Here is a 57,671-nt window from a genome sequence, read left to right as displayed (position 1 = left end):
CGACAACCCCGATTGGAAGATCCAGATGACAGGTACAGTAACTGAGCCGAGCAATGCCAACTATCTGGAAGACCGGGTTTGCTCATTTAGATATTTCGCCAACAACCAGTGGATTAGTGCAGGGACAGCAGATGCAACCCGCAGCGGTACATGTAGCAAGACGCTCGACGTAAGTGATGCCAGCCTTACCGTTGGCACATATGCCCTGATGGTAGTCACAGAAGATGCTTTCGGCCATGCCGAGGTGAAAAGCACAGGTGACGCCTCTGTCGCTGTAACAGCTGCCATGCTTGGTCAGGCTGATACTCCTGCCGCTCCAGCTGCGACCCGGGATGAGCCTACTGTCGAAGAGGAAGAGATCCCTGAAGGGATAGACCCTGCAGACTTGGGTGGAGTGATAACTGATGAGGGTGATGAGGTAGATGAGGATGAGGTAACGAATAAGGGGCTAGAGACTGATGACTTGAAGGTGGTGAATGGTAGCGAGGTAAATGTAAGGCTATGGACTGTACTCTTGGGGCTGAGTGCGGTGGGATTGGTGTTTAGTGTGTTCTTGATGGTGCGTAGGGGGTGGTTTGGGTGGATTGGTAGGAGATTTAGGAGGGGGAGGGTTGACGAGCACTTGGCTTAATGATGTAATGTACTGATTTAACTTTGCAGATTTACAAGTATGCACAGTTCATACATTGAGGGTTTTTTGTTGTATCCGCAAACAAGAAGGAAATTGTTAAATCCTAGAAGGTTTTTAAGAATATTGATGGCTAAGAAGTATCCTTGGCAGTTTTAGACGCTGAATGTGAGAATTGGCGAATAATTACCCTTGCACTTGTGGGCGAAACTGAGTTGGAAGGGGATTATTTTCTGGCGAATCGATTAATAGATAGCTTTTTTGGTAATGCTGACACGCCGCAACTATTAACCCTCAAAGATTTTTCATTGTATGTCTCTGTTATTGGTAGAGTATTGAAAAGGATGCCTCATAGCTACCTATGTGAAATACGTTCTCACGAAATTAATGCAGGTGGCCCATACACCTTTGATATCGCAACTAACTTGCTTGTGTATAATGCCTTAGTGCCGTTTGGCGTCAGATTGTCCCCGTTGGAAATTTGGATTAACTCTAGGCGAGGTAGAATGGATAAAATCACGGAGTCTTTATATGAGGTGGTTGTACATGGTAATACTAAAGGTATAAATCATCTTCTTAACGGTTTTATCTGTTTATCAAAGTGGCTCGATCTTACTTGGGTTAATGATTATGAAAGACCACGAAAACTTGAAGACAACAGCAAGAGTATCGCACAAAGCATTGCAACGAACTGTATAAGGAATGTAGCAGAATGTGATAGAGAGTTACTGCATGATATCTCACAAGGAGCACTCATGTCTGAAGTTGTTTCTTTCTATCTCTTTGTAATCTCGAAAGAAGTTTTATCAGAAACACCCAACAGTTGCCTACAGTGTGAATATGGTCGTTATATATTTTGGGGCGTAGTGTTATCAACACTTCTAGATTGGAAAAAAGATAAAGATATGCCTTTGAAGAAGTATAGTGGGACCGTCGTCTCTTCAGTAATAAAATATGCCTATAGCCAGCTTTTAGTATTGGAGCCAAGATCAAATGATACGATTACAAGGGCAATAAGGTTGCACCAAGCTACGCAGAACATGAGCGAAGAAATGGAACTCGACATCTACAAGCCCATCTATGAACCACTTTTAATAACAAAACCGAAGCTGCGTGGTAATAGTACGGATTTTGGTCGATACTTTGTTTGCAGAAAGATGTTAGATGACCTAGGTGATGGCATTGACTCTGTTGATTTCACTTTAGAAGGCGTAACAGCATTTCTTGGAAGATTCAGCAGGCAACTCGCAAGCCTAAGTGGGTACTTCAATGATTACTACAAATACCAAGAAATGAAGTATACGCAGAAAAACTTGGTCAACGAGATAATCTATTTTCAAGCACATATCCAAGAGCCACCTGATTAGCTTGCTATCAGCAAGATCTTGTATTCGTAAAATTTTGAAAATATTATGTCCGGTTCTCATTTTACATTCCCATATATAGATCACTTTCCATTCTTTATTTTCAAGAATCTGTCTTACCGAGGTGTCTCTAGACATATTCTAGGCTCTTTGTTAGTTGTCTGTCACTATTTTTGAGTTGCATCGACGTATCTTACAAACTGACCAAGCGAATAAATTCCTTCTCTGTACTCCTTAGGATAAGTGTTTATATATTCTTTTGGAACAACAAGTTTAACATTGTAGCGCGTCATTTCTTTCATCTGATTGGAAGATATTCCCTGCTGTAATGTAAATAAATGTTTTACTTTGATTCTGTCAGCTTCATTCAAGATCTGTCTCCATCTGTCTTTGCATGTTGTTTTCGCTGCAAGAAAAACAAGCTTATTCTGATCAAATAAAAAATTGTGATATGCTTCCGGGCTTGGGAAGATGAAATCAGGCTTTTTGTGCTCTTCTGTTACAGTCTGCTCACTGAATTTCAAATCAAAAGTTGTAAACATATTTGAAAGGTGATGCTCAAGTGACTTTCCAGCTCTACTTTTTCTTCTATTTAAAATGCTGTTCGCTGTTTGTATGAAAGAATCTACATCCTTAAAAGGTTGCCCTATGATGTTTGAATATCTATTATTCTCAATAGTTTTAAATAACTTATACTCTGTATCAAGCCATCTCAAAAGCTCCTTATCTGGATTAGATTTGACATCAATTGTAGATATTCCAGAAACCTGCATAATTATTTTCCTAGCATTATCTGCAATCTCGGTTGTAAGAGGGAAATCAACGCTGATAGTACCTATGTAAGCCTCAAACATCTTCATAAGCTGATCTTCAACACTTACAGTATTTGTTTTAGGAATGATTTTATTTGTTTCCTGTGGACTTATGCCGAATGCACTGAAGAAGGTTTCTATCTCATCATCACTTGAAAGTACAAACGCCTCGTAGTACTCATCTGTCTGTTTAGTAAGAATAAGAAGGTTTCCAACGCTTTCCTCTGTTAAAAACGGAAATCCTTTGCCGAACCTTGTAAGTCTGTATTCATCTCTTGTACCGACCCCATAGTAGATAAACCTGCTGTCTGTTTCAAAATCTCCCTGCCATTTTATCTTTGCAAATTTTTCACTATTTTCACCTTTGACTCCTTGAGTCTCAAAAAAAAGAGGGTATGAGTTCTTATGTAGATGGAATCCACTTTGATGACCTCCAGTTACTCCAGCATCGTTTGAAGTTATAAATTTCGAGAAAGCTACAGAACCTCTTTTAACAGCCTCAATTGCCTGACCTGCAAAATTATTTTCTAACATATCCTAATGATTTAACAACTGAATTAGCTAAGTACTCCATTAAAGGAACAACTACAGCATTTCCGAACTGCTTATATGCTTGTGTATCGGAAACAGGAATTATGAAATCCTCAGGGAAACCTTGAAGTCTTGCACATTCTCTTGGGGTAAGCCTTCTTGGGTTTTTACCTTCCTGAGGGATAAGAATCTCTGATCCATCTTTGTAATACCTAGCACTTAAGGTTCTAGTGATTCCATTAAAATCAGCAAGCCCATAACCAAATCCATTACCCTTTTCTTTATGTTTTTTCGCATAGTTTTGAAGATACTCCCACAGTTTATCAGTAAGTGTATATTTAGGGTCAACCTCTTTTTCAAGAATATCTGAGAGCCTCACTTCTTTTTTAGGTAGCTCTGGAAATTCAAAATTCTCTTTGCCTTTAAATACTTTATTATCAAAAGCTACAATAATTGTTCTTTCCCTGTGCTGTGGGACAAAATGCTGTCCGTCATTAACTTTATAGTATGGTATGTAATCAAGCTCTTTTAGTGTGTTGATTATTACTTCGAAAGTCCTTCCTTTATCATGTGACATAAGGTTCTTCACATTTTCGAGAAACACGATTTTAGGCCTCTTCACTTCAATAATTCTTGCGATGTCGAAAAATAATGTTCCCTTTGTTTCATCAAAGAAACCGTGACCCCTGCCCAAACTCTGCCTTTTTGAAACTCCAGCGATTGAAAAAGGTTGGCATGGAAATCCTGCTAGTAAAATATCGTGATCAGGTATATTTGTGGCATCAATTTGGGTAATATCGCCAGCAGGCGTCTCACCGTAGTTAGCTTGGTAGGTTTTAACCGCATACTTATCAATTTCAGAAGAAAACAAAGAGCGCCCGCCTTGCCTCTCAAAGGCAATTCTAATTCCTCCAATACCTGCGAAGAGGTCAATAAAGGTAAATTTTACACCTTTGACTTCAGCGTGGGATTCAATCATTGTGTTAGAAGGCATTCCAAATTCTTTCCGCGGTTGTAAGAGACTTTCAATCTTTATCTCAAGGGCGCTACTTATTTTCATAATGGTATCGAGAGTAGGATTTTGATACACACCGCTCTCAAGCTTGGTAATTGTTGAGTAATTTACCCCAGATAAGTCGGCAAGCTCTCTTTGAGTTAGACCTTTAAATTCTCTCTCTTGTTGTAATTTCTGTGATAAATACATAACGGTTTCAATTTAGTGATATATTATACCCAGCGGTGAAATCTTTCAACTTGAGTTGCTCTATAATCTTTCTGGAGACTGAGGCCAGCTGGGTATAGCCTTCTACGCCAGTTAAACGGAAACATCAGCGTTGCCTCATTTACTTCTTAATATGTCGCAACCCTATAGCGTTATGTTATTACTAGCGGTATAATCCCGCATGGATAAAACGCTTACGAAACCTGAACTAAAAACAATCTCTCCCACCCTAGTGGGCTGGCTAGAACACAGACAAGAGCAAACAGAGAAGCCAGGAATGAGCCTCGCGGCATCGATGGGACTGTTGGGGCTTATTATCCAAGAATCCTATGGAAGTATGGAGTACGCAGGAGAATCTAATCGTATAATTGGTATGGCAAAGTTTGTTAGAGATTTTATTGATCACGATAATTTGCGTCAGACAGGTATTGAAGAACGTACCCCTTTTGATCTATTTGACCAGTTTAGAGCTACTCTGAGCTGCTTTTATGAGGAGTGCTATGAACTCGTAGATGGAGCACTTGTTCATGGCTACATTAATGCTAAAGATAAGGCGAAATCGCGAGGTGAGTGTATGACAGCGCAGGAGGCTCAGAGACGACTGTTAAAGACGGCCTCAGTCAAACTTTCTCGTTACAATATAGCATGGGAGTTTATCGGAGAAGAAGAGGAGGCCGAAGAAGAGCTGTACATTGCTATGACCCGCAGACTCTTTATGCATCTGTTTAACACCAAACAGGCACTACACTTTATCTCCAAGGCTAACCTTTCAAAGCCAGAGGGAATAGTTGAAGATCTGACAAGGTCGAGAATGGGTCTAATCAGCGTCAAGATTTTTCCATTTGGAGATCACTTTGAGTCAGCTTTCAGGATGGCAGGAACTCAAACGCTCCATTAAAGCAGCGTCAACTTAAGCCAGTACTCAAACCTCCCCCACTGTGCTAACATATACCATACATATACATAAATTATTACCATCACAAAATGGCAGAGAAAAGACTTACACGCTCCTCATCAGATAAAGTAATCGCAGGCGTCTGCGGCGGACTAGGAGCATACTTCGGACTCGATCCAATGCTTGTACGAGTACTATTCATCGTTGCAGCATTCTTCATGGGTGCTACCTTCTGGATCTACCTCATCCTCTGGCTAATCCTCCCTCTTGATACAGCTAAGTCAGGCAGTGACACAGTTTCCACAGGTGCAAACGAGATGGCAGAGAAAGCCAACGAGGTGATGAAGGGTGTTGAGAAGGGTCTTAAGGGTGACAACGGCAAGAAATAGCCCCACCTATTAGCTAACCTGCAAATATTAAACAGATATGGCAACTACCTCTAAGAAAAGCAAAGGTAAAATCAAACCTTCAAAAGCAAAATCAGGCGTTGAGAATGCAGCCAAGAATGTTAAAGCAGCCGAGAATGTAGCGGCGACCGTAACGGAGATTCCACAGCAGCCCGCAGCCGACCCAGCTCCCAAGTCCGAGCCAGCCCCTAAGCCCGAGCGACCGACCAAAGAAGAAGGCATTCCCAAGGTCCAATTTACCTCGACCAAGCGCCTCCACCGCAGCTCCGATTCAATCATTGGCGGTGTTTGTGCAGGTATAGCCGAGTATATCGAGGTCGACCCTATCCTGGTACGACTCGCCTTCATCGCACTCACAATGGCAGGTGGCGCAGGTGTATTCCTCTATATCGCGCTCTGGATCTTGATCCCTGAAGATGATGGTGTCGCTGGTGTATCTAGCTCAGAGATGATCAATGAAGAATCGATCCGCAAGAATACCGCAGATGTTGTAAGCAAAGGCAACGATATCTGGGAATCAGTCAAAGAGGGTAGCAAGCAGGGCAATGCACGAACTGTTTTCGGTCTCATCGCTGTATTCCTGGGATGCTATTTCTGGCTTGAGAATATGGGATTACTCGGATGGTTTGACTTCGGCGATATCTGGCCAGTGATATTGGTGGGCATTGGGGCAGTTTTGTTGCTGAAGAAGAAGTAGCTTTCACTAATTATTGTATTGCGGTACGAATCTGTAGTGATATAATTCCCCATGGAACCAACGAAAAACATTACTCAGCACAAGTACTTCATCCCAGCACTGGTCGCGGCACTGTTTCTGGTCTTAATGCTCTGCTGCTGTGCCTCAGCCGCAACATCTATATATATCTTAAATAGTGAGACACAACTAGAAGAGGTTGATCCACCTCCGGCAGTTGAGGAAGAGCCACCTATAGAGGAGAAGTCTCCGATAGAATCCGCTGTACTCGAGCCCGTACTCCTTAATTTCAGCAATGTGGACGAGGTTCTTAAGGATTATCAGTTCGACATACCGGAGATAGAGTCTGTAGAAGATATTGAGGAGATATACGGATTTAAATATCCGACAGTATATCTGTTTGATGCACCCTACCCGGAAAATCATGGACTTGAGGAGAACTATAATCTGCATGGGATGAGCTATCTAGTAGATAAGAGCATGGCACCTGCACCATTCGGAAGCGTTATAGCGCGCAGTGAGTATTTCTGTCAGCTATGCGAGAACAACATGAACAAGTATCACAACTTCGTACAGTATCGCACCGACCTTGGAGTAACCGGTTCTACCGAGACTCCACCTTTTCAGATTACATACTTTAAATACCATGCGTTTTATGGTCGTAGTTTAGAGTGGGTAACCGAGCAATCACTTATCCAGACTAGAGCCAATAAGATATGGGGGGAAAGCAATGATTTCTATATGCTCGGCGTGATTAATGTTGAGGATTCTAAATTTGAGAAACTATATATCTATCTAGAGATGCTGGATGATGATGGCGTGCCGGATGAAGAGACCGTATATGTCATCGACTATGCAATTGAAGATCAGTACGGTCAGAAATTCAGACATACGATCAGAGCGACTGAAGAGACCTTGGTGGGAGAGTCAGACAAGATTGCGGCCCTGATCGGATCATTCGACACGACAGAGAAGTACTTTATCTTCGGCAACGAACCAGACGATCTAGAGAGTCGTCAAGAGTATGAGCACCGTATGGAGTATGAAGTCGAGTACTGGAATGACCAGTGTGCATTGGAATATGGTACTGTCTGTCCGCATCCTATACATAAAGGGATGACAAACGAAGAGCTACTTGAAAGTGTTAACAAGAGGTGGCTCAACTACTATAACTCTCAGCAGTAATCAAGGGAGCTGTAGCCCGGACTAGTTGCTCAACTGGAATGTCGAAAGCACCTCAGTATCATACTCTCCGAGATACATGTATAGGACGGTATCCTCGTAAAGCCGCATGTAGTAGTAGCTTCGTTCCATCGCCTGTATGCAGTCTACCTCGCTACACTGGTCATATGTGACCTTCGTATATTTCACTTCATTGATTGTGAGTTCGGTTACAGCTGGCATGCCCTGCACCAGGCTTGGGAAAAGCATTTCACCTCGCTCGATTATCTCTGTTCTTTGATCTTTATCGCTCTCATGCTCTACAGCTATTACTTTTGCAGTGGGATCAGCCTGAGAAGCGACCTCGTAGTAGCTGTACGGCTCATCGTGACCGTCGACTGGGAGGCTGCTCTGATATGAATTGAGCTTACCATCTTCAAATGGCACTTTAAGTGAGAATCTCTCTGTTGTAAGTGTCTGGCCTGCAAAGCCTGGCTCTGCAGGCTCGTCTGATTGCTCGTTCTGGTCGTTGTCAGTTGATCTGTCCCCAAGCAGGGCATTCTTCGCCGAAGAGAGGATTGCAAGCAGAACAAACAGCACTACACAGACCAAGACCACAATCCCAATCTGCCTTGCTGGCCTTACAAATATATCTTTTAGCTGATGGTCATTCTCCATTTGATAGGAACTTTATACTTGCTTGATTTACTCGGCAAGCGACACCTCTCTCTCCTCGCCGCTCGCCATATCCTTCACCTTATATACGCCCTTCTCCGCCTCGAAGTCACCATAGATCACGACATTGCCAAAATTCTTACTGTTGCCATATTTCAACGCCTTCCCTACCCCCTCGACCTCGAAGCCAGTCTCTACCACTTTGCCCTCGCTTCGTAATTTGGCTGCAATGCGATTTACTTCGTCGTAAAACTTCTCATCAAGAAGCGGCACATAGTATCGATCGGTCGGGTCATCGAATTGGATATTTCCAAGCAACCCCCAGCTCTCCAGGAATAGCTTAGTAGTCTCATCGCCTGGTGCGCACCCAGTTGCCGGGAATGAATTCACACCAAATAGCTCGGCTAGACCATTATATCGACCGCCGCCAAACATTGAGCGGTTATTCTCAGGGTTATTGTCGAACACCTCAAATACCATGCCATCATAGTAGTCGAATCCACGGATTACATTTGGCTGGAATTTCACCCACTTCTCATATCCAAGTGCGGTCAATTTGCCAATAATCTGGCGCATCTCCAGATATCCCTCTTCGCTATCGATCTGTGGGATATTTGTAAGTAGCTCTTGCTCTGATTTGCTATCCATGAAGGCTCTTAATGCTGCGATCTGCGCTTCATTTAGTCCGATCTGTGTCAGTCTCTCAATCAAGCTGCTCTGCTCCTCTTTCTCCCACTTGTCGAGGATGCGCACTACCTCGCCTCGCTGCTCTGGAGTCACCTGCGCAAAGCGATTGAGCACTGCGTCAATTAATTTTCTGTTGTTTACGAATAGTGTGAATGCCCCGTCAGGTGGGTTGAAGCTAAGCATAATCTCAAGTGCCACCTGCAAGATCTCGATGTCGGCGTTGATTGAATTCTCGCCGAAGATGTCGAAGTTGAGCTGCCAGAACTCGCGGTTACGGCCACGCTGTGGCTTCTCACCGCGCATAAAGTTGGCGATCGAGAATAGCTTGATCGGCTTGGCCTCCCCTTCATAGCTCCTGCTCACCATGCGAGTTACCGATGGAGTCATCTCTGGGCGGATAGCTAATTCACGACCTGAGCGGTCGATCACTATCATCAGCTCTTTGCCGCCAAGGTCTTCGCCTGATTTTGCGCGATATAGATCGGCAAACTCAAGCAGCGGAGTCAGATATTCTTGGTATCCAAATTTTGTACATACTGAGCGCCAGCTATCAAAGATATACTTGCGAATCTTAAATTCGCTTGGCGTCCAGTCGGCAGTGCCCTTGTAGGGCTCATTTGATATTGTAGTTTTCATATTGGTTTAGTATATCACCCGACCACTTAGCTCCGATAGATAGGAAAAGCTGTGTTAGCCATCTCTCGAGCTTGCTGTGTTGATCCGATTGTTTTTTTATCGACGCTAAGTGGTCGGGTGAATGAATTAAAGTGAAAAGTGGCTATGTAAAGTATAGCCGTATAAGTTTTGCCTTAGCGGTGATGCTTACCCTTGGCGGATGAGTTGAGCCGATTGAGAACAACTTCAAATGCACCCATGCCATGCTCTAGCCAGTAATTGATCCTGGTGATTGTAGTCGTGCTTATTCCTGTTTCTTTGCTTATATCTCTGTATGACATATCGTCTTTTAATAGGTGCTCAGCGGCGTAAAGTCTCGACGCAAAAGTCTCGATCTCCTGCTCGGTCATCAAATCACGGAGAAAAGATCTACACTCCTCTTCGCTCTGTATTGTTAGGAAAGCTTGGTAAAGTTTCCGGACAGATTCATGCGTTTTTCGCTTATTCATGATCTATAATTATATTGTCAACGCATGACGATGTCAATGATCCGGCTTACTGAAGGGGTTAATTAAACATTGGGCGGCACAAAGTGTCGATTTCCTCGTAGGGTGTGTTTGTAGCGCTGCTAGCGCACGACTTCCTCGAGCTTTCTGTTCAATTTCGTCCGTACCGAAGGGCTATTTACCCTGCTTATGATGTTCACCCTATCCCACTTAAAAGTCTCTCTGAACAGTGCATTTGTCTCGTCGAGTGTGATGCTCTCCTTCATCTTTATCTCCTCTTCTATGGTCATGAAGCGGTTAAACCAGAAGATACCAGGCATATACCAGTCGGTGAAGTCAGATATTGAGCTACACCCCATCTTGAGGCTATTGATGCTCCCCTCGATCCCGATCTGCAGCTCTCTCTCTGTGAACCCATCTCTGAGCAATCTTTTAATCTCTTCAAATACCATCTCGTACACTGTGATTATCTTGTCGTCTGAGGTGGTGAAATCGATATCGAAATAGCCGGGCTCGTTCAGCGCCGATGAGAAGCTTCCCCCGATCGAGTAGATCATGCCTGTCTCCTTTCGGAGCTTCTTAAATAGCACGCTGCTTCTATAGTTGGCAAATATAGCTGCAATCATCGACAGAGTCAGTCTTTCTTTGAAATTATCCAGTCGTAGCTCTAAGCTTGGCAATGTGATAGCGCCAATCGACTTTGTCTCATTCGTATCAACTTGGGTCTTGATGCTCCTTCCCGATAGCTCCGAAGTTGCCGTCTCCTTCTGGAAATCTAGGCCTGAGGCTTTTTCTACACCAAATGCCTCCTCCACATATCTCACAGCCTCGTCTGGGTCGATATTGCCGACTATGCAGATCGTCATGTTATCTGGAACGAACAGCTTTTTATGCCACTCCATCAAGGCTGTGCGGCTCATTTTGGAGACATGCGACGCTTTGCCCACAATCGGGAGCGGTGCGCTGTTGTTTAGGTAGCGAGTCTTCCTGTAGAAATCTGAGTATTTCCTGTTTGGGCGGCTCTCATAATTGTGAATCTCGTCGAGTATTGCTGTGCGCTCCTTCTCGAGCCTCTCCTCTGGAAATGTGGGCTGGAAGCAAACATCGTACATGTACTCCACCGCATAGTGCAGGTGGGTATCCGGCACTGAGATTGTAAATCCAACTGAATAGTGAGAGGTGTAGCCATTGTAGTCGCCTCCTAGCAGCTCGATCTCTTCGTCAAACTTGTTCTTATCTGGGTGCAGCTTGCCACCTTCAAGCACCATGTGCTCTACGAAATGGCTTATACCATTGTTTTTCTTGGTCTCAAGCGATGGGCCGCCGTGCAGCTTTACCTGGACGTTGATCGATTTAAATTGTGGTGTGCCGATTGCCAGCACCCTCAATCCATTTTTTAATGTTTCGTGCCTGTATCTCATGCCGCTAACTTATAATGCGCTGAAGATTAAATATTTAGCTGGGAATTAACGATTTTAGCATATTATTTAATTATATTTTCATGAAATGGAAAGTTTGGGCTATATTTGCGGCTTCTAGGGTTAATATGTTGTGTTCTATAAGTTAGCGGGGTAAGATAAAGCATGATATCTGTCCGACTCGACCCGCTTGAGACAAAAGAAGCAAACGTTAGCAAGGCCGCCCGCGGTGAAGCTATTATTACCAAATTCGAAATTGTCCCGCTAGACACCAATGTGATCGATTTTGTCACCCCTACCCTATATCTCACCCAGAGCCACTTTATTGTAAGCTACGACGAGATTCTAGAGATCTATAACTTTGGCGAGCTTGACATTGAGTATCTAGGCGAGGTCCCGAAATTTAGCATCGTGCAGCAGTTTCTTGAGGGGAAATTCTACTATTTTGCAGATAAGCGCGAGGACCTCGACAAGATGCGTGCCTTTGAGGAATTGCCCAGAATGGCAGTAACGGAGCCAAATCAGGTACCTAAGGATTTTACGTTGCGCAAAGGGTTTGAGGTACAGAAAGCATATCAGGTATGGGCAATGACGCGCATGATTAAGAATTACCAGCGCAACCAGAGCTCGGAGGGGATGCTCCAGGAGATGGTCGATGGCAACTTTACCCGATTTAACCAGAAAACCATTCTTGCTTTTGTAGTGATTTTTGTAATTTATCTCTTGATAAGGCTGTTCTTGTACCCAATCATGCCCGATGTAGTCAATAGCGCCCTCAACTTCTTTTTTGGAGCTGTAGTTTTGGCGCTTGGTGTGTGGCTATGGTTGACAGTATCTAAAAATTTAGAGAAATTTAAGGCGTTGTACAACGGATATGCAGGCTTGGGAAAACTCTCAACTCCAGACTCAAAGTACGTGCGCCCTCCGACAACCTAACGCTTAAAAACAATTTGCTCGCAACTATTTTTAAACGTTAGGTTGTCGGAGTGACTATTCATTTAATGTTGCGTATAATCATACACGATGAAATACAACATGGGATTTACAGACCACAACCCAACTGGCGCACACGCAAGTAGACGCATGAGAAGGCCATCACCGAGAAGGATTCGGGCCTCTTCTGTCGCCGCGCATAAGCGTTCATCCGCCCATAACTACAAATCGCCAGGAAATATCAGCCACTCAGCAAGCCGCACCAGTGGTCGCTCCACCATGAGGCGCTTTAATAGCATGACCAATATTGGCCAGCTTTGGAACGGATTTGTGGGCAAGAAGCCGAAAAGTAGCGGACGCCCATCAGCAGGAGCCAAGAATAGAAAGCTATTTTTCAAGAGGCTGTTTGCATATATGTTTGGATTTGCGTTTGTCACAACCGCAATTGCATTTATAGCTTTAGGCATATATTTGAAAGGTCTGCAGCAATCGCTACCTGATCCGGATAAGCTGATTGAGAGAGATGTAGCCGGAAGCACGATAATTTATGATAGAACCGGCAAGAAAGAGCTCTTTAAGGTTTACTCCGAAGAAAATCGCGAGTTTGTTGATCTGGAGGATATTCCAGAGCACACAAAATGGGCACTGCTTGCCGCTGAGGATGTGGAATTCTACGAGCATAAGGGTCTCGACTGGAAGGGTATAACAAGTTGTGGTATTAAAAGCACTAGATCGTATCTCACCGGCTCGGGTGATGTGTGTGGTGCTAGCACGATCTCCCAGCAGTTGGTAAGAAACACGCTCTGTTATGAAGCATTCGGAGATGAGTGTTATGAGAGAAGCAATTTCCTAAAAGCTGCAAGGCGAAAGCTTAAAGAGATGCTACTGACCATGCAGGTTGAGCAGACATTCACAAAAGATGAAATCCTCCAGCTTTACATGAACGAGGTGTTTATGGGAAGCGTAAACTATGGCTTCCAGTCTGCCTCGAAGGCCTACTTCGGCAAGGATATCCGTGATCTTACACTTGCTGAAAGCGCAATGCTCGCAGGGATGATCCAGAGCCCTACCTACTATGCACCAATCTATGGTGTTGAGCAGGAAGGCGCAAAGGTAAGACAGGCATATGTACTCGATCAGATGTCGAAGCATAAGAAGCTGACCGGAGTATCCGAGGAAGAGCTCCAGGCAGCTGCTGAAGAAGAGATCGTTTACAAGACTTTGACCAACGATATTCCAGCTTATCATTTCGTATTCTATGTACAGCAGCAGCTCGAGCAGGAATTCGGCCATGAGATGCTAACTCGTGGAGGACTGAAAGTTACAACTACACTTGATATGTCGACCCAGATTGTCGCCGAAGAGGAGATCAGGAACGGTATAAAGCAGTATGGAAATAAATGGGGCGTCTACAACGGTGCATTGGTCGCGATTGACCCAAACACCGGCCAGATACTTGCCATGGTCGGCTCGGTCGACCCGACAATCACCGATGATCCGAGGATCGACGGAAATGTAAATGTTACAACTGCTCTGAGGCAGCAAGGCTCTTCGGTAAAGTCATACACATACTTTACTGCTTTCCAGCGATGGGGCCCATGGATGTCCGCCCCTGACATTGCAGAGATGAGCTTCGGTAACTATAACCCACCAAACTGGGATACCAAGACCTTGGGAATCATGACTGCTCGTGAAGCACTTGTGAAATCAAGAAACCGACCGGCGGTTTACACATTGCAAGCTGTCGGGCTGGAAAATGTCATGGCTAACATGGAGAAGATGGGTATCACAACTCTCGGAGATCCAAGCAACTATGGCCTTAGCTTCACATTGGGAACTGCTGAGATGTCGCTTCTTGAGCATGCCGGTGCATACTCTATATTTGCCACCGGTGGTATTAAGCGCGATGTGACGCCGTTTCTAAAAGTCGAAAACTCAAAGGGTGAGGTGTTAAAGGAGTATGAGGAAAAGAGTGAAAGAATCTTCTCGGAAGAGGATATCTACCTATTGAACTGGACATTATGCGATCTTGGTGCACACAGCGATCAGATCATGCGTAGCGCACCACAGTATTACTATAATATCGGTGGTAAGCCAGCAATCTGTGGTAAGACCGGTACAACCAACGGTCCAAAGGACCTTGTATCTATGCAGTATCATAAAAATCTGGTAGTCGGCGTATGGGCCGGCAATAACAACGGTGAAGAAGTTCCTGGTGCATGGAGCACTACTGTGCCATTGCCTATTGCTCACTCATTTATGGAGAGGGTCTCAAGTAAGTATCCCTCACAGTTATACTCACGCCCGGCCAATGTCAGCGAGGGCCAGGTGTGTAGAGATACCGGAAGGCTGGCTTCCGACAGTACTCCTTGTTCGAAGGAGAAAACAGTTTATGTGAATTCCCGCAAGCCTGGAGAGGATAAACGGGAAACTGCTCATATATGCCGCTCAAACGGCAAGATAGCATCAAACTACAACCAAGCCTCACAGTTCCCCGACATACTAGAAGACAAGACCTGGTTGAATTTCACACCAGAAAACGGAGCACAGCTGGGCACTATTGCTGCATTCTTTGACAACCTTGAGACCGATGGACGAAGAATGTTCGTATTCAATCAGCCTGAGTCAGCAAACTGTGACCTACCGCTAGGTCCAAATGGCGAGCCTGTCCCAACAATCACTTCTCCTGCCACCGGCTCATCAATCGATGCTGGCGAGCAGCTCGTGGTTGATGTAGACGTCCGATTCACAGGGTCGCTAAACTATGTAGAGCTTCTGATCGATGGCTCACCTGTAGATATTGAAGACGATAGCTCACCATATCAGCTGAGGTACACAGTACCATCGGGCCGGGTAGCTGGAAATATGCTAGTCACAGCACGTGCTGTAGATAGCGCAGGTCGAATAGGTACAACTAGCATCAATGTGACTGTCACAGGCAATGCTGGATCGTTGAACTGGGTCACCCCAACCAACAATCAGACTATCTCGATACCTCATGCCTTAGAGGTTACAGCCTCTGGCTTCACACCGTTGAGTGTGACATTTGTAATTCAGGGGGTAGATGTTGATTACACAAGAACCTATACTGACAACAGCTCTAACGGTGGTTGGAGCGTTAACTGGAACGATATTGGCGCTGGAGATGGGGAGTATACTGTAACTGCTCGCTCTGTCAGCGGTACTACGATTATTGTTTCAGAGATTACTATAAGGGTTAACTAGTCCCGCTAACTTATAGCGTGTATATGCTCCGATCATATGTTGTTTTTTCATCAGCTACAAGCGATTGATCATTGTTATGATTCCTGAAACCATACTATAAGTTAGCGGGACTAGTTATTTTACCTTCCCGCCAGTTGCTTTGGTGACCTTATCGGACACTTTGCCCACTAGTGCTGATACATCTTCCCCGGATAATGTTTTCTCCTTATGTTGAAGCATGATGCTGATCGTGACTTGCTTCTTCTCCTGCTTCTTCTGCTCATCTGTCTGATAGATGTCGAGAATCGATACATTCGATACAAGCTCTTTACTCTCAACGGCTTTTGCTCCTACCTGCTGCAAATAGGCTGCTGGGACTGAGTTATCGACTATGAAGCAGATATCCTCGACGACCGCAGGATATCTCGATGGCTCGCTATAGCTGCTCACGCCATCATTTATGTATTGTAACTCCTTTATCTCTATTTCGAAGCCTGCACTGTTCTGAGCTAGCCCGTTATCACTCTTCACTACTGGGTTAAGATCGCCAACAATTCCAAGATAGCTCTTCTCCCCTTCTCGCTCTGCTATCACGATCGCTGTAGCGTTGTTGTTAAAAAGTGGCACAAGATTTTGGATCCAGTACGGCAATGTGGCAAGCTGCAGCTCTGCTAGATGCTCATATGAGTATCTATTGATATTTAGGCTTCGCATAAGCTCGTCCAGATACTGCTTGGCCAAATAGTATGGCGATCCAGAGTATTGAGCTTTGGCGCTCTTATCATCCATAGATATACCAAAAGCAACGCTCTGCTGCTCAACCGGGAGGCCATCTTTGTCTACATTCAGCTTGGAATGGGATTTATTTATCTCGAACAGCGCGAAGTGCGACTTGCCTCGTACGGAGTTGAGCTTAACCTTCTCTAACACTGATGGGAGGATGCTTGTACGCATATACTCTAGCTCGGGCGATAGGGCATTCTTGATATGATATGCATTTTTAATATCCTGATTGAAGTTCTCAAAATCAGCAGCGCCTCGGAAGTTGTAAGTGAGGATCTCGTCAGCCCCTGCTGCGGTTAGTGCCTTTCTAATTGACTTCTGCACCTCCACGATTGGGTTCTTAGCAGCCGGCATCAATGTCCTTCCTGGAAGTGTGACTTGAATATTATCGTAACCGTACTGTCGGCCGATCTCTTCGTGGATATCTTCAGGGATCTGGAGATCTTTGCGGTATGTCGGGATATCAACAATCATCTGATCATCATCAAGCATTCGGTTGTGTAGCTCAACATTTTCTAAAATCTGGTGGATCTCATCGCTGCTCAATTCTGTACCTAGATGCGTGTTAGCTCGCACAAGTGAGACCGAGATCTGTCGAGGCTCGCTGAGATGCTGATATATGTCGTGCACCTTGTCTGCAACTTGGCCATTGGCCAGCTCTTCCACCATCTTTACGGCGTGGTACAGAGCATTCTCGCACTTATTCGGATCTTGGCCTTTGGTAAATCTAGTTACAGCTTCAGAGAACAGTCCAAATTGCATCGAGGTGCGTCGTATATTTGACTTCTCGAAATTGGCTGACTCGATAATGATGTTCTTGCTGTTTTCATCAATCTCAGTATCGAGGCCGCCCATTACTCCTCCGATAGCCACAGGGTGGGAGCTATCGCAGATCACTACATTGCTGTCGTTGAGCTCATGAGTCTTACCGTCGAGTGTTGTGATAACCTCACCGGTGTTGGCACGGCGTACAATTATATATGCGCTATCCTTGGCATTTGTATCTTTTGCCTTCAGCTTGTCGTAGTCGAAAGCATGAAGCGGTTGCCCGGTAAGCAGCATGATGTAGTTGGTGATGTCGACAATATTGTTGATTGGGCGTACTCCCGACTTTACAAGCTTGGACTGGAGCCAAAGTGGCGATTCTTTTATCTGGATGCCTGACATCACTGCTGCCATATAGCGTGGACAGAGATTGTCAGCCTGGTTGTCAACTTTAAGAGCTAATCCACCCTCTTTGCTAGCTGTGTCGGGTCGCTCAATTGTCGGGTCCAGATACCAATCTGGCGATTTGAATTCTAGCCCTTGGATTCCCGCTGCTTCGCGAGCGATTCCAATGATCCCGAAGCAATCAGCACGGTTGGCTAGAGCCTTATTTTCGATATCAATGACTACATCATTCATCTCAAGCACTTCGCTGATCGATGTGCCTGGAGCCATATCTGTGTGCATCCGCATCACCCGCTCGTGGTTGTTGCTTATGTCGAGCTCACGTGCAGAGGCGATCATACCGTTAGACTCTATCCCTCGCAATTTCACTTTCTTGACGATGTTTCCTTGCTCCTCTGGCTTAGGGTTGTATGGGATCGCTGTCTCCGGTGGGAAATATGCGACCTTGTCACCTACTTCGAGCGTTTTATCGCCAGCTACTACCTGTACATCTGTGCCGCTCCCAATGTCGAGCTTGTAGATTGCCAGCTTGTCGGCTTCTGGATGCTCCTGCTTCTCCTTGATCTGGGCAAGCAAAGTCTTCTGGTACTTCTTGTCATACTCAATAACCTCCTCGACCTCACCTACTCGGGCTCGGACGCGTGCAACAAACTCTTCGGTCAATAGGTTTATCTGTGTGAGCTCTTTTATCCAGTTTAATGAAATTTTCATGTTTTGCGGTTAAAAATTAATGAAGTTAAAACCCGATCAAGCTAAAATTTTTTAATGAAATCTAGGTCTCCGCTATGCAGCCACCTTATATCTTCAATACCATGCTTTATCATCACCAGCCTGTCGAGTCCGAATCCCCAGGCAAACCCTGTATATTTCTTCGAGTCGATTCCTGCCTCCTCAAGCACATTTGGATGGATCATTCCACAACCCATCGCCTCAATCCAACCTGTGCCGCCACATATGCTGCAGCCTGTGCCATTGCAGAATGGACAATTAATCAAGAATTCAATATCTGGCTCAGTAAATGGGAAATATGCAGGCTGAAGCTTAATCTTCAGCTCTTTCTGGAAGAAGGCTTCTAGATATGTCTTAATTGTGCCGATCATGTCGCCTACAGAAATATTCTCATCGACATACACACCCTCAATCTGGTGAAGTGTATGCTCGTGGCTGGCATCGGTAGCTTCATTGCGGAAGCATCGGCCTGGTACTACAACTCTAATAGGGATCTCGTAATTCCTGAGCACACGGTTTTGCATCGTTGACGTATGTGCAGGTGGTATAAGGTTCTCATCTGTCCAGAATGTATCCCACAGGTCACGTGCAGGGTGACCGATCGGGAAATTTAATGCCTCGAACATATTGTAGTCGTTGTCGATTTGGCGACACTCTTCAATATTGAATCCCATTGACTCGAATACACCAAGTACATACTCGAGCTCTTTGGTGAGTGGATGCTGCGAGCCACGAGCTGAGATCAGCTCTGGTCGCTTATCGGTAGAAGTATTGATATCAAATGGTGCTGTGACGTCGATCTTCTCACCTGTGGAGATCTCAATATGCTTGTCACTCTGGGCTGCATCAATGATCTGCTCAATCTGCTTTTTCAATTCGTTTGCCTCGTTGCCAAATCTTGATCGCTCTTCCAATGCCACTTCCTTTATGCCCCTTAGAAGGGAGTTCAAGATACCGCCCTTGCTGAGATATTTCTTCTTTATCTCGTCAGCTGATAAATTTTGACTATCTTGCTCAAGCTCTTTTCTTACATCTTCTATCTGATTCGATTGGTTGCTCATTGTTTTCATGAAGGTTAATTGTTTAGCAATATATTATACACATTATACCCATCCCCGCTAACTTATAGTCCAAAGCCTCGGAGACGGACTATAAGTTAGCGGACTCATTAGCCTAAGTCCATATATAAATAAAAAGGGACCTTTTATTTTGTAAAAGGTCCCTGTCATCCACCACTATAATCTGAATCTACAAGGACTTAACTAGGCTACTAAATGATTCAGGGTTGTTATATGCAATATCAGCAAGCACTTTCTTGTTTAGTCTGACATCCGCCTTGTGCATCTTATCCATAAGCTCGCTATATGTTGTGTCGTTTAGGCGAGCGGCTGCATTGATTCTGTCAATCCATACTCTTCGAATCTGAGTTGGTCTTCGCTTTCTATGTGCGAATGAGTAGTTACCAGCGTGGAGGTAAGCCTCATGTGAAACGCGGTACAGACGACCCTTGGTCATTCTATAACCCTTGGTTGCCTTCAATACTTTATTGTGTCGTCTGCGTCTTGCAATACCTGTCTTAGTTCTCATGATTTGCTATATGCTTAATACTTTCTTATATCTCTTCTGAATGGAGCTACTTACTACTGTTCGAGTGCTCTTTCGCCTCTTGGCCCTTCGTGACTTTTTTGTCTTTAGGTGGCCCTGCGAACTTTCGTTGTAAACAAGCTTAGACTTACGGTTACCCTTTGGGTTACTCTTCCTTAGCCTCTTGAGTGCTGTCTTCTTCGTTTTGTTTGGTTTTCGGGTTCTTGCCATCGGGCTTGTAAGTTATAAATATCTTTTTACCTTCGGTCTTTGGTACGGGTTCGATAGTACTATAACCCTCAAATTTAGTCAATATCTCGAGGAAAGTCTCCTTTGCCTGCTCATGGGTCTGGCGACCACGTCTCTCCATGGTCAAGCGCACCTGGTGACCCTTTGAAAGATACTCCTTTGCCCGTTTTGACTTATACTCGATGTCGTTTTGATCTATTACAGGACTAAACTTGAACTGCTTGAGTGGCTTATTCTTGGTCTTTTGCTTGCCCTCACGCTGTTTTTTCTTCTGCTCATACAGGAATTTCGAGTAATCCATGATGCGGCACACCGGCGGCTTGGCATTTGGAGCTACCTCTACCAGATCCAATCCGGCATCTCGCGCCTTCGTTTGTGCTATTTGCACTGCTACAACGCCTACATTCTCGTTGTTTTCATCAATAAGCATCACTTCAGGGACTCTAATCATATGGTTTCGTCTAGGACCAAAATCTCTACTACGGTCTTGGTAGCTGTCCCTGCGGTATCCACCGCTCTTTCTCTTGTAATTAAATGAGCTTTTCTTGTACATATTATAAATATATAAATTATCTATTTCTTACTGCCTACCATCAGGCCTATGCTTCTATTATCAATCTCTTCGGTTACCATATTGATAAACTCGTCCTTTTTGTGAAGCCCTTGATCTTTTAGCCCACGGACTCGCACTGCAATCGTATCTGTTTCAACCTCTTTGTCGCCTACTACGAGGGTATAAGGGATCTTATTTACCTCGGCATCGCGTATCTTGTATTGAAGTCGCTCATTACGGTTATCAACCATAGATCTTATCCCTTCTGACTTTAGCTGTTCATTAAGCGCTTCGGCATACTCAAGGTGCTTATCTGTAATTGGAAGGATTCGGACCTGTTCCGGCGAAATCCAAAGCGGAAAAGCCCCTCCAAAATGCTCAATCAAGAAAGCAACAGTTCTTTCAACTGCTCCAATGCCTGATCTGTGGACGACTACAGCCTCACGCTCCTCGTTGTTTGCGTCGATATAGTTTAGTTTAAACCTCTTAGGCATCACGAAGTCGTATTGAACAGTGAATGCAGTGTCTGACTTACCGGCCACATTCTTCATCTGGATGTCGATCTTTGGCCCGTAGAAAGCTGCTTCATCTTCTGCTTCCTCGAAGATAGCCTCTCGTTCTACCAGTACATCTCGTAAGATCTTTTCTGCCTTGTCCCAAGCCTTGTCGTCCTTGTAGTACTTCTTCTCATCTTCCCTATCTCCAAGCGAGAGTCTGTACCAGAAATTATCACCCATCTTTAATCCAAAAGTCCCGGCAACATCCTCGATCAGCTGCAATACAAGTCGAATCTCATCTTTAGCCTGCTCATCATCTGCACATACTATGTGAGCGTCTGAGAGACAGAATGATCGAACCCTCATTAGTCCTGACAGCTCGCCAGACTGCTCATATCGATACAGTTTTGCCAGCTCTGCGATCCTCATCGGGAGGTCACGATAGCTTCTCGGCTCGCTCAAGAATAGCTCAAAGTGATGCGGACAGGTCATTGGGCGAAGCATATATTTCTCATCGTCAATCTCGATCGGTGAGTACATCGACTCTTTATAGTATGGGTAGTGGCCTGATTTCTCATACAACTTCAGATTTGCAATATCTGGAGTGTAGACATGTAGATATCCTCGCTCGGTCTCGAGGTCGACAATAAATCTTTCAAGCTCGCGTCTAATAATCGAGCCTTTTGGAGTCCAGAGTGGCAAGCCCTTTCCCACAGTCTCAGAGAAGGTAAATAGCCCTAGCTCTTTTCCAAGCTTTCGGTGGTCTCGCTCTTTTGCCAGCTCGAGGTTATCAAGATGTGCTTTTAACTCCTCTTTAGTTGCAAATGCAGTGCCATATATTCGGGTAAGCATTGGCTGCTTCTCATCGCCTCTCCAGTAAGCACCGGCAAGGCTAAGCAGCTTTACATGGCCAACTTTCTTGGTCGAATCAACGTGAGGGCCTCGGCATAGGTCTACAAACTCTCCGTCACCTGTCACATAGAAGCTTAGAGGGTCGCCCTCTACATTTTCCATTAGGTCGAGCTTATACTTCTGCTCAAGTGCCTTATATCTCTCAATCGCCCCGTCTCGCTCTACAAATTCCTGATTCATCTTCAGGTCTGACTTAATGATCTGCTTCATCTCTGCTTCGATTTTTGGAAGATCTTCCTCACTGATTGGCTCAGCAAAGTCAAAATCGTAGTAGAAGCCATTTTCTATGGCTGGCCCGATACCCAGCTTGGTTTCGGGGTAAAGCTTCAATACTGCTTGTGCCAATACATGCGCTGCTGTATGCCTCATCTTCTCTAATTCTGGGACGTCTGGATTTTTTGACTTCTTTTCTTTCTTACTCATAACGGTTTCTGTTCAATTAATGTGATAAATCTCCCATTGATAGGGATTCTCCATAAAATGGAAAAGGAAAAACTAGCATTAGCTGCATGTTGGATATACAAGTTTGTCGATTTTGTTGCGCTTTGCGCCTAATACTCTGTACACAATAGCAATTTTATACCTCATGGAGCGATTAATCAACTGTCTCACTGGAGAATCACGAATGTCACTGCATTCATACCGAATCTATAAGTATCCATTATCTCAATCCCCTCGATCGTCTCGATCACATCAGCTAGTGGGTAGTAGTACGGATGCTTGATAATAAGTGCTCCTGGGAAAAGCTTGGTTTCCCGGTCTTTATACCCTGGAAGCAGCTCTCGTAATCCAGTGATAAGCTGCGACATAGCCTGCTTTTTCTTGGTGTTATACAGCTTGTAGGGTGGATCCATAAAAATAATCTCGTACTGCTCTTCTCGTGAGATTGCTCCTTTTACATACTCATCAGCCTTCTCACGAATAATCGAGGTCTCGGTAAGAAATCCTGTATGCCTGGCATTTTGATGGAGAATCTTCTCTGCTTGCTTGGCCGCATCTACAAAGGTCACCTCTTTTGCACCTCTTGATAGCGCTTCGAATCCGAAAGAGCCAGAGCCGGCATAGATATCTAGCACTGTCTTGTTGAAAATATCCTCACGCAATATATCGAATATTCGCGTCTTCATCCTATCCGTTAGAGGCCTCGTCTTATGTGGAATCTCAATCTTAAACCCTCTCACCTTACCACCGGTTACCCTTACTTTCCCTTTTACAGTTGGTTCTTGATGCCGAAGCATCTCTTTAAGCATCTCGTCCTCGTGCTTGTCATACTCTTCCCAGCTGTCTGCTTTAAGCTTATGCTTCTGCTTTCTTAATTTTCTTAGCGAGTCATATTTGAGGCCCATTTCAGGTTTCTGTTTATTTTAAGGGTTTAATTGAAGGTCGTACTGCCTCGTACATTATAACACTGCCGGCAATTGCTACGTTTAGCGACTCTTTCATCCCATTCATAGGGATATGGATAAGCTTGTCAGATTGATCAATTATCAATTGGTTCACTCCTAGCCGCTCATGCCCCAATACCAGAGCTACCTCTTCTGGGTATTCAACTTCTTGAAAATGCTGGCTTCCATCTGTGATCTCAACGCTGAAGATCGGTATATTCGCCTCTTTAAGCTCTGAGATTGCCATCATCGAATCTGGATAATGCTTGGATGGCACGCTTTCTGTCGCACCAAGGGCGGTCTTGTAGATCTTTGGGTTGTCGATAGTTGAAGTGATGCCGCACAGATAGATCTGGCAATTTCCTATTGCATCAGCAGTACGGAAAACGCTGCCGACATTAAATGCAGATCGGATATTATCCAAAACAATATGTAGCGTTTTACTTTCTGAATTTCTACTCATCGCTTCTAATGCCCGTCGATAAAGGAAATTTATAACTCCTGGCATTTTTGGTATTATATCCGAAGTGATGCTTATCTCAAAGGCTTAAATGAAAAAATCAAAATTTACCATCTGGCTTAAACGTATCGTATATTGGGGCTTAGTGATTGCCTTCTTCTGGTTTATTAACAAGTATTTTGCTGATATAGAGGACTTTGTCGAGGTAGTCAGAGATGCAGACTATCGATGGTTTGCTGTTGCTTTCGCAATTTCTATGCTCTCATTTTGCCTGCTAGCAATACTTTATCGTTCATCTGTGAGCAAGCTTGGTTATAATGAGACATCAATAGCTCGTGCGATCCAGAATTTTTTTGCTTTCATGTTTGTGAGCATTATTAATCCCACCTCTGGCTGGGGTGGCACGCTTTATCACGCAAATCTATATTCATCAAGAAATCCTCGCTCGCTTGGTGGAGCATTGGTCGGTACACTTGTCGTCTGGATTTTATATGGGTTTTGGGGCATCTCGTTGATACTGCCGGCACTCTATTATGTGGCGCCATACAACGGTTATATTAAGTCGCTTGGTTTCATAGCCGTAACTTTATACAGTGTTGAGCTGTTTGTAATCTGTTTGACACTGTTATCGGGCGATAGACGTCCAGTTACGCTCAACAGATTTGCCGTGTGGATCTCAAATAAGTGGAGCAAGGTCGGGGGGCTCTTCGCCCTTTCATCAAATTCATTCGAAGTAAACGTTCACGATTACTGCATCTCTAGCAAGACAGTAGCGCATGGTAGTGGTAGATACTGGGGTGAGCTAGTAGGTACATTCTTGGTCCATTTGACACAATTGATCGCTATGATCTGTCTTTTTATCGCTTTTGGTGCTCCCGTGACTGCCGCTGGGGTTATTGTCTGTTACTCGCTTCTGTTGCTCTTTTCGACTATTTCCCCTACTCCGCAAGGAATCGGCGTGGCGGAAGGGCTTGTACAGGTCGCTATGTCTGCAATCGGATATGATAGTGGGAAGTCGTTGGCTGTAATTCTGGCTTATAGAGGGATAACGCTATGGATTCCGCTCCTAATAGGATTTATCGCCTTTAAGAAGATCAGTATGTTCGATAATAAGGCTGTGAACTCGTTTAAGGATTCTACTCCTGACGAGGTGCTTGTCTAATTCCCCAATTTGTGGCGCTATCAATACGGTGGCGTGTTCGCATAAGTAGGTTCTGAATCGCTCCAGCCCTTGCTCTGCCATGGGGTATTGCTGTGGGGACAGCTGGCACTAAGCGTCACCACCACCGTGGCAGGATATTAACAAAAGTGGCGGCGTTACGCAATGCCTGTATTGGTAAATATGGCGCTGGGCTAAAACTTTGGCTTCTTTATAACTTGGACAACTTTTCCATTTATCATAAAGTCAGAGTAATCCTTTTCGTGGATATAGATCGGGGGATAATTCTGAGAAGACTCTGAAAGCAGTACAACTTGCTGGTTATCCTTATCCACATATAACCTCTTGATATTGGCGGCGCCGTCTACTACAGAAAGAATGTAGGAGCCATGCAGTGGCTCCCTATCTAGGTAGTCTACTATTACATAATCTCCGTCTTCTATAGAATTGCCTTCAATCTTTGCCTTATTCATAGAGTTTCCACTAGCCACAACTGCGATAACCTTCTCCTGTTTTAGAGTTGACTTTGAGATTTTGAGGAAGCCATCAATGTTCTCCTCGGCAATAAGCTGTGCGGGGCCACAGCTCGCAGATCCCACAATTGGTACATTTATAAATCGATTCTCTTTACTCGGATCATAATTATTATTCTTAATTGTCTTTGCAGATCTATCAATGGTGATAAATCCCTTCTTCTCTAGCTGCTCGAGATGGTGTTGCACCTTCTGTGGGTGGTCAACTCCAATCAGCGAGCCTATCTCTCTAAGAGAGCGCTCACCTAAATTTATGTTTCTGGATAGGGCTAAAAGGTCCTTCTGTATCTGATGCATACTACAAGATATTTAACTTATATATCTTAACTGTACCATTTTTGTCAAACCATTGTCAAGTTGCAAGTTGACATACTTGACAGGGTAAGGGTAACGAAATAAAATGTAAGTATTAAGTTTAGCTTCGGTAAAGTTATGACATTCATAAAGATGCATTCAGACTTTGTTTCCTTAGAAGAGCTTGCCGAGCTAAGTGAGCTTTCGACTCTACAAATTGAGCAATGCGTAGATAAAGGTCTTCTTGACAACGACGAGGTTGTAAACAAATATTTCCCAGAGTATATCCTCACTGTTCGTAAGCTGAGGCTAGTGCTTAAGGTGCTTCGAGCCAACCTGAGCAGAGATAAGCAGAAGCGGTTGCTAAACAGCGCAGATATATTTGATGCAGCTGTTGCCACAGACGAAAACATCCAGCTTATGTTGCAGGAGTTTGAGTAAGATCTCACTCATTCTTCACTATTTAAATCTGTAAATAAATTTTTACATAAATAATAATGCTGCAAGTCAAAACTGCCCACGGGTTTCTTGTGAGGGAGAAAGATGGAAAGACTCAGGTATGCCTAGCTCAACACAGAGCAGGAAACGACCATCCTCAGAGAGAAGTCAAATGGAATGGTGTAAGTGGCAAGTTCGACCCAGATAATGATAAGACTTTGGCAGATGCTCTTGCTCGTCAAGCCTATGAGGAGCTTGGGGTGCAGATAGCAGATTATGAAGAGGTCGGAAAAATCCGAATTAAGGAGGAGCGAAGGATTGTTGATAGGCATGTCTACATAATCCGTGATTGGGATGGTGAGCTTGAGGAGAATCAGGAAGTCGCGGCAAACTGGTTTGACGTAGACTCACTCCCGCTCGATGAGATGCTTGAAGACGATGAGCTATGGGTACCTGACATGCTCAGATATCAGAGGCATTTCATGGGTGAGCTAGTGTTTAGCGGCGACTCGGTGGATTGGTCAGAGAGCTGGATAGATTGGCTTGAGGAGGATGTGGAATAGGCTTCCGACCAAGCCTGCACTCTTAGCTAGAGAGTCGTCTCGCGATCTCTCTAGCTTTTATCAGCAGCTCAACGTCGTTGAAGTCAGCTATCTTTAGGTCTGGCAGCCCTGATTGCTTCAGACCATATACCTCTCCAGGGCCGCGACTTATCAGATCATACTCTGCTACATCGAAGCCGGAATTATGAGATGCAAAATAGTTTAGTCGCTCATAGGCTGGTGAATCAAACTCAACATCGGGGCTTGGGATGACGTAACAGAAAGATTGTTTGTTGCCACGCCCTACTCTACCCCTCAGCTGGTGCAGTTGAGCAAGACCAAACCTCTCGGCGTGCTCGATTACGACCATGCTGGCGTCAGGGATGTCGATTCCAACCTCAATCACAGTAGTAGATACAAGCACGTGGTATTTCTTATCTCTAAAATCTTTCAGCACCTTATCCTTCTCTTCTTCTTTCATCCGACCGTGCAGCAGTCCCACCTTTAGCTCTTTGAAGATCGAGCTGCTTAGCTCCTCATGGGCGATTGTGGCAGCCTTAAGGTCGACTTTCTCTGACTCCTCTACTAGCGGGAATATGATAAATGCCTGCTCGTCGAACTTAGATGCAACGATTCGATCGTGGATCCACTTGTAGCAATCAGCAGATTTCTTTGATGGCACGACGTGGGTCTCGATGGGTAGCCTATCTTTGGGCATCTCGCGGATCTGTGACACTTCCATGTCGCCGTAGACAACATTTGCTAAAGTGCGCGGAATAGGCGTGGCGGTCATGGTAAGGTAGTGTGGTCGGAGCCCTGATGCCGTTTGGCGAAGTTGCTCGCGCTGCTTTACACCGAATCTATGCTGCTCATCCACAATTACCAGTCCTGTATTGTCTGGTAGATACTCCTCGAAAAGGATTGCATGTGTTCCCACGACTATTTGCGATTTCATAGTTGGCTCGAGTGTTTGGCCAGCTATCAGCAGTTGGATGTTAATCTCTTCCGGGTCAAGGATTGAATTTAATGAAGCATAGTGCTGATTGGCTAGTATTGTCGTCGGAGCCATGATGATTGTTGATCGGCCATTTAGCGCAGTCATATATGAAGCGATCGCGGCCACTATAGTCTTGCCCGAGCCTACATCTCCGTTTAATAGCCGGTACATCGGCTGCTCTTTCTGTATATCTCCAAGAATTTCTTCGATTGCTTTTTGTTGATCATTTGTAAGCATGAATGGCAATCCGCCTATAAACTCCCGAAGCGCCCTACCCTTTACCTCTATAGGTTGGGCTGACCCGCCGCGTGTTTCCTCTTTCTTCTTTTCTAACTTTCGTGCGACACCTAGCATCTCATCTAGAGCGAGTCTCTTTCTTGCCACCTCGACATCTTCAAAGCTCGCTGGGAAATGGATTTTGTGCAGTGCCTCTTTTAAGCCGACTACCCCTTGCTCCTTAATAATTGCCTTTGGTAGTGGGTCGGTGACAATCTCGTCGATCTTATCTTGCAGCGTGCTCATCCTTGCCCTAAGCCATTTGGAGCTAATGCCAGCAGTTTGGTCATAGTACGGCACAATCTTGCCCAGATGCTTCTGCTCGCCCTGCACCTCCTCGTACTCGTTACAGTAAAAATCTTTTGCGCCAGGCTTGTTGGGGAGCTTCAGCTCCATAAAGTAGTCATGCCCTTTCTTGACGCTGTTTACGATAAATCGTTGGTTAAACCATACGATGCCCGCGCTGCCACTTTCATCTCTCACTACAGCCCTTGTGATCACCATGCCACGCCTTGTGAAGTTCATCTTAATATCATCTACTGTAATCTTTACTGTGCCCGAGCCTGCAGTTTTTGCCTGCTCGATAGTCACTATTGATGAGGTGTCTTTATATTTGACAGGGAAATGGTAAAGCAGGTCGTTTACTGTTGTAATCCCTAAGCGTGACAATTTGCCCGCTTGTGCAGGCCCGATCAGAGGGATGGCAGTTATCGGAGATTGCAGTTGAATTTCATCCGCCATACAGGAATTTTACAACATTAGGATTAGCCCGACCACTCGGCCATGTTACTAATCGACTCTTTGAGGCTAAATCGCTAGCTACTTGTGGGTATTAGTTCAGGATGTCTGTAACAGCAGCAACCACTGGGAATACTATTGAGGCCAGGAAGGCAATTCCGAGAATGATTGTTATTGTTTTGTTTATTTTCTCTCTTGATTTCTTCGTCATATCTTGATGATAGTAGCTTATTGCACTCTGTTTGGGAAGATGCTGACTACTGTATCGTGTGGGTAAACTTCACCCCCTCAGAATTCCTGCTGATTGCGCTCTCAATTGCCTCGCGCGCTTTCCTAGTGCGCACAAACTTGAGCCATTCCCTATCGGGTAGCTCCTGGCTCTCGTCTGTAATAACTTCGACCAGATCTCCAGTCGCAAGCATTGTCCAGACCTTGCTCTTTCGTCCGTTCAGCCTGCAACCAGTCATTTTGTTGCCGAGATCGCTGTGGATTTCATAAGCGAAATCAACAACAGTAGAACCTACTGGCAGTTCAATTAGCCGGTTCTGTGGTGTAAATACGAATACTTTGTTTTTGAAGATATCTGAACGGATAGGAATAGAGCGTGACTTCTTAATTTGTTGGTACTCGTACAGGCTCTTATGCAATTCTTTCACCCAGTAATACTCACGTGGGTTGCCTTTGCCAAGCTCCCTCTCGATCTTATAAACGATGTGAGAAGCAGGACCGTACATATTGTACTGATGCATCTCCTCGGTCTTTATCTGCACCTCGAAAGCTCTTACCCCCATATCAGCGAAGCTTGTCTGAATATGAATCGCACGATATCCGTTCTTTTTCGGATGACGGATATAGTCATCGTATTCCGACATATCTATGTCGCTATTTTTGACTACTATTTCTGCAACTTTGTAGCACTCCTCCACCTTATCTACGAGGATCGTGAAGGCCATCAAATCCTTGATATCTTCCAAGCGGAAATTCTTGCTTACACCCTTATCTTTCAGCTTGGTGTGGATACTGTAGTGGCCTTTAATACGTCCATAGATGATTGGATGCATTCCGTATGGGCTGAGCAGATCGGCGAGGCGCTTCTTGATCTTCAAAATCTCGGCATGATCATTGATCTTCAGCTTTGTAAGTCTCTTGTCGATTAGCTCAAATTTCTTTGGATCCATGATTTTAAATGCAGTTTCTTCCAACTCCTTCTTAAAGTCGTATAGGTTGAGGTATGTACAGAGCGGACTGTAAATGTTGATAATATTCTTAGCAGCTTTCTGCTGCTGTTCTGCAGTTAAAGCATCAATGGTTCTGCTATTGTGGAGTCTGTCAGCCAGTTTTATTAAGACAAGCCTTATGTCATCAGTGCAGGCCATTATGTATTTCGTGATAACGGCAGCATCTGTTTCACTGCGTGTCCCTGCAGAAAAACGATCTATATTCTTTACCATTTTCAGCACCTCTTCGCCAAACTTTTCCTCGATTTCTCTAGATAACTCGCGAATCTCTTGCGCGCTCTTTTCTTTAAAGCAGTTGTGCAACAATGCAGCGATAATTGAGTCTGTATCAAGATTTATCTCCGCCACAATTGCGGCCACATTTAGCGGGTGGAACAGGAACGGCTCCCCTGATTTACGAATCTGGTCTTTGTGAACCTCCTCTGCAAATTGCAATGCCTCAATAAGTAGCGAGTGATACTGCGTCGGAACCTTCTCCATTATCACATCGATTAGAAGTTTTTTATCCAAATGGTTCTTTTTTATTCTTATATTGCTACTAGTCATCGTATTTCCTTTAGTCCAATAAAAAATCCCCTTCCGGGGATCTCTTTCTCTATTTTATCAACAAGCATCAATCCCCGTCAGGTGGTTTAAGTTCTGAAAGTAAGTAGAATCTGCTTTTGAGTTGTCGATGTATTCTTTGTTATCACGCGGACATTCTAAACAGAAATGATGTTAAAAGCAAGAAGTTGCTCTGTCTTCTAATCATCTAACACGTATAGTAATATGGATAAGTGATCGGAAACGATCTACGGATAATTTGTTAAATCAATCTGTATGCCTCAGGAAAAGATTAACGATGAAATGTATAAGACTCCAAAGAAGAAGTCTAGATTAAAAACAGTTATGCTTCTGGTAGGAGGGGTACTTCTGCTGCTTTTTATAGCGTCGGCATTTATTGGAGGCCTCTTTATGGCTGATGAGTTCGATGCCCTGCGCGATAAAACAGCTGCTGTGATATCCGGCGATCCAGTAGAAGAAGAGACAGGATGATCAATAGTGAAGAAGCTGAAACAGAGCCTGAAGTTGTCGAGAGAGTAGTCGAAGTCGAGAAAGAGATGGATTGGTATACATATGAAGACGCTTCTATCTTTGGAGGCATTACTTTCAGATATCCTGAGGTATTCCAAGTAAGGACAGATTTTGATGGTGATACGCTAATAGGTATCTGGAAATCACTGCAAATATAAAAGATAGTACAACCGATAAGGCAAGTGCATACAGCGTGGTGCTATTCTCAGAGACTGAGTCGAACATTACATACACGCCAGGCGAGCCGGAATCAATAAACCCTGCAGAGTTTCCACCGATTGAGATATTGGGGAGTGTCCGTGAGGTAGAGCATTATATCTTGGGAGAGGGATCGTTTGGGCATGGATACTTCAACGATAACTACAATATGGTAATTAATGATGAGTTTTATATTCGGGTAGATTCGGTCAAAGCTGAAGCATCGCCATACTGTGTAGAGGATGCGAACCCTCCTGACTGCACGACGGACGAGTATGAGTATATTACGCCTGAGATCTACATCGAGTATGCTCGCCAACTTCTAGAAAGTTTAGGGATGCTTGAAACAGAGTAATTAATCGAAAGTGACTAGGCGGTGGTGATATTCGCCACCTGTCTACCTACTTTTAGTACTGCACCTTCTGCATTTACCGTGACCTCATGGTTCCAGTCACTGATTTTCTCGTTGGCAAAATAGACCGCACCCTGCTCTACTAGTCGACGTGCTTGCGATTTACTTTCGGCAAACTTCGCCCCATCAACAATTAGCGCTAAGATATTGATTGTCTGCGAATCGACTTTAACCGTCGGTATATCTACCTCGTAGTTCTTCTCCTGAAACACGCTCACGAAGTATTGCTCAGCCCTCTTCGCCGCTTCATCGCCTTTCAGGGCTGATGTTACTTCCAATGCCAGCATCTTTTTGTACTGTAGCGGGTTAGCATCACTGCCTCCCAATGAGTTTTCTGTCTCTCTGACTCGCTCCATGCTTGAGTCGGTTAAGAGCTCGAAGCCTTGGACGATTGAGCTATCAGGTAGTGCCATAATCTTGCCATAGATCTCTTCGGCGCTATCAGAAAGCTTTACCATATTACCCTCGCTCTTGCCCATCTTCGTCCCGTCTGCGGTTGTGAGCAGCTTTCCTGCGACCACAAACTTCTCTTTCTTCAGATGTGTTTGCACAAGCTGCCTGCCTGCTAGCATATTGAAGAGTTGGTCATTCCCACCGATCTCAACATCTATATCCATCGCTACTGAGTCCCACCCTTGCATCATTGGGTAGAAAAACTCGTGCACATATAGCGGCTTATCTTCAGCGATTCTCTTCTGGAATAGATCACGCTTGAGCATCTGCTGTACTGTGAAATTCGAGGCAAGCTGTACTACATCTCCAAATTTCATCTGACCAAGCCAATCGTTATTGAAAAGCACTTTGACTGGGTTCCATTCGTCGTCGATCTTTATTATTGCCTTTGCTTGCTCAGTATAAAGCTTTAAATTGTCGGCAACCTGTTCGGCTGTGAGCTGCGACCTCGTATCTTTCTTGTCTGGATCGCCAATACGTGCAGTGAAGTCACCTATTAGGAGTATCGCCTCGTGACCGAGCTGTCTAAAATATTCAAGCCTACGCATGCTGACTGTATGCCCGATGTGCAATGTATCAGCAGTTGGATCTATACCAATATATACTTTCAGTCGTTTGCCGGACATCAGTGCTGCCTCGAGTGCCTCGCGTGATGGCAAGATCTCTTCGACTGCTTTGTCCAAGATCAGGTCAATTATCTCCTTATCCTTCTTAACCTCGTGCATCTCACTTTTCATACCTTGATAGTTAAACTTATCGCTGCTTTCCTCTCTTTTGCACCTCCGTGGGCACCATCGAATGATGTGTGGAGGCGGCCGATCGGTACGACAGTATGTGCTACAATTCTACTATGCGAAAGTATCTTAAGTACATAGTTGTTGGCGCTGTTTTGCTAATTGCCTTACTGCTCCGCTTTGCGGTTTTCCCATTCATAGACATGGATGGCTATATTGCACGTATAACTGAGGCAGAAACAGATAAGGCGCAAGCCGTTGAGACAGAGAGCAACCAGTATGTTAAGCAGACATTTATTGAGGGTCGTCCAGTTGAAGACGATAGCCAGAGGAATTTTACAGCTGGCACGCTCAAATTTGAGGAGACTTCATTTGAGCTGAAATACACCGACGGGAATCAGAGCTCGAAGTCTGCTGTAACGACGAACCAATCTACCGAGCAAGGCTATATTGGTCGCGAATTTATCTATCGAGGAGCCGCTGATACCGTTGTAGCTTTGACTGAAGGAAGTATGTCGGTACCGCTTCTTGAGACAGATAAAACATTTGAAGGATATAACGCTATTTACTACTCTCGTGATGATGGTAGCACTGCCAATGTTAACTCTGAAGGTAGCCTGGTTATTGACTATGATGTCTCGGATGATGGCAATATTGTCGGACTGTTGGAAGCAAGATTCTTAAGCGCAACCACGCTAAAGAGAAATATCTGCAACAACTGTACTGATGTAGAGATGTCTATCTACTTTGTTAATTACGACATACCAACACGTACTAAGATCGGCGAGCTGTATCTTAGAGATCTAAGCATTCTGGTTAACCCTGCAGCACCAGATACAATAGAGAGCATCGAATCAATAGACCTTAATAAGTCGAATATCTCCACAATTGATTTTAATAGACGGGGCTATGCTTCGCTCCATGGGAATGACTTGTTGAATATCACATTAGATCTTTCAGATGACGGTAGGTCATTTGTATATAAATATTTCGATATCTACACAATGAGCGGTGAGAGTGAGATTATCGTCGCGGATATCTCGCAGCTCGCAGACAGATACTCTGACGGTGAGGAACTTCAATATAGCAGTGCGTGGTTGCCCGGGAATAGATATGTGCTAACCGTGGATTCAATTGTAACTGGCGAGTACTTTACCAACATCGTGAGCCTAGACGATGGCTCAAGCAACGTATTGAAGAGCCCAATCAAGATAAGCAGTGGCTGGCCACTAAGCTCAACAGAACTGCTGGTTGAGGCTGTTACACCAACAGGCAGGGAGGTCTCACTCTTAGATCAATTTCTCAGTTTCGAAGATAGGACAGTCTATTTACCAACGGAGAATCCACAAATCGCCAACGTAGTCGTTGCAGCTGTTAATACAGAGCGAGGCTATATAATTGTTGAATCGGTGGGTGGATTTTACTATTATGAATTAAGTAGCGGTGATATAGAAAAATTTGACACTGTAACCGCTCAACCATAACCTCTTACTGCTCACCAATTGCTAAAATTCGAAGAGTATCTAAGGCAACACGCCTATTATGGAGTTGGCCAGAATCTGGTGCCAACCGACCTTGGTCAATTACTCTCGCAGTACGAGCTACAACCTATTGGCAAGGGTCATTTTTCACGTGTGTATGTAATCCGTGGCTTAGGGTGGGTTGTGAAAGAGGGTCGATGGGATCTAGATTTTGAAATTATCAGGAAGCTGACCCTGCCGGTGCATGCTAAATTGACCGAAAGCTTCCTATCTTTATTCAGACTCAGATTCCTGCCGAGTGAAGGGCAGATCATTGACCAGTACAACAAGTATCTCGAGCTGTCGAAATTTCTTGGCTATTTTGAGAGTGAGAAAGCATACACTCATCTGTACAGAGAGAAAATATTTGCAGTACAGAAGGAGTTTAGGTCGAATCTTGAGGTATATATTCAGCTGGTGGAGAGAGAGTTTAACCTTAACATCTCAGCACAGTTTAAAGTTGATGTCGCCAGCAGCAAATTCCTAAGAGCTCACAACTATTTGCCAAAGGAGTACCTGCTGTACGGTCCGGCTATGCACAGGTCTGGTAGAGGCAAAAATACATCCTACATCTTCCAGCAGCATGTGGAAGGTAAGCCACTCTACTCTGTTGAAAGTGTCACAACAGAGCAAAAGAGTCAGCTGCTGCTCTTCGCGATAGCTGTGCTGGCATTTGCAGCAACCAAAGGGTATGTGCCCGACCTCAGACCAAAATATCTCGCATCATCTGTAGGTGATTGGGTTTGGAAGACAGAAAATCTATTTATGGCTGACAGAGGGGCTGTACTTGTGGATACAAGGTGGCTATGGTCACTAAATGATAACCTGGTAAAGAGAGGCTTCGTAATCCCCGAGTTGACGATAAACGCTCTGAAAAGCTTTGTTAATTCGGCTTAACATACTTGCGGCCGACCAGCTTGTCAGGCAGGCATTGCTGACCAGACTTTTTCCCTTTGACGTCGTGGTCATACACATACCCCTTGCTATAGCCGAGCTGTTTCATGAGTTTGGTCGGTGCATTGCGAATGTGGAGTGGCACTGGAAGATTACCATGTACCCTTACATCTTCCGTCGCCAGCTGAGAAGCAACATATGCGCTGTTGTCTTTCGGTGCGTTAGCCAGGTAGATACCTAGCTGTGTGAGGTGAACAGCACACTCGGGCATACCTAGCTTCTGGCATGCCTCAAACACAGAGTTGGCCAAGATCAATGCTTGAGGGTCGGCATTACCGATATCTTCACTCGCAAAGCGGAGCAACCTTCTTGCAATATATAGCGGGTCATCTCCTGCTACTAGCATCCTTGTTATCCAATATACCGCTGCATCTGGATCGGACGAGCGCATAGATTTATGGATCGCAGAGATAATGTTGTAATGTTCTTCTCCATCTCTGTCGTGCATCAGCTGCTTCTGTACTGCAGCGGCAAGAAGCTCCTTGGTGATCTCAGGCTGTTTGTTTTCTGTGCCTTTAATGGAAGATGGGCTCTCTTGGCGGGCGAGCATCTCGGCCATCTCAAGTGTGTTGTAAGCATTGCGTATATCTCCATCTGCACTATCTGCGATGCTCTCGATTAGCGGCTTTCTTATCTTGATCTTGAGCTCTTTCGCAGCTCGCTTGAGTAGAAGCTCGATATCCTCCGCTGTGTGCGGGTGGAAAAGAAATACTTTTGTCCTAGAGAGCAAGGCGTTATTTATAGTAAATGAGGGATTCTCTGTGGTAGCTCCAATAAGGGTGATAATCCCTTTCTCTACATACGGGAGCAGGGTATCTTGTTGCGCTTTGTTCCATCTATGGATCTCGTCTAGGAAAAGCACGGTTTTCTTATTGTAATCCTGGTTCTGTCTGGCGATCTTGATGATGCTCATCAGCTTTGCCTTCCCACTGCTTACCGCCTGCATCTTGTAAAAATCGTATAGCAAGCTTTGCGAGATAATGTATGCCAATGTCGTCTTGCCGGTACCAGGTGGTCCCCAAAATATCATTGAAGGCAGCTGCCCAGACTCCATAAATCTTCTGATCGGCGAGCTTGGACCTACCAGATGTTGCTGGCCAACAAACTCGTCTAATGTTTTGGGGCGCATGCGAGATGCTAACGGCTCCATAGCGGACTACTAAATTTAATGGTCACCACGCTAACCTATAGCGGGTGGATATGCAAGGTAGAGTATAACTCTGTCTGACGAGTGTCAATAATAAATCCAAATCAGATCTTCTACTTGCTATGGGTCGGTGTGGTGAAGGACTCCTTCTTATACATAAACAGTTTGGCACCATTTTGCAGGTCAAACGCCTCGATATGTGAGATATTAGGGATCGGATGCTCATATGTGTATAGCTCTGTGTTTGGCTGTAGCTCTTTCTCAAGCTTCTCGGTCAATGAGTAGAGCGCAACAGAGTTTAAGTGGCAGAAGAGCTTGTCTGCAGAGTTGATGTTTGCCTTGAAGAAATTCTCCACATTGATGTCTACAGGTGCAAAAGGCCCAATCTTAACTAGCTTCTTTAACTTCCCCATGAGGCCAAGGATTGGAGAGATCTCGTACCCTACCCCTTTAGCTTTGTACACTTTCCATGCACTTATCAAGATCCTGAAGTCGCCGGCACCAAGCTCTACGATCGTCTGTCCTGCAACGATTTTCATGTGGCTTAATATCTCAGGTAGAATAGCTTTTGGAGTTGAGGCGAGAGGCATAAGCTTCCTGCTTATTACCACTGTCAGTATAAAGCCTGAGATGATGAAAAGTATTAGTAGAATAATTCCTAACAGGATTCCTCTTTGCATGATAGTAAGGTATAGGCTAAAAGTGATGTTGCTATGTATAATTATATCAAATTTCATTAAATGCCCGCATAGCTAATTATTAAATAGTATGGATCAGGACATTAAATCGCTAAACGGAGTGATGCTTATAGACAAAGAGATAGGCATTAGCTCGTATGATGTGATCAGGCGGCTTAAGAAGATGCTGTTTGAACAGTACGGGCTTGAGGGTCGTGAGCGTAGGCAGCTCAAGATAGGTCATGCTGGTACATTGGACCCTTTTGCTAGCGGTCTTCTAATCGTGATGCTTGGCAAAGCCACGAAGCTAAACGATACCCTGCATGCCCTTGAGAAGGAGTATCTGGTTGAGGCAACCTTTGGTTATGAGACGGATACTCAAGATCCTACCGGTGAGGTAATCGCCAAGCTTGAGGATGATAAGGTCGCAACAGTAGATTATATACGGTCAGCGATAGAAGGCATGACCGGAGAGCTTTTGCAGACCCCTCCTGCTTACTCAGCTAAGAAGATATCGGGAAAACCATCATACAAATATGCACGAAAGGGAGAAATTCACCAGCTTGAAGCAAGAAAAATCAAAGTATCCTCTTGGGAACTCACACAGTACAATTGGCCAGTGGTGGAATTTAAGGTAGTAGTCTCGACTGGGACATATGTACGTACATTGATAGTTGATCTTGCAAGGGGCCTTGGGAGCATGGCTACAGCTACACAGCTAAGACGGACACGGGTAGGAGAATTTCTGGTGGATGAAGCATTAAGTTCATCTAATATAACTGTTGAGCAGTTTAATGAGAAATTCATTAAACTCGCGGACGTTAACGAGAGGCTTCAGAAGGCTATTTTACCCAAATAGCTTTGTAAAGTTTTCTGTAGTGACTCTTAGCACTTCCTGTATCGAGATAGATTTCACCTCGGCAACTTTCTCGGCGATTTCTAAGATATCGGAAGGCTGTCCATGTCTGATGGCAGCATTTTTCTTATTGCGTACAGAGCGCGGTGGAAGGAATGGGGCATCGGTTTCTAGCAGTACCCTCTCTAGTGGCACCTCTTTTAATATCTCCCTTACATCGTCAGCCGAGCTATATGTGATAATCCCATTAAATCCGATATAGAAGCCGAGATTTAGTATGTCTTCTACGAACTTCACTTCTCCTGTGAAGCTATGGAATGATCCTGTTAGCCTGCCCTCGCCTACTTCTGAGACCAGCTTGATTGCATCAGTTATGCATTCAGTTTGCCCTTTTGACTCCCGCGTATGAATTGTAAGCGGCTTTGTGAATCTGTCCGCCAGCTCCAAGTGCCAACGAAAAGCGCTTTTCTGCACTTCGTATGTTGTGCTTATCTGCTCAGCCGTAAGTCCTTCATCGTATGGGAATCTGTAGTAGTCCAATCCTGTTTCGCCGATCGCACTTATGCTTTCAAGGTTCTGTGTGATTGTGCCCTCCAGGTTCTTCAACAATGGTTTTATTGCTTCGTGTGTCGAGTAGGTCTTGCCGTAAAGCGAGTTCGCAGAAAAGTTATCTGGATGAAGCCCGATTGATGTACGGTAGCTAAATCTAGGATCGCCCTGATATTTTCGATGCAGCTCAAGCGATTGATTAATGCTCTCAATGTTGTGAGCCACATTTAGTAGCGCGCTGCCTCCCGCTTCTATGAAACGATTTACAAAACTGTCTACCTCTGGGTAGATCTCATCGGATGTAAGGTGTGTATGGGAGTCGGTCATAACTGATTATACATGTTGCAGCTTTAAATTTGAGCTACAAGTCCATGTTTGGTTATGCTAGACTGTACCCATGGAACAGAAAGAGCAGAAAAGGGAAAGCAATTCTACAGAGATTGAGCAGCTCAGCAACCAGATCGAGGCACTACAGTTAGATATTAATCAGCTAGACAGATCGGTGCAGAAATTGACCGAGATTAAGAGTAGAGATTACAGGTGGCGATATCTGATCCCTGTGAGCTTGATGAGAGGACTGGTTACAGCAATTGGAGCCACTATAGTGTTTGCATTTGTAATCTATGTCGCCAGCATTGTTATGGCTCAATTAGAGACTTTCCCATTGATAAACGACATTTTGGAGGACTTGCCATGGGAGGAGATAATCGAAAATTCCAAAGACTCCACTCAATAGTAGAGAGCTACTCAGATATTAGATCCCCATCTTTGCCCAGGCTCCAGTAGGCCACCCCTGCTATTTTGAAATATTGTGCAATCTTCTTGCGGGCTTCAATGCTTTCTCTAGTCGGGTAGTAAAGTATGCACTCAATTTCAGTATCACGGCAGTTGTATGCTGCGATCGCCTCATTTGTTTGCATATCGTAGTACGGCTCAGCATCCTCGCTGTCGAGGACGCTCTTTACTGTCTCGCGAAAGTATGACTTATTATCGCCACTGCTCTGCCATTCGTAGCTATAAAGATGGACACCCATCCATAACTTCTCTCTAGGGACTTTTGTAACAGCATACTCCATTACCGCAATCATCCAATCTGTAGGGGCTATCGGTCCAGGGATTTCTCCAGAAGGAGATGTATAGTCATAGGTCATAATCCTTAGCTGATCGACATGTCGGGCAATATCATCCCACTGCTGCACCCTTCTAGTCTCCTGAAACGCAGGATAGATTACATTGTCACCCCACTTTGAGAGGACAGTCACGGAGAAAAGCTTATCCTCTTCATGAAGTCTCTCTCCAACCTCCTCAACTATCGTCATAAAGGCCTCTCCATCGATCTCTTGGATCGATTCATAATCAAGGTCTATCCCATCGTACCCATTATCAAGCACTATACTTACTATTGTGTCTATATGCTGCTGAAGCTTCGCTTCGTCAGCTGTAGAGGTGTGAAAATCGTTGAAATCAAAGCAGGTAATAGTTGGAATCAATAGAAAATCCTCCTGCTCTGCTAGTTGCACCAGCTGATCTCTGTTGCTTACTCGTGACACAATATTACCGTTAGCATCGATAGCATACCAGACGGGTGATACATGTGAGAGCTGATCACCTTTCGCTCTGACACTTTCCACACCTGACGCATATGCCCATGAAGGGATCCATCCAAGCTCTTTAATCTTATGGCTACTGGAAGATCGAGCTATCTCTTCAAACGTGACTGATGATGAGTAGCTATCGATCTCGAAATTTTCCAAAAGTGGTGAGAATTGATCCTCAAGCGCATCGTTATATTCGGCTCTAAGGTTTTTGACAATTTCTTCGCGCTCAATGTCGATGACCTGCTCCTGCTGATTTTTTGATGTACGTTCAGGCTCTTCTGTGCGGCTAATCTTCGCAATAATTATAGCCAGTCCTGCAAGTATGGACAGAATTATTATCAGAAATATGATCCCAGTTCTCTTTTTCAATGTATAATTCATCACATTGGAATTTTACAGTATCAGCGCTAAAGTTAGTATCAGATTATGAAAAAGTCATTAAAGACCAAGGTTAAAAAGATTAAGTATCAGACGGCGAGTAAACTAAGTGAGAATGTCCGTCAGATAAAAAAGTCTGTCAAAGCCAGCAGTTACAAGTATGCTGCTGCGGATCTTGACCCACTCAATTATGAGCAGCTGCCATGGCCATTTCCATGGGAGAAGTATATGGATTTTGATCATCTATATGTGGAAATCGGAAGCGGTCATGGTGAGCAGCTGCAGAAACTAGCCACAGAGAACCCAGGGAATTTATATGTAGGGTTCGAGATATTTAAAAAATTTGCTTTGATGTCGCACAAGAAAGTCTCTGGACTGAAGAACGCTCTGGTGTTTAAGGCTGACGCCTATGAAGCCGCAATAAAGCTTTTTACTGATCATTCACTGGCCGGCGTGTATATCCTTTTTCCTGATCCGTGGCATAAGAAAAGACACCATAAGCGAAGACCGCTGGTGGCAAGCTGGTTTGAGCAGATTAGCACAAAATTAGCAGACGGTGGCTTTATCATTTTCGCGACCGATTGGGAGGAGTATTTTGATTTCGTGCTGGATCAGGCTAATAAAGTGAGCGAAATATTTGAGGTAACTTCAGGCGTTTACCGTCCGGAGGAGTGGGGATTCGCACAGACACACTATTACAAAAAATGGGTAAAGCAAGATCGAAGGTTCAGATATATCTTGCTCAAAGCTAAGTCTACTTCTTAGGTACCTCAAGGTCGTCAGCGATGGCTAGGAATGTATCCACCCATACAGGCACGGCTGTACCGGACGAGTGCTCACCAAGACTTGGCTCTTCAAGTCTAATTAGCATGATCATTTTCGGATCGTCGACCGGTGCAAATCCTACAAAGGTAGTATTTGTACGGTCTGCATAATACCCCACAGTATCCTTCTTAGGGATCTGAGCTGTTCCGGTTTTCCCAGCGATGTCATACTCCCTTAAGTACTTATCAAATATCCATTTCGCATCACCCCCTGTAACGACCGATGTCATCATACGTGCTACCTTATTTGCGCTCTCTTCAGACACAGTCTGTGATACTACCCTAGGGGTAAACTGTATAACCTCTTCTCCATTGCCAACCTCTTTTACTATGTGAGGCTGCATACGTTTCCCATCATTGGCAAGTGAGGCAAGTGCCGAGATCATCTGCATAGGGGTTGCAGAGATTCCCTGGCCGAAAGAAGAGGTGGCTAAGTCGATCTCGAGCCATTCTTCGTATGGTCTGATGTAGCTATTTGTCTCATCCTGTAGGCCTAGTCCGACAAAGTCACCTATCCCAAACCGTTTAACTGCGGGAAAATATTTCTCATGACCGATAGCCAGGGCAGTTGTGGCAATGCAGGGATTGTTTGAAAACTGTAGGTACTGTGCGGGGGTGATCTTGCCATCAGGCTTCCTGTCCCAGGTGTAAATCTTCGCCTCATCTGGAGTGCCTTCATACATCGTAATATACCCTTTCTCATCATTGCAGACAGTGTTCTCGTCGATGGCTTTGGTATCTAAGCCAATAGCTACGGTAATTGGCTTAAATATAGATCCTGGCTCGTAAACATCTGCGATGGCTTTATTTTTAAAGATCCACGCCTCTTGCTGTCTCCAATACTCATTCGGATTGTAAGTTGGGTAGTTAGCCATTGCTATAATCGCCCCAGTTGATGGATCCATCACTATTGCGCTACCGCTTTTTGCCTGGTGGTTTTCAACACCTTTCTTTAGTTTGTCCTCTACTTTCTTCTGGATTCCAGGGATGATTGTTAAGGTGATATCCTTTCCTTCTCGAGGTAGTACTGGGTCGTACTCAGCCGTCAGGATAATATTGCCATTTGCATCCTGCTCTTCATATGTGTAGCCCTCGGTGCCTAACAGGTCTCCGAAATAGTAGCCTTCGATTCCGTAGAGGCCAATATCGGTACCATTTGCATCCTTCCCCATGTAGCCCAAGACGTGCGAAGCTAACGATCCATTTGGATAGAAACGTTTTTCGGACTTCTCAAAGTAAAGCCCAAATCCAGGGGACATTTCCTCAAATATTTGCGCCTCTTCTAATGATTTTTTCTCGTCTGGGGTTATACCTTTCTCTATCGAGATATATCGGAATTCGTCGGTCAGCTTCTCGTCTAGCTCACTCGAATCAATGCCTAACACCTGCGATACGTTCTCCACATATTTATCCTTTTCGGCAAAGAATGCCTCTCTTTCTTCTTCAATGCTGCTCAGCGAGGCATACACATCCCATGCAGGTCTATCCGTGGCTAAGATACTTCCGTCCGCTGCGAAGATGGTGCCTCGGCCTGATGGCTGTCTCTGTGTGCTCAAATATTGGGAGCTGGCCATCGCTTCAAATTTCTCACGATCAAGAATCTGCCATCTGCCCATCTGGAGGATGACTGCAAACCCAAAAACAATGATAAATATAAACACAACACGGGTGTTCAGCCTAAAGATCTTCTCAGGCGTCTTATCCATTTTTACCTCGCCCTTTTTGTAAATCGTCTTTTTTCTATGTCGCGATCGTGGGCTCATAGTATGTGAGAGTTATCTAGCTTAGACATGGTGCTTACATTGTAAAAGCAGTTTACCATATCACTCTACCTTGAGGCTTGTATACTGTCGTCGGTAATATAGATAGTCTCGCTGTCAGAATCATCGGAGAGATTAAATTTCTCCTTTGCATATGTATCTACTACAGAGAGTGCAACATTGCTGGCAATTTCACGCTCAACCTCTCGATTTACCTCTACTAGCTGGTTCTTCTCTTCGTTCAAGCTTTGCAGTGTATGGCCCAGTGGGCTCAGTATTGAGTTGGTAACAAGCTGTGTAAGTATGAAAGCTACTACTGCAACACCGGCTGCTGCAAATAAAATCGAATCTTTACTGAAGCTCCTCTTCGCTCGATGAGAGGTGAACAGATTGCGAATTGCTCTTTTGTACTTGTTCATCATGGCAGTTATTAAATTGATCCCGTCCCTACTATAAATGTGTGTGCTGTGTGAGCCACCCAACCAGGCCTCCCCCGCTAACCTATCATTCTTCTCTAAAATTACGAATGGTAGGTTAGCGGGGAGGTCCAGTTGAAGGAACATCTGACCACTTGATATACAAGTGGACAGATCTTACTTCAAAATTCGGGCTTAAAGCTTCTCTATCGCTCTCACCTTCGCGCTATGCGATCTAGGGTTTTGTGTGACTTCTGTGTCTGTAGGCACGATCGGCTTCTTTGTGATAAGTGTTCCTTTGCCCTCTCTTGCGAGCTGATTAAAGTACTCCTTAACAATCCGATCCTCTAGTGAGTGAAATGAGATTACTACTAAGCGTCCATTGCTATTTAGATTTGTAAATGATCCTTCTAATCCGGCTTTTAGACTGTTCAATTCGTCGTTAACCGCTATTCGCAGGGCCTGGAAGACCCTGCGGGAAGGGTGTTTAGAGCTGTTTTTAGTTGCCGGTACTGCTCTACTTATAATGGTATTAAGCTCCCCAACGCTTTGAACGGGCGTCGGAGATTCCTTTATAATTCTTGCTATTCTCTTGGCATATCTCTCCTCACCATATACTCGGAAGAGTTTCTCTAGCTCTTGCTCAGTTAGTGCATTTAGGAGGTCTGCAGCTGTAACTTGCAGCTGATCATCCATCCTCATGTCTAACGGATCTGATTGATTATGGTAACTGATTCCTTTACCTTCTATTTCAATCTGCCGAGAAGAGATTCCAAGATCCATCAGGACACCATCCAGTTTCCTATTGTAGTTCATTAAAACTTCATGAACTTTGGCAAAGTTGCTTTGCACGATCTCCCAGTTGCCCCCTAACAACTGCTCCTGATAGTTATGCCTGACGTATCGGATCGCTTCTTCATCCTGGTCGATGCTCAGCAGCTTTCCGCCACTACTCAATCTCTCCAGGATTGCTCTGCTATGTCCCGCTTCCCCAAGCGTGGCATCCAGATAGAATCCATCAGGCTTAATATTCAAGAGTTCCAGAGATTCGTATAGAAGGACTGGTGTATGGTAGCTATTTGTCATCTGATTTAATCTTGCTTAATTCATCTGCGATAATCTCGCTGTGGGCTTGAAGATAATTTAATCTCTCTTTCCACATCTCTTTATCCCATAGTTCTACCCAGTTTACTAGTCCAACGAATACTACTTCTTTGCTTAAAGCTGCATGCTCGTAGAGTGCCGTCGGGATTACAACTCGTCCTTGCTGATCGAGATCCAACTCAACTGCGCTTCCTACTAGGAACCTGCTGCTGTCTCTGATGTTTTTGTTTATGAAAGAGCCCCCAATTACCTCGCCTGCTACTTTCCCCCACATCTCTTTATTTACTAATACAAGAGCTTTTTCGTAGCCTCGGGTAAGTATCAGATCATCCCCCATCTCGTCTCTGAATCTCTTTGGAATGGCGACTCTTTTCTTATCTCCTATTTTGCTTCGGTATTCACCTATCAACATGGTTGGTGTAGTATATCATCCACCCACCACTCTGTGCCACCATTCACCACTTCAGATGGTATCAATGTAGCACTAGCATATTGCTATGTCAAAATAGTTGGGATCTTATAGTTGGTAAATGTGTAATATTGCGTGCCTGCTAAGCAAGCGGTCAACAATGATTCCTGCGACAAGAAAATGTGACAGTGTGATCTTGTAGTATCAAGCTAGTGAACTATTTATCGGAAGAGTAATACGAGACTATGGGTCGCTAAGTATTTGATGCTACTCTGCGGCAATCTTAGCACCAAGTTTTTTGAACGTTGATACAAATTCTGGGTACCTTCGATTGATAATGTCGGCATTCAATATTTTCGTTTCACCCTTAGCCGCAAATGCAGCTAAAGCTACAGCATGAGCACATTGCAAAATGTCAGGTGCCGATACCACTGTTCCTTTGAACTGTGATGGACCAAATGTAATCGCTTGGTTCGGGCTGGTGAGAGCGATTTTGGCCCTCATCTTATTGAGCGTGTCCACGAAGTTTAGCTGCGTCTCGTACATCATATTCTGGATTCTGATATTGCCACCAGCTGATGCAGCAAGTACCAATGCTTGCGGGATCAGGTCTGCAGGAAATCCTGTCGGCCATGGCTGCGCTGTAATTTTATCCATATCCCCCTGAGCATTTGGCTTACACTCAAGCTTCTGCTTTGCAGGGATGTGAATGCTGTCTCCATCTATATTGTACTTGAGACTGATCTTGTCGTAGAACATAAGGATATGCTGCATGTGATCGGGAATGGCATTCTTGATTGTGAGCTCTCCACCTGTAATTGCAGCTGCAACAATTAGGCCACCAATGTCAACGAAGTCTGGAATGACGCTCCACTCCCCCCCTCTCAGTTTCTCAACGCCGTTAATCTCTAATCTGTTTGTACCCACTCCTCGGATATCTGCACCGATTGAATTGAAGAAATTGCATAGGTCCTGCACATGTGGCTCACAGGCTGCGTTATAGATAACTGTTCGTCCCTCTGCTTTAACGGCTGCAATTACAAGATTTTCTGTACCCGTAACCGATGTCTCGAGCTGCCATATTTTGTCGTTTCCTTTTAGCCCGTTTGCAGTTATGTGGAAGATGTTTTCAGGATCAATCTTTGCGCCAAGATTTGTGAGCCCTTGTAGAAGTGTGTCGATAGGCCTACTACCAAGCTTGCAGCCACCAGACTGTCCGAATTCGGCTTCGCCAAATCGGGATACAAGTGGACCGAGGAACATGATTGAAGCTCGCTCTTTTTTCGCGAGCTCTTTATCTACAACCGTGTAGTTTATAGTTGAGGCATCTAACTTAATTTTCCCATCTTTGAGATATGAGACTTTCCCACCAAGCTTGCGAAAAATCCTTAGCATTACCCTCACAGATGAGCTCATGGGCACATTCGAGAACACCACTGGCTCGTCAGCAAGGACAGCGGCAGGGATAAGTGCGACAATAGAATTCTTATTTGGCATTGGGGTGACTGTGCCTGAAATAGGCTCTCCACCAACGATTTTATAGGTTGTCATAGGTTTCTCAGTTAGTTTACTTGGATATTATATAGCTATTTAGAATAGATGGAAATCGAGCTTAATTTAGTGGGATTTCTTGATGGTTTCTTGCTGACGGCGCATAGAGGTGTATAGTGGTGAATAATTTGTCATGGTTAGGTTATGGGATCTAAGAATAAGGACGAGCAGGCTGCTACAGAGGATGAGCAAGGTGTGCAGCTAACGATATTCAATGTGAGGGAACTTGTTACAGCAGTTACAACGAAGGTTGGTACAATAGTTATACCAAAACGAGGAGTTCAGAATAGCCTCGATGACTATGAGCCACCAGAAAATCCACGGGAACTGTATAGATAAATGAACATCCTCCCCGCCACACAACAAACAGCCCCTGAAATCATCTCATTGCTCCATCGCCACTACTCATCACTCAATAACGAGTATTTATTTGAAAAGTATCAGCTAGATTTTCGATCCCACCCACTCGTAAAGAGAAGTAGTGCGGAAGAAGGCTACACATTCTTCGCTATGAGAAACGACGAGGAAGAAGTTATTGGCTATATTAGCACTACCCGCAATGACAACCTTGGGGAGATTGTTGAAGTAGTTTTCTCCGATGAAACAATCGCTAGGCAGCATTGCCAGAAACTACTCGACACAGCAATTGCAGACTTGAAAGAGCACGGTGTTACCCAACTCTACTTCCGACTCACGCAGCAGAATCGAGTCGTTCAACAGATTCTAGAGCAGAAATATCATGCCAAAACCTTAGCAATTGAGGGTGGCGTAGATCTTAGAAACCTGCCCTAAGCTTGGGCTGGACCCTCAGCAAGCATCTTTGGGATGTCGGCAAGGCTTGTGAATTCACTGAACAGTGGGTGTTTTGGAAGGCTTTCCATCTCGAAAATCTTATGCTCTTTCTTCGCATAGAAGACACGACTCCCTTTTTCTAATATATGGTCAATCAGCTTCGTCTCGAAAGCATTGTCGGCGACATAGAATGTCTCATCGGGCTTTACCTTCAAGGCGCTTATCAGCAAGTCGTAAGCATGAATCTTGTCTCCTTTTACGCTCACCCGAATTGTGCTCAGCCTGCCATCTGTGTCGTAGAGGAAGTCATTGCATAATATGTTGCCGATTGGTATGCCATATCGCATTACCTCTTTGGCGATAAAATAGAGGCCAGAGCTAAGCACAAATATCTGATAATCCATCTCTCTTAGCTTGTCGAGGACCTCTTTTACACCATCGATTACTATTGGTGTACCCAATAATCGCTCAAAATCCCCTTTTATTGGAGCAAGTCCATATATATCCTTGTACGCTCTCTTCAACGCCTTGACCTCCCAGCGGATCAACTCTGAGTAAGAAAGCTCATCGTGCAAGTACTTTACTACACGGCTTTTTACATGATCCTCAATACCAAGGTGTTTAGCCAGTTCGAGATATGGGTTCTCGTTTTCTAGTAACGTCCCATCAAGGTCTAACAGTGCAAGTTTCATATGCCGGTTAACAGACGTAGAAATTATATCTTAAGCTAACAGTCTATATCAGAGAGATTTTACCCCGCTAAGTATAGTAACATATGTAGTCAATCAGTTAATGTCCTCTAGTATCGTTTTAATTACCGGTTCAAATCTCTGTCGCTGTTTTACTTCATGAAGATGAAATGCCTTAAATGATAGTATTTATCTATTTCTTAACTTGCAAATTGATATCATCGCATAAATTGAAGTAGGCTCTATCTACTTCTGTGGTAGCTCTTTACATATGTAATCTCCAATTGCGCTAGGCGATATCTATCTGGGTATTGCACGCAAAATTACTGTTGGGGTTACTCAATAGTTTTATACACTCTAGACAGCAGGCTACGTAAGAGCTAGGTTCTTTGCTCATATTGCCGTCTACAAATTAAAATTTACTGGGGTTCATGCATGTCGCTACAAATTTCTGAAAATTACTCTCTTAAAGAGCTCAACACAATGAAAGTTGAAGCAAAAGCAAAGTACTATGTTGAAGTCACAAACATTGAAGAATTAAAAACACTTATTAAGTCAGATATCTTTAAAACGAATGATCATGTTTTCCTTGGAAAGGGAACCAGCACCCTATTTCTAGGAGACTATGACGGGCTTGTTATCAAGAACCTCCTCTATGGGATGAACATCCAACAAGATGGCGATGAAATATTGGTACAGTCGTGGGCTGGAGAAGATTGGCAAGACATGGTCAATTATGCTGTAACCGAGGGATATGGTGGAATTGAGAATTTGGCACATATTCCTGGGAGTGTGGGTGCTGCACCAATCCAAAATATAAGCGCATACGGCGAGCATCTTAGCGATGTGTTTGAGAGACTTACCGCGCTTGATGTAGAGACAGGCGAGGAGCGAATATTCTTGAAGGATGAATGCGACTTCGGATATAGGAGTAGCTGTTTCCGCAATGAGCTTGCGGGGAAATATTTTGTCGTGTCGGTAACGGTGAGGCTTACCAATAATCATAAAGTAAACTTGCGCAACCCATTCTTGAAAGAGAAAGCTGAAGAGATGGGTTATAAGAATCCTACACTCCAAGATATCCCGAATATTATTAAGCGAATTTACGATGACGAGTTCCCAGAGCTAGGCAAGATCGGAACCTCTGGCTTCTTCTTTATGAGCCCATATATCCCAAAGGAGCTATATGACAAGCTTGCGAAAAAGTATGAGTTGAAAGCACTAAATGAGCAGAATGGCGAAATCCAGGTGCCAGCAAGCCAGCTGATAAGGTTGGCAGGGCTTGATAATGAGAGGAGTGGAGACGTAGGTATCTATGCTAAATCACCTGCGATTGTAGTTAATTACGGTAAAGCAAGCGGAAAAGATGTCTACTCTTTCGCAAAGAAGATCGCAGAAAATGTTGAGAAGAAATTTGGGATCACCTTGGATACTGGAGTTTCCATATACGGCAAGTAGTAGTTGCCAATCTGAAGTGATATACTTTGCCGACTATGAAGCTTGAGAAGAACATCCCTCTAAAGGAGTACAACACATTCGCGGTTGATGTCAGCGCTAAATATTTCGCTAAGGTAGAGAGTGTCGAGGATATTCAAGAACTCTTAACGATTGATGAGCTAAAGAGCCAGAAATGGTTCATATTAGGCCGGGGTAGTAACACACTTTTCACGCAGGATTTTGACGGTTTGGTGCTGAAGGTTGAGCTAATGGGCAAAGAGGTGGCAAGCCAAGATAGTAATGAGGTTATCGTAGATATCGGTGCGGGTGAAGATTGGCCTGAATTTGTGATGTGGGCTGTCGAGCAGGGCTGGAGCGGCGTAGAGAATATGGCCTACATCCCAGGAACAGTTGGTGCAGCTCCTGTACAGAATATCGCTGCGTATGGTCAAAGCTTTGACCAGATCTGTGTCAGCGTGGAGGTCGTAAACCGCAAAACTGGAGGTGTAGAGACATTCACTGCTGAGCAGTGTGACTTCGCATACCGGTCGAGTGCTTTCAAGGGAAGCTTGCGTGATAAGTATATTGTCACTAAGGTTCGTATGAGATTGAGCAAAGAGGCGCACTTCGATACTAGCTATCACTCAAGGAAGCCGAACGAGTCACTCGAGAAATGGCTTGAGGAAACAGCTGAGCGGCCATACACTCCAAAAGATGTGGCTACCGCAGTTACAAAGCTGAGACAATTTAAGCTCCCCCTTCTTTCTGAATATGGGACTTGCGGCAGTTTTTTCACGAATCCATTTGTCCCTGTAAGCAAGTTTCATGAGCTCTCTGAGAAGATAAACGAGCTTCAGCAGTATCCGACAACCAAGATGGATTATGGCAGGCACGACTGGAAAGATACAGGAGATGATGAGATAGTGAAAATCCCTGCTGGCCGGTTGTTAGAGGAACAGGGTTGGAAGGGGAAATGGGTTGGTAATGTTGGCACTTTTAAGGAACATTCATTAGTGATAGTCACGAACAAAGAGGCAACAGGCAAAGAGATATATGACTTTGCAATGCAGATGAAAGAGAGCGTTAAGAAAGCTTACGATATTGAGCTCCGCTCAGAGGTTGAGATTGTGTAAGCTTACGCCTTCTTGTCTATCAAACTCTCCATTAAGTCTCCCCAGCCACCGGCACTCATGAATACAATGATACTTTCGTCCTCTTCATTCTCTTTTATCAGCTTCACGATATCTTCGTTCCTTGGCACATAATGCGCATTAGGCTGTGTCTTGCTTATTACCTCAATATAATCTTTCCCATAGATCCTCTGCTCTTTCTCGGTAGATTTCTTGACGAAGATTCTTGGGAGTATCATCAGGTCCGCAGAGTCAAATGCTCCCTCGTACCAGCTAAGCACATTCTTATCCTCGCGCTCTGATGGTCTTGGGTAGTAGATGCAGATAAGCTTGCGGTCCGGATAAGTTACTCGAAGCGTGTCGAGAGTGGCTTTTGCTTTCACCGCAGAGTGTGCGAAATCGTCAATAACGGAAGAGCCACGACTTGTATAGCCCTTCAGCTCAAGCCTTCGCATTATGCCCTTAAAAGTAGAAATTGCCTCTTTGATCTTTGCAATATCGATACCAAGGTCATGGGTAATTGTGATAGCAGCGAGGCAGTTCTCAACATTGAAATCTCCTATCAGCTCTGTCTCAAAATCTCCTATAATCCCTCCATTAAGTTCAACAGTAAAAAGGGTCTTGCCACCCTCAGTCCTGATCTCTTTAGCGAGGTAGTTCACATCTCGTCCCTCGAACTGCGATGAGTCTCTCCCTTCGAGCATATAAAGAATGAGCTCACCATCATACTCAGCAACTGCCTTGGCGTTGTTCTCGCCTGAGGCACACACATACATTTTGCCACCATTCTTGTTCACCTCAGCAGGCAGTTTCTTGAAGGCATCCACATATGAATCCTCGGTTGGATATACATTTATATGGTCCCACTTGGCTGCCGATAAGATCGCATATTTCGGTGCATATCTGAGGAAGCGTGGCTCCTCGTCGAAGTGAAAGACCGCAAGATACTCATCACCTTCCAGGCAAGAGTATTTTGAATCTGTCATCCTCACGCCATTTTCGAAATTTTGCGGCTTACCACCAATCATAAATGAAGGGTTCTCACCAGCTACATCTAATATCCAATTTACAAGTGCCGAGGTTGTGGTCTTGCCATATGTCCCAGTCACAACAATCGACTCATCTTTTACAACATACTGTTTGAGCAGGTATGCATATCCTTCAAGCTGTTTGCCGAGCTCCTTGGCCGCAAGAAACTCAGGGTTGTTGATATCAACCATAAGTGGTGCACCACCAAGTATCACTAGGTCTGCTGGCTTAATTCTCTCTGCATCATACCCCTCGCTCCACTCTACTCCAGCTTCGCTCAAGAGAGTTCTGGCTGGCTCATATACCGCTTCATCTGATCCGGTCACTTTATGCCCAAGGCTTTTCATCAAGATTGCTACTGGAGCAATTGCCGATCCTGCGATTCCGATGAAATGTATATGCTGTGACTTCATTATCTAATTTCGTTAACTTAATTTCTGCAAAGCTGCTTTAGCTGTTCAAGATCATCACTCCATGTCTCCCCGTCAAACCACTGAACGCCATCAAACTGTGTCTTATATAATGCCTGCTCACTGTAGCATGTGCCGAGGTATACATATTTCAACCCTTTCTCCTGGGCATATTGGATAGCGGCTGTCATCATGCCGATGCCAAGATTCTTCTCCATGTAGCTTAGCTGGAAGAACGGGTAAGCGTAGTGCATAATCTCGTTGGTCATCAGTACCGGGCAATATCCGATGATCTCTCCATTGCTCTTGTCACGGAAGATAAGCACATCGGTAAAAGCACCCGATGTGAAAATCCACTTCATCTTCTGAGGCGATAAAGTCTTTGGACCAAAACGACTATCGTAATAATCTTTAGCGAACTTCCCAATCGTGTGGTCGTATTCAAAATCTCTTAGGCTGGCGATTGCCATCTCCATATATTCGGTCTTCCTCAAGATGCGGCGATTCTCACTATTTAACTCGAAATCTTCAAGCTTGATTCTTACACCACGCGCTAAGTAATAGTACTCTTTCTCAATCCTTGTCTGAAGGAAGCCTTGCTCGTACATAGATTCCACGCTATCGCTATCTTCTCGAGTCGCATACACTTTATACGGGAACTCGTAGTTTTGATAATCAGCGTTTTTAGTCTCTTTGAAATGAAGTCTCATACGTTACTTTTTAGAATTTAATAGCTCCCCCATCACCTTCTGGTCACTCCACGGAATTTCGCTTTTGCCATCTAGATTGAGGCTCTCTTCGTGCCCTTTGCCTGTGACTACCACCGTATCTCCTTTCTTTGCCATCTTTATGGCAGCGGCTATTGCCTCTTTCCTGTCCTCGATTATTTCATACTTCCCGGAATGCTTTTTAATACCCTCTGCGATCATATTTGAAATAGAGGTAACACTTTCTCCACGTGGATCCTCGGCGGTTAGGATGGTGTAGTCTGCATGCTTCCCGGCAGCCTCACCCATCAATGGCCTTTTGGTTACATCGCGTAGTCCAGCGCTTCCGAATACCACGATTAGCTTCCCTTCTCTGTTGTCAGCGCGAGCAAATGAAAGCACATTCTCCAGTGCATTTGGAGTATGTGCGAAATCAACTACCGCTTTGAAAGGGTGCTCTTGCAACACTTCCCATCGGCCTTTAAGGCTTTTTACATTGTGCACGGCTTTTTCGATTGCTTCTACCTCGGCTCCCAGCTCATATGCTGCAACAGCTGCAGCCATGATATTCTGCGCGTTATATTTCCCTTGAAGATTGGTGTCGAAATTTAGCTCAATATTCTGATCTGTCGAGTGAAGTGTCGCTCTAAATGACATCCTGCCATTCTGTTGTAGGTTATCGCCCTTCATATCGCTTCCATCGCTAAAGCCGTAATCGATCATGTCAATTCCGAGAGCTTTGGCCTTGGAGACAAATTTCTCATACGACTGGTCATCTTTATTTATCACCGCAAAACCATCTTTATCTAGTAGCTCCATAAGCCGGGCCTTGGTCTGGAGGTAGTTGTCGTATGTTTTGTGGTAGTCCAGATGCTCGTGGCTTACATTTGTAAAAACAGCAGCACAATACTGTACTCCCCCTACTCTATACTGATCCAATCCGTGTGAGGTGGTCTCCAACACCACATACTCCAATCCCTCTTTCACCATCTCCTTCAGAAATTTTTGCAAATCTTTCGGACTAGGCGAGGTAACATGAAATCCTGTCGAATACTCCTTGCTGCCTATCTTGGCGCTGATCGTTGAGATAAGGCCAACTTTGTAGCCAGCCAGCTTCAACATTTCATATAAAATAGTGCTCGTAGTCGTCTTACCATCGGTGCCAGTGACGCCGATTATTTTAAGCTGCTTTGAAGGCTTGCCATAGAAGTTATGGTAAAACTTCGAGGTCAGGAGGTGCTTTTTGTTCTTCAGGTTTTGTGGGAGTAACTTGCTCATTTGCTATTCGTATTTACTTAAGCTATTGGCTAATTTTATCACATTGGGCAGTTACACCCATTTATACGAATAATTGGCGAAATAACAACGTTGCTGTAAACCCTAGGAGCTTTACTGTTTCGGCTTAAAATAGCATAATCAGAGGAAATATGAAGATAGATGTAGATGGCCTGAAAATCAATTACCTAGAGTCAGAGGGAGCTGTTGGTTCCCAAGTCCCAATTCTGTTTGTTCATGGTTGGGGAGGGAGCGTAGAAAGTCTTAGGGGGCTTTTTTCAACTGCTTCAAAGTATCGCTACAAAGCTTACCTGCTCGACCTACCTGGGTTTGGCAACTCCGATGCGCCTACTACTACATGGGGGGTTGAAGAATATGCGCTTTTCTTGAGGAAATTTATTGTCGCGCTCGGGTTGCATGAGGTAATCTATTTCGGACACTCATTTGGCGGTGGGCTTGGTGCATATATTTCAGCAGAGTCGCCCGATCTTATCAAAAATCTTATCCTCTGTGCGGCGGCAATTAGGCGCTCACCAAAAGAGAGCAAAGCCAGCTCAACTATCAAGAAAGTAGTACCGAACTATGAACAGTATAAAGAGAAGGCTCGCCCACTTAGAAAGCTGTACTACAAGATTTTCTATCCACTTTCCGATACATTGAAAAATCCTAAGCTTGAGGAGAGCTATCGCAAGATTATTACCCAGGATCTCACTGACCGACTGGAGAAAATTAATAAGCCCACACTGATCTTGTGGGGCGACCAAGATAGGTACACACCAGTCGAAGAGGCTGTAATGATAAATGAAAAAATTTCAGGATCAAAGATCAAAATCTATCAAGGGGTTGGCCATAGCCTGCCAATAAGCCAGCCAGAGAACATCTTCATTGAGATCGATAACTTCATCCGTCAAAATAGATGAACAGGCTGATATACACATCCTATTCCCCAAGTACACGCAGGAAGGATATGCACGCCAATCTGAAAATCTATTTCCAACCATGGAAATGGAAGAAGGGTGGATACCCTTACTTGGTTGAGCAGTGGTTTGCAGAGAAGTATGGTGATGATCGGGAGTACTTTGTGTACAATTACGCCAGATCCGCCATGTATCAATTCTTTAAGGCGTTAAAACCGAAGCGTGGCGATCAGGTAATTTTTCAAGGATTCACCTGCATAGCAGCCGTTAATCCAGCTGTGTGGGCGGGCTTCAAGCCTGTATATGCCGATATTTCTCCTGAGACTTTGGCATTCTCAGTTGCAAGTCTGGCTGAGAAGATTACAGAAAAAACAAAAGTTATTGTGTATCAGCATACATTGGGGGTTCAAGGAGAGATAGAAGCTGTTGCGAAGCTTGCTAAGAAGCACAATATTGTTCTGCTTGAAGACTGTACCCATACATTACTGACAAAGCATCGAGGTAAACTAATCGGTACATATGGTGATGCTGCTGTTTTCAGCTTCGGGCGGGATAAGGCGATTTCCGGTGTTGATGGCGGAGTCCTGGTGTTAAATAATAACGATTACCTAGATGAAGTTGATGCTCTCTACATGGACCTTGAGCATCCGACTAGATGGTGGGTATGGAAGGAGCTAAATTTCCCTATATTTTGGAGCAAGTTTAAGTTCTTCTACAAGTATTCGCCCAAGGTTGCCAAGCTATTTCATAAAATATCTATGACATTAGGTCTGGTGACCCGAGCAACTACACCTGAGGAGAAATCGGGTACACTACCCTCTTCGGTGCCGCGGCTTTTACCCAACGCGTTGGCTAAGCTTGCATACCTACAGCTACTTGACCTTGAAGCACTCAATTATCATCGTGACAGCATAGCTAAAGTTTACAAATCACGGCTAAAAGGTAATAAGTATGTCGAAAGCTTCAGCATAGATGAAAATGCTGCGCCTTTGAGGTTCCCGGCTCTTGCATATAGGAAAGAGCATCTGTTGGCATTTTTGAGCGACCACCATATCTATCTTGGCGACTGGTATTCAGATCCAATCTCTCCAAAGGAAGCAAATCCGAAGGCAGTAGGCTACAAGAGTGGTGAATGCCCGAGTGGCGAGGCAGTGTGTGACCGGATAATAAATTTACCGACACATATTAATACTTCAGTTGAAGATGCGAATTATATAGTTGATAAGATCGAGGAGTATTACGGCGTTGAAGCTAAATAGTGTTTACGAGATATGTATAAGGTTTAGTGACCTAACGATTGTATGATGTATAGCATTAAGAAGCTAAATGATAAGGAGAAGTGGGATGAAGTTGCATCAAGATTTGATAATGCAACATTTGTCCTGTCGTGGAACTATGGTGAATTTGAAAAATCACTTGGGGCTGTTTTCGATAACTATGCTGTATATGACAGTAACGATTCAATAGTCGGTCTACTCCCGATAAAACATGTAAAGGCCTTGCGTGGTCGCTATCTTCACCTGAGGCATGCCCCATTGATAGATTGGGAGAACAGAGAGCTTGTTGCAGCCGTATTGAAATTTCTAAAGAAGATGGCTGTGAAAGGGGCTTGGCAGTTTGTCCGCATAAGCCCGCTGCTTTCTAATACCCCATTACACAATGATCTATTGAAAGAGTGCAAACTTATCCCAGCCACGGCACATGCTGTCGATGCCGAGAATACATTGGTGCTCGACCTTTCCAAAAGTGAAGATCAGCTACTCGCTGAGATGCGCAAAAATACTCGCTACTATATAAGGAAGGCTGAGAAAATGGGGATCAAAGTTGTAAGCACAACAGGGATGGAGAATTTTGAACAGTTTTGGGAAATCTATCAGGATGCAGTGAGTAGAAATAAATGGACTGCTTACTCACGCAACTATATCCAGAAAGAGTTTGAGCTATTTGCGAAAGATAATATGGCTCGTATGTTTTTCACACTGTACGAGAATAAGCCGATCGCGGCTGCCATATTCATATATTTCAATGGCCACTCTGTATACCACCATAGTGGCTCGCTCACACAGTTTCGTGAGGTACCTTCAACATACCTGCTACAGTGGGAAGCGATTAAGTATGCCAAGTCTGCTGGCATGAGGATCCATAACTTGTGGGGTGTATCTCCCGAAAATCAGAAAGAGCATCCATGGTATGGATTATCGCTGTTTAAGCGTGGGTTTGGGGGGAGTGAAGTTCAGACTGTGCATGCCCACGATATGATCGTTTACCCTTTCGCACATGCCACTAGGGTTTATGAAAATCTGGAAAATAAGCGACGCGGCTACTAGTCTACATCAAGCTAAGCCAAACTCCGACCAGAGCGAACAATCCTGCCATCAGCCA

General features: G+C 44.5%; 57 protein-coding genes (2 of these 57 cut by a window edge). 26 read left to right on the top strand and 31 right to left on the bottom strand.

Going from position 1 to position 57,671, the window contains the following annotated elements:
* Both QY318_00570 and QY318_00565 read left to right on the top strand, forming a co-directional pair.
* Positions 1–631: the 3' portion of a hypothetical protein gene (locus QY318_00570; protein WKZ31254.1), read on the top strand. 602 nt of this gene lie to the left of the window's left edge; only the last 631 of its 1,233 coding nucleotides appear in the window; its start codon lies off the left edge, out of view; it ends in the stop codon at positions 629–631.
* A gap of 143 nt (positions 632–774) precedes the next feature.
* The gene (locus QY318_00565; protein ID WKZ31253.1) at positions 775–1,995 is read left to right on the top strand and encodes a hypothetical protein; all 1,221 of its coding nucleotides are present in this window, start codon (positions 775–777) and stop codon (positions 1,993–1,995) included.
* 164 nt (positions 1,996–2,159) lie between these two features.
* Here the strand turns inward: QY318_00565 and QY318_00560 are convergent, their stop codons facing one another.
* A complete protein-coding gene (locus QY318_00560) occupies positions 2,160–3,338 on the bottom strand; it encodes a type II restriction endonuclease (protein WKZ31252.1) in 1,179 nt (392 codons plus the stop codon).
* Complete coding sequence (gene dcm / locus QY318_00555) at positions 3,325–4,539, bottom strand: DNA (cytosine-5-)-methyltransferase (GenBank protein ID WKZ31251.1); 1,215 nt, start codon at positions 4,537–4,539, stop codon at positions 3,325–3,327. The genes QY318_00560 and dcm overlap by 14 nt, the downstream gene beginning before the upstream one ends.
* A 199-nt stretch (positions 4,540–4,738) precedes the next feature.
* Here dcm and QY318_00550 point away from each other — a divergent pair, with 199 nt between their 5' ends.
* From QY318_00550 to QY318_00535, 4 genes are all read left to right on the top strand, one after another.
* A complete protein-coding gene (locus QY318_00550; GenBank protein WKZ31250.1) occupies positions 4,739–5,455 on the top strand; it encodes a hypothetical protein in 717 nt (238 codons plus the stop codon).
* An 86-nt stretch (positions 5,456–5,541) separates the two neighbouring features.
* Positions 5,542–5,841: a PspC domain-containing protein gene (locus tag QY318_00545; GenBank protein WKZ31249.1), complete on the top strand. Its 300-nt coding sequence runs from the start codon at positions 5,542–5,544 to the stop codon at positions 5,839–5,841.
* Positions 5,842–5,878: 37 nt separating this feature from the next.
* Positions 5,879–6,556, top strand: a complete 678-nt coding sequence (locus QY318_00540; protein ID WKZ31248.1) for a PspC domain-containing protein — start codon at positions 5,879–5,881, stop codon at positions 6,554–6,556.
* 51 nt (positions 6,557–6,607) lie between these two features.
* Positions 6,608–7,738, top strand: coding sequence for a hypothetical protein (locus QY318_00535; GenBank protein WKZ31247.1), 1,131 nt, complete (start codon positions 6,608–6,610; stop codon positions 7,736–7,738).
* Positions 7,739–7,759: 21 nt separating this feature from the next.
* Here QY318_00535 and QY318_00530 read toward each other — a convergent pair whose 3' ends face one another.
* From QY318_00530 to QY318_00515, 4 genes are all read right to left on the bottom strand, one after another.
* The gene (locus tag QY318_00530; protein WKZ31246.1) at positions 7,760–8,392 is read right to left on the bottom strand and encodes a hypothetical protein; all 633 of its coding nucleotides are present in this window, start codon (positions 8,390–8,392) and stop codon (positions 7,760–7,762) included.
* 27 nt (positions 8,393–8,419) lie between these two features.
* On the bottom strand, positions 8,420–9,712 hold the full coding sequence (gene hisS / locus QY318_00525; protein WKZ31245.1) for a histidine--tRNA ligase: 1,293 nt from the start codon (positions 9,710–9,712) through the stop codon (positions 8,420–8,422).
* A gap of 173 nt (positions 9,713–9,885) precedes the next feature.
* Positions 9,886–10,200 (bottom strand): YerC/YecD family TrpR-related protein, encoded by a 315-nt coding sequence (locus tag QY318_00520; GenBank protein ID WKZ31244.1) that lies wholly within the window; start codon positions 10,198–10,200, stop codon positions 9,886–9,888.
* Positions 10,201–10,319: 119 nt separating this feature from the next.
* Positions 10,320–11,618, bottom strand: a complete 1,299-nt coding sequence (locus QY318_00515) for a pitrilysin family protein (GenBank protein ID WKZ31243.1) — start codon at positions 11,616–11,618, stop codon at positions 10,320–10,322.
* A gap of 162 nt (positions 11,619–11,780) precedes the next feature.
* On the opposite strand from QY318_00515, the gene QY318_00510 reads away from it, so the two are divergent.
* Together QY318_00510 and QY318_00505 are read left to right on the top strand one after the other, a co-directional pair.
* Entirely contained in the window at positions 11,781–12,551 is a 771-nt protein-coding gene (locus QY318_00510; protein ID WKZ31242.1) for a hypothetical protein, read from the top strand.
* Positions 12,552–12,638: 87 nt separating this feature from the next.
* On the top strand, positions 12,639–15,773 hold the full coding sequence (locus QY318_00505) for a penicillin-binding protein (protein ID WKZ31241.1): 3,135 nt from the start codon (positions 12,639–12,641) through the stop codon (positions 15,771–15,773).
* A gap of 114 nt (positions 15,774–15,887) precedes the next feature.
* On the opposite strand, the gene pheT is transcribed toward QY318_00505, so the two are convergent.
* The 7 genes from pheT to QY318_00470 all read right to left on the bottom strand — a co-directional run bounded on the left by pheT (position 15,888) and on the right by QY318_00470 (position 24,122).
* The gene (gene pheT / locus QY318_00500) at positions 15,888–18,416 is read right to left on the bottom strand and encodes a phenylalanine--tRNA ligase subunit beta (GenBank protein ID WKZ31240.1); all 2,529 of its coding nucleotides are present in this window, start codon (positions 18,414–18,416) and stop codon (positions 15,888–15,890) included.
* 41 nt (positions 18,417–18,457) lie between these two features.
* The gene (gene pheS / locus QY318_00495; protein WKZ31239.1) at positions 18,458–19,495 is read right to left on the bottom strand and encodes a phenylalanine--tRNA ligase subunit alpha; all 1,038 of its coding nucleotides are present in this window, start codon (positions 19,493–19,495) and stop codon (positions 18,458–18,460) included.
* Between the two features lie 187 nt (positions 19,496–19,682).
* On the bottom strand, positions 19,683–20,021 hold the full coding sequence (gene rplT / locus QY318_00490; protein ID WKZ31238.1) for a 50S ribosomal protein L20: 339 nt from the start codon (positions 20,019–20,021) through the stop codon (positions 19,683–19,685).
* Between the two features lie 163 nt (positions 20,022–20,184).
* Positions 20,185–20,820 carry a translation initiation factor IF-3 gene (infC, locus tag QY318_00485; protein ID WKZ31237.1) on the bottom strand — a complete coding sequence of 212 codons (636 nt, stop codon included), beginning with the start codon at positions 20,818–20,820 and terminating at the stop codon, positions 20,185–20,187.
* A 20-nt stretch (positions 20,821–20,840) separates the two neighbouring features.
* A complete protein-coding gene (gene thrS / locus QY318_00480; protein WKZ31236.1) occupies positions 20,841–22,652 on the bottom strand; it encodes a threonine--tRNA ligase in 1,812 nt (603 codons plus the stop codon).
* A gap of 185 nt (positions 22,653–22,837) precedes the next feature.
* Positions 22,838–23,575 (bottom strand): RsmD family RNA methyltransferase, encoded by a 738-nt coding sequence (locus QY318_00475; protein WKZ31235.1) that lies wholly within the window; start codon positions 23,573–23,575, stop codon positions 22,838–22,840.
* A 13-nt stretch (positions 23,576–23,588) separates the two neighbouring features.
* A complete protein-coding gene (locus QY318_00470; GenBank protein ID WKZ31234.1) occupies positions 23,589–24,122 on the bottom strand; it encodes a TrmH family RNA methyltransferase in 534 nt (177 codons plus the stop codon).
* Positions 24,123–24,165: 43 nt separating this feature from the next.
* Between QY318_00470 and QY318_00465 the strand changes: the two genes are divergently transcribed.
* Complete coding sequence (locus QY318_00465; GenBank protein ID WKZ31233.1) at positions 24,166–25,236, top strand: lysylphosphatidylglycerol synthase transmembrane domain-containing protein; 1,071 nt, start codon at positions 24,166–24,168, stop codon at positions 25,234–25,236.
* A 191-nt stretch (positions 25,237–25,427) separates the two neighbouring features.
* On the opposite strand, the gene QY318_00460 is transcribed toward QY318_00465, so the two are convergent.
* The gene (locus tag QY318_00460) at positions 25,428–26,063 is read right to left on the bottom strand and encodes a S24 family peptidase (GenBank protein ID WKZ31232.1); all 636 of its coding nucleotides are present in this window, start codon (positions 26,061–26,063) and stop codon (positions 25,428–25,430) included.
* Between the two features lie 135 nt (positions 26,064–26,198).
* On the opposite strand from QY318_00460, the gene QY318_00455 reads away from it, so the two are divergent.
* Positions 26,199–26,501, top strand: a complete 303-nt coding sequence (locus tag QY318_00455; protein WKZ31231.1) for a hypothetical protein — start codon at positions 26,199–26,201, stop codon at positions 26,499–26,501.
* Between the two features lie 56 nt (positions 26,502–26,557).
* Complete coding sequence (locus tag QY318_00450; GenBank protein ID WKZ31230.1) at positions 26,558–27,061, top strand: NUDIX domain-containing protein; 504 nt, start codon at positions 26,558–26,560, stop codon at positions 27,059–27,061.
* A gap of 22 nt (positions 27,062–27,083) precedes the next feature.
* Here the strand turns inward: QY318_00450 and recG are convergent, their stop codons facing one another.
* Positions 27,084–29,054, bottom strand: coding sequence for an ATP-dependent DNA helicase RecG (recG, locus tag QY318_00445; GenBank protein ID WKZ31229.1), 1,971 nt, complete (start codon positions 29,052–29,054; stop codon positions 27,084–27,086).
* 254 nt (positions 29,055–29,308) lie between these two features.
* Entirely contained in the window at positions 29,309–30,799 is a 1,491-nt protein-coding gene (locus QY318_00440) for an HD domain-containing protein (GenBank protein WKZ31228.1), read from the bottom strand.
* A 309-nt stretch (positions 30,800–31,108) separates the two neighbouring features.
* On the opposite strand from QY318_00440, the gene QY318_00435 reads away from it, so the two are divergent.
* From QY318_00435 to QY318_00425, 3 genes are read left to right on the top strand one after another with little or no spacing between them, the layout of a single operon-like run.
* Positions 31,109–31,324, top strand: coding sequence for a hypothetical protein (locus QY318_00435; protein WKZ31227.1), 216 nt, complete (start codon positions 31,109–31,111; stop codon positions 31,322–31,324).
* Positions 31,321–31,521, top strand: coding sequence for a hypothetical protein (locus QY318_00430; protein WKZ31226.1), 201 nt, complete (start codon positions 31,321–31,323; stop codon positions 31,519–31,521). The genes QY318_00435 and QY318_00430 overlap by 4 nt, the downstream gene beginning before the upstream one ends.
* Positions 31,522–31,556: 35 nt before the next feature.
* Positions 31,557–31,916 (top strand): hypothetical protein, encoded by a 360-nt coding sequence (locus QY318_00425; protein ID WKZ31225.1) that lies wholly within the window; start codon positions 31,557–31,559, stop codon positions 31,914–31,916.
* Between the two features lie 14 nt (positions 31,917–31,930).
* Here QY318_00425 and tyrS read toward each other — a convergent pair whose 3' ends face one another.
* Positions 31,931–33,163, bottom strand: coding sequence for a tyrosine--tRNA ligase (gene tyrS, locus QY318_00420; protein ID WKZ31224.1), 1,233 nt, complete (start codon positions 33,161–33,163; stop codon positions 31,931–31,933).
* 113 nt (positions 33,164–33,276) lie between these two features.
* Between tyrS and QY318_00415 the strand changes: the two genes are divergently transcribed.
* The gene (locus QY318_00415; protein WKZ31223.1) at positions 33,277–34,644 is read left to right on the top strand and encodes a hypothetical protein; all 1,368 of its coding nucleotides are present in this window, start codon (positions 33,277–33,279) and stop codon (positions 34,642–34,644) included.
* An 18-nt stretch (positions 34,645–34,662) separates the two neighbouring features.
* A complete protein-coding gene (locus QY318_00410) occupies positions 34,663–35,577 on the top strand; it encodes a hypothetical protein (GenBank protein WKZ31222.1) in 915 nt (304 codons plus the stop codon).
* Here the strand turns inward: QY318_00410 and QY318_00405 are convergent.
* Entirely contained in the window at positions 35,564–36,763 is a 1,200-nt protein-coding gene (locus QY318_00405) for a replication-associated recombination protein A (GenBank protein WKZ31221.1), read from the bottom strand. The genes QY318_00410 and QY318_00405 overlap by 14 nt on opposite strands.
* 131 nt (positions 36,764–36,894) lie before the next feature.
* On the bottom strand, positions 36,895–37,461 hold the full coding sequence (locus tag QY318_00400; GenBank protein WKZ31220.1) for a hypothetical protein: 567 nt from the start codon (positions 37,459–37,461) through the stop codon (positions 36,895–36,897).
* Positions 37,462–37,549: 88 nt separating this feature from the next.
* Between QY318_00400 and truB the strand changes: the two genes are divergently transcribed.
* Positions 37,550–38,317: a tRNA pseudouridine(55) synthase TruB gene (gene truB, locus QY318_00395; protein ID WKZ31219.1), complete on the top strand. Its 768-nt coding sequence runs from the start codon at positions 37,550–37,552 to the stop codon at positions 38,315–38,317.
* On the opposite strand, the gene QY318_00390 is transcribed toward truB, so the two are convergent.
* On the bottom strand, positions 38,306–39,190 hold the full coding sequence (locus tag QY318_00390; protein WKZ31218.1) for a TatD family hydrolase: 885 nt from the start codon (positions 39,188–39,190) through the stop codon (positions 38,306–38,308). The two genes, truB and QY318_00390, sit on opposite strands and share 12 nt — an antisense overlap.
* Positions 39,191–39,260: 70 nt before the next feature.
* On the opposite strand from QY318_00390, the gene QY318_00385 reads away from it, so the two are divergent.
* Positions 39,261–39,599, top strand: a complete 339-nt coding sequence (locus tag QY318_00385; GenBank protein WKZ31217.1) for a DUF5665 domain-containing protein — start codon at positions 39,261–39,263, stop codon at positions 39,597–39,599.
* Between the two features lie 7 nt (positions 39,600–39,606).
* On the opposite strand, the gene QY318_00380 is transcribed toward QY318_00385, so the two are convergent.
* Entirely contained in the window at positions 39,607–40,842 is a 1,236-nt protein-coding gene (locus tag QY318_00380; protein ID WKZ31216.1) for a glycosyl hydrolase family 18 protein, read from the bottom strand.
* 45 nt (positions 40,843–40,887) lie between these two features.
* Here QY318_00380 and trmB point away from each other — a divergent pair, with 45 nt between their 5' ends.
* Complete coding sequence (trmB, locus tag QY318_00375; GenBank protein ID WKZ31215.1) at positions 40,888–41,604, top strand: tRNA (guanosine(46)-N7)-methyltransferase TrmB; 717 nt, start codon at positions 40,888–40,890, stop codon at positions 41,602–41,604.
* Here trmB and QY318_00370 read toward each other — a convergent pair.
* The 5 genes from QY318_00370 to QY318_00350 form a co-directional block, all read right to left on the bottom strand.
* Positions 41,594–43,426: a penicillin-binding protein 2 gene (locus QY318_00370; GenBank protein ID WKZ31214.1), complete on the bottom strand. Its 1,833-nt coding sequence runs from the start codon at positions 43,424–43,426 to the stop codon at positions 41,594–41,596. The genes trmB and QY318_00370 overlap by 11 nt on opposite strands.
* Before the next feature lie 65 nt (positions 43,427–43,491).
* The gene (locus QY318_00365; GenBank protein WKZ31213.1) at positions 43,492–43,845 is read right to left on the bottom strand and encodes a hypothetical protein; all 354 of its coding nucleotides are present in this window, start codon (positions 43,843–43,845) and stop codon (positions 43,492–43,494) included.
* Positions 43,846–44,034: 189 nt separating this feature from the next.
* Positions 44,035–44,925, bottom strand: a complete 891-nt coding sequence (gene rsmH / locus QY318_00360) for a 16S rRNA (cytosine(1402)-N(4))-methyltransferase RsmH (protein ID WKZ31212.1) — start codon at positions 44,923–44,925, stop codon at positions 44,035–44,037.
* The gene (mraZ, locus tag QY318_00355) at positions 44,915–45,355 is read right to left on the bottom strand and encodes a division/cell wall cluster transcriptional repressor MraZ (GenBank protein WKZ31211.1); all 441 of its coding nucleotides are present in this window, start codon (positions 45,353–45,355) and stop codon (positions 44,915–44,917) included. The genes rsmH and mraZ overlap by 11 nt, the downstream gene beginning before the upstream one ends.
* Positions 45,356–45,619: 264 nt before the next feature.
* The gene (locus tag QY318_00350; protein ID WKZ31210.1) at positions 45,620–46,903 is read right to left on the bottom strand and encodes a UDP-N-acetylglucosamine 1-carboxyvinyltransferase; all 1,284 of its coding nucleotides are present in this window, start codon (positions 46,901–46,903) and stop codon (positions 45,620–45,622) included.
* Positions 46,904–47,047: 144 nt separating this feature from the next.
* Between QY318_00350 and QY318_00345 the strand changes: the two genes are divergently transcribed.
* Positions 47,048–47,242, top strand: a complete 195-nt coding sequence (locus tag QY318_00345) for a hypothetical protein (GenBank protein WKZ31209.1) — start codon at positions 47,048–47,050, stop codon at positions 47,240–47,242.
* Positions 47,243–47,695 (top strand): GNAT family N-acetyltransferase, encoded by a 453-nt coding sequence (locus QY318_00340; GenBank protein WKZ31208.1) that lies wholly within the window; start codon positions 47,243–47,245, stop codon positions 47,693–47,695.
* Here QY318_00340 and QY318_00335 read toward each other — a convergent pair.
* The gene (locus QY318_00335) at positions 47,692–48,387 is read right to left on the bottom strand and encodes an HAD-IB family phosphatase (protein ID WKZ31207.1); all 696 of its coding nucleotides are present in this window, start codon (positions 48,385–48,387) and stop codon (positions 47,692–47,694) included. The two genes, QY318_00340 and QY318_00335, sit on opposite strands and share 4 nt — an antisense overlap.
* A gap of 432 nt (positions 48,388–48,819) precedes the next feature.
* Between QY318_00335 and murB (QY318_00330) the strand changes: the two genes are divergently transcribed.
* Together murB (QY318_00330) and murB (QY318_00325) are read left to right on the top strand one after the other, a co-directional pair.
* Positions 48,820–49,842, top strand: a complete 1,023-nt coding sequence (murB, locus tag QY318_00330) for a UDP-N-acetylmuramate dehydrogenase (GenBank protein ID WKZ31206.1) — start codon at positions 48,820–48,822, stop codon at positions 49,840–49,842.
* 35 nt (positions 49,843–49,877) lie between these two features.
* Positions 49,878–50,954: a UDP-N-acetylmuramate dehydrogenase gene (murB, locus tag QY318_00325; protein ID WKZ31205.1), complete on the top strand. Its 1,077-nt coding sequence runs from the start codon at positions 49,878–49,880 to the stop codon at positions 50,952–50,954.
* A gap of 2 nt (positions 50,955–50,956) precedes the next feature.
* Here the strand turns inward: murB (QY318_00325) and QY318_00320 are convergent, their stop codons facing one another.
* The 3 genes from QY318_00320 to QY318_00310 are packed head-to-tail and all read right to left on the bottom strand — an operon-like array spanning position 50,957 to position 54,375.
* Positions 50,957–52,393 (bottom strand): Mur ligase family protein, encoded by a 1,437-nt coding sequence (locus tag QY318_00320; GenBank protein WKZ31204.1) that lies wholly within the window; start codon positions 52,391–52,393, stop codon positions 50,957–50,959.
* Positions 52,394–52,410: 17 nt separating this feature from the next.
* Positions 52,411–53,100 (bottom strand): GNAT family N-acetyltransferase, encoded by a 690-nt coding sequence (locus QY318_00315; protein ID WKZ31203.1) that lies wholly within the window; start codon positions 53,098–53,100, stop codon positions 52,411–52,413.
* 3 nt (positions 53,101–53,103) lie between these two features.
* Positions 53,104–54,375 (bottom strand): UDP-N-acetylmuramoyl-L-alanyl-D-glutamate--2,6-diaminopimelate ligase, encoded by a 1,272-nt coding sequence (locus QY318_00310; GenBank protein ID WKZ31202.1) that lies wholly within the window; start codon positions 54,373–54,375, stop codon positions 53,104–53,106.
* Positions 54,376–54,524: 149 nt separating this feature from the next.
* On the opposite strand from QY318_00310, the gene QY318_00305 reads away from it, so the two are divergent.
* The 3 genes from QY318_00305 to QY318_00295 are packed head-to-tail and all read left to right on the top strand — an operon-like array spanning position 54,525 to position 57,616.
* Positions 54,525–55,292 carry an alpha/beta hydrolase gene (locus QY318_00305; protein ID WKZ31201.1) on the top strand — a complete coding sequence of 256 codons (768 nt, stop codon included), beginning with the start codon at positions 54,525–54,527 and terminating at the stop codon, positions 55,290–55,292.
* On the top strand, positions 55,289–56,548 hold the full coding sequence (locus tag QY318_00300) for a DegT/DnrJ/EryC1/StrS family aminotransferase (GenBank protein WKZ31200.1): 1,260 nt from the start codon (positions 55,289–55,291) through the stop codon (positions 56,546–56,548). Before QY318_00305 ends, QY318_00300 begins: the two co-directional genes overlap by 4 nt.
* A gap of 42 nt (positions 56,549–56,590) precedes the next feature.
* Complete coding sequence (locus tag QY318_00295; protein ID WKZ31199.1) at positions 56,591–57,616, top strand: peptidoglycan bridge formation glycyltransferase FemA/FemB family protein; 1,026 nt, start codon at positions 56,591–56,593, stop codon at positions 57,614–57,616.
* A 1-nt stretch (position 57,617) separates the two neighbouring features.
* On the opposite strand, the gene QY318_00290 is transcribed toward QY318_00295, so the two are convergent.
* A protein-coding gene (locus QY318_00290; protein WKZ31198.1) for a phospho-N-acetylmuramoyl-pentapeptide-transferase crosses the window boundary here: on the bottom strand, positions 57,618–57,671 show its final stretch. The gene runs 1,065 nt beyond the window's last position; 54 of the gene's 1,119 nt are visible here — the last part of the coding sequence; its start codon lies off the right edge, out of view — the gene reads right to left on this strand; it ends in the stop codon at positions 57,618–57,620.

The sequence above is a fragment of the Candidatus Dojkabacteria bacterium genome (assembly GCA_030583845.1).
In the GTDB taxonomy this organism is placed as follows: domain Bacteria; phylum Patescibacteriota; class Dojkabacteria; order SC72; family JAHDCA01.
The sequence above is the reverse complement of the archived record's forward strand: the minus strand, read 5'-3'. Positions and strand labels throughout refer to the sequence as shown.

What these genes read in the sequence shown, in the direction of transcription:
- QY318_00560 (WKZ31252.1), bottom strand. Translation starts at nt 3,338, where the DNA reads ATGTTAGAAAATAATTTTGCAGGTCAGGCAATTGAGGCTGTTAAAAGA.
- dcm (WKZ31251.1), bottom strand. Translation starts at nt 4,539, where the DNA reads ATGTATTTATCACAGAAATTACAACAAGAGAGAGAATTTAAAGGTCTA.
- QY318_00550 (WKZ31250.1), top strand. Translation starts at nt 4,739, where the DNA reads ATGGATAAAACGCTTACGAAACCTGAACTAAAAACAATCTCTCCCACC.
- QY318_00545 (WKZ31249.1), top strand. Translation starts at nt 5,542, where the DNA reads ATGGCAGAGAAAAGACTTACACGCTCCTCATCAGATAAAGTAATCGCA.
- QY318_00540 (WKZ31248.1), top strand. Translation starts at nt 5,879, where the DNA reads ATGGCAACTACCTCTAAGAAAAGCAAAGGTAAAATCAAACCTTCAAAA.
- QY318_00535 (WKZ31247.1), top strand. Translation starts at nt 6,608, where the DNA reads ATGGAACCAACGAAAAACATTACTCAGCACAAGTACTTCATCCCAGCA.
- QY318_00530 (WKZ31246.1), bottom strand. Translation starts at nt 8,392, where the DNA reads ATGGAGAATGACCATCAGCTAAAAGATATATTTGTAAGGCCAGCAAGG.
- hisS (WKZ31245.1), bottom strand. Translation starts at nt 9,712, where the DNA reads ATGAAAACTACAATATCAAATGAGCCCTACAAGGGCACTGCCGACTGG.
- QY318_00520 (WKZ31244.1), bottom strand. Translation starts at nt 10,200, where the DNA reads ATGAATAAGCGAAAAACGCATGAATCTGTCCGGAAACTTTACCAAGCT.
- QY318_00515 (WKZ31243.1), bottom strand. Translation starts at nt 11,618, where the DNA reads ATGAGATACAGGCACGAAACATTAAAAAATGGATTGAGGGTGCTGGCA.
- QY318_00510 (WKZ31242.1), top strand. Translation starts at nt 11,781, where the DNA reads ATGATATCTGTCCGACTCGACCCGCTTGAGACAAAAGAAGCAAACGTT.
- QY318_00505 (WKZ31241.1), top strand. Translation starts at nt 12,639, where the DNA reads ATGAAATACAACATGGGATTTACAGACCACAACCCAACTGGCGCACAC.
- pheT (WKZ31240.1), bottom strand. Translation starts at nt 18,416, where the DNA reads ATGAAAATTTCATTAAACTGGATAAAAGAGCTCACACAGATAAACCTA.
- pheS (WKZ31239.1), bottom strand. Translation starts at nt 19,495, where the DNA reads ATGAGCAACCAATCGAATCAGATAGAAGATGTAAGAAAAGAGCTTGAG.
- rplT (WKZ31238.1), bottom strand. Translation starts at nt 20,021, where the DNA reads ATGAGAACTAAGACAGGTATTGCAAGACGCAGACGACACAATAAAGTA.
- infC (WKZ31237.1), bottom strand. Translation starts at nt 20,820, where the DNA reads ATGTACAAGAAAAGCTCATTTAATTACAAGAGAAAGAGCGGTGGATAC.
- thrS (WKZ31236.1), bottom strand. Translation starts at nt 22,652, where the DNA reads ATGAGTAAGAAAGAAAAGAAGTCAAAAAATCCAGACGTCCCAGAATTA.
- QY318_00475 (WKZ31235.1), bottom strand. Translation starts at nt 23,575, where the DNA reads ATGGGCCTCAAATATGACTCGCTAAGAAAATTAAGAAAGCAGAAGCAT.
- QY318_00470 (WKZ31234.1), bottom strand. Translation starts at nt 24,122, where the DNA reads ATGCCAGGAGTTATAAATTTCCTTTATCGACGGGCATTAGAAGCGATG.
- QY318_00465 (WKZ31233.1), top strand. Translation starts at nt 24,166, where the DNA reads ATGAAAAAATCAAAATTTACCATCTGGCTTAAACGTATCGTATATTGG.
- QY318_00460 (WKZ31232.1), bottom strand. Translation starts at nt 26,063, where the DNA reads ATGCATCAGATACAGAAGGACCTTTTAGCCCTATCCAGAAACATAAAT.
- QY318_00455 (WKZ31231.1), top strand. Translation starts at nt 26,199, where the DNA reads ATGACATTCATAAAGATGCATTCAGACTTTGTTTCCTTAGAAGAGCTT.
- QY318_00450 (WKZ31230.1), top strand. Translation starts at nt 26,558, where the DNA reads ATGCTGCAAGTCAAAACTGCCCACGGGTTTCTTGTGAGGGAGAAAGAT.
- recG (WKZ31229.1), bottom strand. Translation starts at nt 29,054, where the DNA reads ATGGCGGATGAAATTCAACTGCAATCTCCGATAACTGCCATCCCTCTG.
- QY318_00435 (WKZ31227.1), top strand. Translation starts at nt 31,109, where the DNA reads ATGCCTCAGGAAAAGATTAACGATGAAATGTATAAGACTCCAAAGAAG.
- QY318_00430 (WKZ31226.1), top strand. Translation starts at nt 31,321, where the DNA reads ATGATCAATAGTGAAGAAGCTGAAACAGAGCCTGAAGTTGTCGAGAGA.
- tyrS (WKZ31224.1), bottom strand. Translation starts at nt 33,163, where the DNA reads ATGAAAAGTGAGATGCACGAGGTTAAGAAGGATAAGGAGATAATTGAC.
- QY318_00415 (WKZ31223.1), top strand. Translation starts at nt 33,277, where the DNA reads ATGCGAAAGTATCTTAAGTACATAGTTGTTGGCGCTGTTTTGCTAATT.
- QY318_00405 (WKZ31221.1), bottom strand. Translation starts at nt 36,763, where the DNA reads ATGCGCCCCAAAACATTAGACGAGTTTGTTGGCCAGCAACATCTGGTA.
- QY318_00400 (WKZ31220.1), bottom strand. Translation starts at nt 37,461, where the DNA reads ATGCAAAGAGGAATCCTGTTAGGAATTATTCTACTAATACTTTTCATC.
- truB (WKZ31219.1), top strand. Translation starts at nt 37,550, where the DNA reads ATGGATCAGGACATTAAATCGCTAAACGGAGTGATGCTTATAGACAAA.
- QY318_00390 (WKZ31218.1), bottom strand. Translation starts at nt 39,190, where the DNA reads ATGACCGACTCCCATACACACCTTACATCCGATGAGATCTACCCAGAG.
- QY318_00385 (WKZ31217.1), top strand. Translation starts at nt 39,261, where the DNA reads ATGGAACAGAAAGAGCAGAAAAGGGAAAGCAATTCTACAGAGATTGAG.
- QY318_00380 (WKZ31216.1), bottom strand. Translation starts at nt 40,842, where the DNA reads ATGAATTATACATTGAAAAAGAGAACTGGGATCATATTTCTGATAATA.
- trmB (WKZ31215.1), top strand. Translation starts at nt 40,888, where the DNA reads ATGAAAAAGTCATTAAAGACCAAGGTTAAAAAGATTAAGTATCAGACG.
- QY318_00370 (WKZ31214.1), bottom strand. Translation starts at nt 43,426, where the DNA reads ATGAGCCCACGATCGCGACATAGAAAAAAGACGATTTACAAAAAGGGC.
- QY318_00365 (WKZ31213.1), bottom strand. Translation starts at nt 43,845, where the DNA reads ATGATGAACAAGTACAAAAGAGCAATTCGCAATCTGTTCACCTCTCAT.
- rsmH (WKZ31212.1), bottom strand. Translation starts at nt 44,925, where the DNA reads ATGACAAATAGCTACCATACACCAGTCCTTCTATACGAATCTCTGGAA.
- mraZ (WKZ31211.1), bottom strand. Translation starts at nt 45,355, where the DNA reads ATGTTGATAGGTGAATACCGAAGCAAAATAGGAGATAAGAAAAGAGTC.
- QY318_00350 (WKZ31210.1), bottom strand. Translation starts at nt 46,903, where the DNA reads ATGACAACCTATAAAATCGTTGGTGGAGAGCCTATTTCAGGCACAGTC.
- QY318_00345 (WKZ31209.1), top strand. Translation starts at nt 47,048, where the DNA reads ATGGGATCTAAGAATAAGGACGAGCAGGCTGCTACAGAGGATGAGCAA.
- QY318_00340 (WKZ31208.1), top strand. Translation starts at nt 47,243, where the DNA reads ATGAACATCCTCCCCGCCACACAACAAACAGCCCCTGAAATCATCTCA.
- QY318_00335 (WKZ31207.1), bottom strand. Translation starts at nt 48,387, where the DNA reads ATGAAACTTGCACTGTTAGACCTTGATGGGACGTTACTAGAAAACGAG.
- murB (WKZ31206.1), top strand. Translation starts at nt 48,820, where the DNA reads ATGTCGCTACAAATTTCTGAAAATTACTCTCTTAAAGAGCTCAACACA.
- murB (WKZ31205.1), top strand. Translation starts at nt 49,878, where the DNA reads ATGAAGCTTGAGAAGAACATCCCTCTAAAGGAGTACAACACATTCGCG.
- QY318_00320 (WKZ31204.1), bottom strand. Translation starts at nt 52,393, where the DNA reads ATGAAGTCACAGCATATACATTTCATCGGAATCGCAGGATCGGCAATT.
- QY318_00315 (WKZ31203.1), bottom strand. Translation starts at nt 53,100, where the DNA reads ATGAGACTTCATTTCAAAGAGACTAAAAACGCTGATTATCAAAACTAC.
- QY318_00310 (WKZ31202.1), bottom strand. Translation starts at nt 54,375, where the DNA reads ATGAGCAAGTTACTCCCACAAAACCTGAAGAACAAAAAGCACCTCCTG.
- QY318_00305 (WKZ31201.1), top strand. Translation starts at nt 54,525, where the DNA reads ATGAAGATAGATGTAGATGGCCTGAAAATCAATTACCTAGAGTCAGAG.
- QY318_00300 (WKZ31200.1), top strand. Translation starts at nt 55,289, where the DNA reads ATGAACAGGCTGATATACACATCCTATTCCCCAAGTACACGCAGGAAG.
- QY318_00295 (WKZ31199.1), top strand. Translation starts at nt 56,591, where the DNA reads ATGATGTATAGCATTAAGAAGCTAAATGATAAGGAGAAGTGGGATGAA.